This window comes from Membranihabitans marinus, from assembly GCF_019802045.1.
GTDB lineage: Bacteria > Bacteroidota > Bacteroidia > Chitinophagales > Saprospiraceae > Membranihabitans > Membranihabitans marinus_A.
Genome location: NZ_JAHVHU010000003.1, coordinates 1 through 57,671, shown reverse-complemented (window position 1 = coordinate 57,671; position 57,671 = coordinate 1). Strand labels below are relative to the sequence as shown.

Annotated in this window: 53 protein-coding genes, 1 tRNA gene and 1 pseudogene; 33 read left to right on the top strand and 22 right to left on the bottom strand. The window is 42.8% G+C overall.

Annotated features, from left to right (window positions below):
* Positions 1–516: 516 nt before the first annotated feature.
* Positions 517–1,071, bottom strand: a complete 555-nt coding sequence (locus tag KUV50_RS02760; RefSeq protein WP_222578563.1) for a cob(I)yrinic acid a,c-diamide adenosyltransferase — start codon at positions 1,069–1,071, stop codon at positions 517–519.
* Between the two features lie 611 nt (positions 1,072–1,682).
* Here KUV50_RS02760 and KUV50_RS02755 point away from each other — a divergent pair.
* From KUV50_RS02755 to KUV50_RS02740, 4 genes are all read left to right on the top strand, one after another.
* Positions 1,683–3,416, top strand: coding sequence for a DUF885 family protein (locus KUV50_RS02755; RefSeq protein WP_222578562.1), 1,734 nt, complete (start codon positions 1,683–1,685; stop codon positions 3,414–3,416).
* Positions 3,417–3,429: 13 nt separating this feature from the next.
* Complete coding sequence (gene ribD / locus KUV50_RS02750) at positions 3,430–4,473, top strand: bifunctional diaminohydroxyphosphoribosylaminopyrimidine deaminase/5-amino-6-(5-phosphoribosylamino)uracil reductase RibD (RefSeq protein WP_222578561.1); 1,044 nt, start codon at positions 3,430–3,432, stop codon at positions 4,471–4,473.
* Positions 4,474–4,559: 86 nt separating this feature from the next.
* On the top strand, positions 4,560–5,117 hold the full coding sequence (locus tag KUV50_RS02745; protein ID WP_222578560.1) for a thioredoxin family protein: 558 nt from the start codon (positions 4,560–4,562) through the stop codon (positions 5,115–5,117).
* 67 nt (positions 5,118–5,184) lie between these two features.
* Complete coding sequence (locus KUV50_RS02740; protein ID WP_222578559.1) at positions 5,185–5,601, top strand: BrxA/BrxB family bacilliredoxin; 417 nt, start codon at positions 5,185–5,187, stop codon at positions 5,599–5,601.
* A gap of 81 nt (positions 5,602–5,682) precedes the next feature.
* Here the strand turns inward: KUV50_RS02740 and KUV50_RS02735 are convergent, their stop codons facing one another.
* The 3 genes from KUV50_RS02735 to KUV50_RS02725 are packed head-to-tail and all read right to left on the bottom strand — an operon-like array spanning position 5,683 to position 9,862.
* Entirely contained in the window at positions 5,683–7,602 is a 1,920-nt protein-coding gene (locus tag KUV50_RS02735; protein ID WP_222578558.1) for a T9SS type A sorting domain-containing protein, read from the bottom strand.
* Between the two features lie 59 nt (positions 7,603–7,661).
* Positions 7,662–8,636, bottom strand: coding sequence for a bifunctional heptose 7-phosphate kinase/heptose 1-phosphate adenyltransferase (locus KUV50_RS02730; protein ID WP_222578557.1), 975 nt, complete (start codon positions 8,634–8,636; stop codon positions 7,662–7,664).
* The gene (locus KUV50_RS02725) at positions 8,633–9,862 is read right to left on the bottom strand and encodes a 3-deoxy-D-manno-octulosonic acid transferase (protein WP_222578556.1); all 1,230 of its coding nucleotides are present in this window, start codon (positions 9,860–9,862) and stop codon (positions 8,633–8,635) included. Before KUV50_RS02725 ends, KUV50_RS02730 begins: the two co-directional genes overlap by 4 nt.
* A 111-nt stretch (positions 9,863–9,973) precedes the next feature.
* On the opposite strand from KUV50_RS02725, the gene KUV50_RS02720 reads away from it, so the two are divergent.
* The 3 genes from KUV50_RS02720 to KUV50_RS02710 are packed head-to-tail and all read left to right on the top strand — an operon-like array spanning position 9,974 to position 12,987.
* Complete coding sequence (locus tag KUV50_RS02720) at positions 9,974–10,750, top strand: PASTA domain-containing protein (RefSeq protein ID WP_222578555.1); 777 nt, start codon at positions 9,974–9,976, stop codon at positions 10,748–10,750.
* Positions 10,743–12,653 carry a T9SS type A sorting domain-containing protein gene (locus KUV50_RS02715; protein ID WP_222578554.1) on the top strand — a complete coding sequence of 637 codons (1,911 nt, stop codon included), beginning with the start codon at positions 10,743–10,745 and terminating at the stop codon, positions 12,651–12,653. Before KUV50_RS02720 ends, KUV50_RS02715 begins: the two co-directional genes overlap by 8 nt.
* Positions 12,654–12,675: 22 nt before the next feature.
* Positions 12,676–12,987: a rhodanese-like domain-containing protein gene (locus KUV50_RS02710; RefSeq protein ID WP_222578553.1), complete on the top strand. Its 312-nt coding sequence runs from the start codon at positions 12,676–12,678 to the stop codon at positions 12,985–12,987.
* Between the two features lie 123 nt (positions 12,988–13,110).
* Here the strand turns inward: KUV50_RS02710 and dcd are convergent, their stop codons facing one another.
* Positions 13,111–13,647, bottom strand: coding sequence for a dCTP deaminase (gene dcd / locus KUV50_RS02705; RefSeq protein ID WP_222578552.1), 537 nt, complete (start codon positions 13,645–13,647; stop codon positions 13,111–13,113).
* A 522-nt stretch (positions 13,648–14,169) separates the two neighbouring features.
* Positions 14,170–15,051 (bottom strand): hypothetical protein, encoded by an 882-nt coding sequence (locus KUV50_RS02700; protein ID WP_222578551.1) that lies wholly within the window; start codon positions 15,049–15,051, stop codon positions 14,170–14,172.
* 34 nt (positions 15,052–15,085) lie between these two features.
* Here KUV50_RS02700 and KUV50_RS02695 point away from each other — a divergent pair, with 34 nt between their 5' ends.
* The 3 genes from KUV50_RS02695 to KUV50_RS02685 all read left to right on the top strand — a co-directional run bounded on the left by KUV50_RS02695 (position 15,086) and on the right by KUV50_RS02685 (position 16,792).
* The gene (locus KUV50_RS02695; protein WP_222578550.1) at positions 15,086–15,736 is read left to right on the top strand and encodes a 4'-phosphopantetheinyl transferase family protein; all 651 of its coding nucleotides are present in this window, start codon (positions 15,086–15,088) and stop codon (positions 15,734–15,736) included.
* The gene (locus KUV50_RS02690) at positions 15,733–16,170 is read left to right on the top strand and encodes a hypothetical protein (protein WP_222578549.1); all 438 of its coding nucleotides are present in this window, start codon (positions 15,733–15,735) and stop codon (positions 16,168–16,170) included. The genes KUV50_RS02695 and KUV50_RS02690 overlap by 4 nt, the downstream gene beginning before the upstream one ends.
* 172 nt (positions 16,171–16,342) lie before the next feature.
* Complete coding sequence (locus KUV50_RS02685; RefSeq protein WP_222578548.1) at positions 16,343–16,792, top strand: CBS domain-containing protein; 450 nt, start codon at positions 16,343–16,345, stop codon at positions 16,790–16,792.
* Between the two features lie 201 nt (positions 16,793–16,993).
* On the opposite strand, the gene KUV50_RS02680 is transcribed toward KUV50_RS02685, so the two are convergent.
* The 3 genes from KUV50_RS02680 to yihA all read right to left on the bottom strand — a co-directional run bounded on the left by KUV50_RS02680 (position 16,994) and on the right by yihA (position 19,925).
* A complete protein-coding gene (locus KUV50_RS02680; protein ID WP_222578547.1) occupies positions 16,994–17,536 on the bottom strand; it encodes a 3'-5' exonuclease in 543 nt (180 codons plus the stop codon).
* A gap of 72 nt (positions 17,537–17,608) precedes the next feature.
* A complete protein-coding gene (locus tag KUV50_RS02675; RefSeq protein WP_222578546.1) occupies positions 17,609–19,327 on the bottom strand; it encodes a 1-acyl-sn-glycerol-3-phosphate acyltransferase in 1,719 nt (572 codons plus the stop codon).
* Entirely contained in the window at positions 19,314–19,925 is a 612-nt protein-coding gene (gene yihA / locus KUV50_RS02670; protein ID WP_222578545.1) for a ribosome biogenesis GTP-binding protein YihA/YsxC, read from the bottom strand. The genes KUV50_RS02675 and yihA overlap by 14 nt, the downstream gene beginning before the upstream one ends.
* 84 nt (positions 19,926–20,009) lie before the next feature.
* On the opposite strand from yihA, the gene KUV50_RS02665 reads away from it, so the two are divergent.
* Together KUV50_RS02665 and bshC are read left to right on the top strand one after the other, a co-directional pair.
* Positions 20,010–20,645 (top strand): outer membrane beta-barrel protein, encoded by a 636-nt coding sequence (locus KUV50_RS02665; RefSeq protein ID WP_222578544.1) that lies wholly within the window; start codon positions 20,010–20,012, stop codon positions 20,643–20,645.
* A 21-nt stretch (positions 20,646–20,666) separates the two neighbouring features.
* Complete coding sequence (gene bshC / locus KUV50_RS02660; protein WP_222578543.1) at positions 20,667–22,256, top strand: bacillithiol biosynthesis cysteine-adding enzyme BshC; 1,590 nt, start codon at positions 20,667–20,669, stop codon at positions 22,254–22,256.
* Positions 22,257–23,145: 889 nt separating this feature from the next.
* Here the strand turns inward: bshC and accD are convergent.
* Together accD and hemE are read right to left on the bottom strand one after the other, a co-directional pair.
* Positions 23,146–23,991, bottom strand: a pseudogene (gene accD / locus KUV50_RS02655) (acetyl-CoA carboxylase, carboxyltransferase subunit beta); the annotation flags it as partial.
* Between the two features lie 50 nt (positions 23,992–24,041).
* Positions 24,042–25,073, bottom strand: coding sequence for a uroporphyrinogen decarboxylase (hemE, locus tag KUV50_RS02650; RefSeq protein ID WP_222578541.1), 1,032 nt, complete (start codon positions 25,071–25,073; stop codon positions 24,042–24,044).
* 66 nt (positions 25,074–25,139) lie between these two features.
* Here hemE and dapB point away from each other — a divergent pair, with 66 nt between their 5' ends.
* From dapB to dnaG, 3 genes are all read left to right on the top strand, one after another.
* Positions 25,140–25,871 carry a 4-hydroxy-tetrahydrodipicolinate reductase gene (dapB, locus tag KUV50_RS02645; protein ID WP_222578540.1) on the top strand — a complete coding sequence of 244 codons (732 nt, stop codon included), beginning with the start codon at positions 25,140–25,142 and terminating at the stop codon, positions 25,869–25,871.
* Between the two features lie 70 nt (positions 25,872–25,941).
* Positions 25,942–26,697: a YebC/PmpR family DNA-binding transcriptional regulator gene (locus tag KUV50_RS02640; RefSeq protein ID WP_222578539.1), complete on the top strand. Its 756-nt coding sequence runs from the start codon at positions 25,942–25,944 to the stop codon at positions 26,695–26,697.
* Between the two features lie 221 nt (positions 26,698–26,918).
* Positions 26,919–28,889, top strand: coding sequence for a DNA primase (gene dnaG / locus KUV50_RS02635; RefSeq protein ID WP_222578538.1), 1,971 nt, complete (start codon positions 26,919–26,921; stop codon positions 28,887–28,889).
* A gap of 203 nt (positions 28,890–29,092) precedes the next feature.
* Here the strand turns inward: dnaG and KUV50_RS02630 are convergent, their stop codons facing one another.
* Together KUV50_RS02630 and KUV50_RS02625 are read right to left on the bottom strand one after the other, a co-directional pair.
* On the bottom strand, positions 29,093–29,491 hold the full coding sequence (locus tag KUV50_RS02630; RefSeq protein WP_222578537.1) for a GlcG/HbpS family heme-binding protein: 399 nt from the start codon (positions 29,489–29,491) through the stop codon (positions 29,093–29,095).
* 136 nt (positions 29,492–29,627) lie between these two features.
* On the bottom strand, positions 29,628–29,885 hold the full coding sequence (locus KUV50_RS02625; protein WP_222578536.1) for a hypothetical protein: 258 nt from the start codon (positions 29,883–29,885) through the stop codon (positions 29,628–29,630).
* Positions 29,886–30,302: 417 nt separating this feature from the next.
* Between KUV50_RS02625 and KUV50_RS02620 the strand changes: the two genes are divergently transcribed.
* From KUV50_RS02620 to KUV50_RS02610, 3 genes are all read left to right on the top strand, one after another.
* Positions 30,303–31,367, top strand: a complete 1,065-nt coding sequence (locus KUV50_RS02620) for an NAD-dependent epimerase/dehydratase family protein (RefSeq protein WP_222578535.1) — start codon at positions 30,303–30,305, stop codon at positions 31,365–31,367.
* A gap of 153 nt (positions 31,368–31,520) precedes the next feature.
* Entirely contained in the window at positions 31,521–32,351 is an 831-nt protein-coding gene (locus KUV50_RS02615; RefSeq protein WP_222578534.1) for an endonuclease/exonuclease/phosphatase family protein, read from the top strand.
* A 23-nt stretch (positions 32,352–32,374) separates the two neighbouring features.
* A complete protein-coding gene (locus KUV50_RS02610; RefSeq protein WP_222578533.1) occupies positions 32,375–33,562 on the top strand; it encodes a hypothetical protein in 1,188 nt (395 codons plus the stop codon).
* Between the two features lie 152 nt (positions 33,563–33,714).
* Here the strand turns inward: KUV50_RS02610 and KUV50_RS02605 are convergent, their stop codons facing one another.
* On the bottom strand, positions 33,715–34,197 hold the full coding sequence (locus KUV50_RS02605) for a CinA family protein (RefSeq protein WP_222578532.1): 483 nt from the start codon (positions 34,195–34,197) through the stop codon (positions 33,715–33,717).
* A gap of 331 nt (positions 34,198–34,528) precedes the next feature.
* Here KUV50_RS02605 and KUV50_RS02600 point away from each other — a divergent pair, with 331 nt between their 5' ends.
* The 4 genes from KUV50_RS02600 (at position 34,529) to pdeM (ending at position 40,337) form a co-directional block, all read left to right on the top strand.
* Positions 34,529–35,557 (top strand): ligase-associated DNA damage response exonuclease, encoded by a 1,029-nt coding sequence (locus KUV50_RS02600; protein WP_222578531.1) that lies wholly within the window; start codon positions 34,529–34,531, stop codon positions 35,555–35,557.
* Positions 35,554–37,140, top strand: a complete 1,587-nt coding sequence (locus KUV50_RS02595; protein ID WP_222578530.1) for an ATP-dependent DNA ligase — start codon at positions 35,554–35,556, stop codon at positions 37,138–37,140. Before KUV50_RS02600 ends, KUV50_RS02595 begins: the two co-directional genes overlap by 4 nt.
* A complete protein-coding gene (locus KUV50_RS02590) occupies positions 37,137–39,584 on the top strand; it encodes a ligase-associated DNA damage response DEXH box helicase (RefSeq protein ID WP_261394967.1) in 2,448 nt (815 codons plus the stop codon). The genes KUV50_RS02595 and KUV50_RS02590 overlap by 4 nt, the downstream gene beginning before the upstream one ends.
* Positions 39,585–39,677: 93 nt before the next feature.
* Positions 39,678–40,337, top strand: coding sequence for a ligase-associated DNA damage response endonuclease PdeM (gene pdeM / locus KUV50_RS02585; protein WP_222578528.1), 660 nt, complete (start codon positions 39,678–39,680; stop codon positions 40,335–40,337).
* 405 nt (positions 40,338–40,742) lie between these two features.
* Here pdeM and KUV50_RS02580 read toward each other — a convergent pair whose 3' ends face one another.
* The 4 genes from KUV50_RS02580 to KUV50_RS02565 all read right to left on the bottom strand — a co-directional run bounded on the left by KUV50_RS02580 (position 40,743) and on the right by KUV50_RS02565 (position 44,520).
* Complete coding sequence (locus tag KUV50_RS02580) at positions 40,743–41,075, bottom strand: rhodanese-like domain-containing protein (RefSeq protein WP_222578527.1); 333 nt, start codon at positions 41,073–41,075, stop codon at positions 40,743–40,745.
* A gap of 74 nt (positions 41,076–41,149) precedes the next feature.
* Positions 41,150–41,602: an OsmC family protein gene (locus tag KUV50_RS02575; RefSeq protein WP_222578526.1), complete on the bottom strand. Its 453-nt coding sequence runs from the start codon at positions 41,600–41,602 to the stop codon at positions 41,150–41,152.
* A 165-nt stretch (positions 41,603–41,767) separates the two neighbouring features.
* Positions 41,768–42,412, bottom strand: a complete 645-nt coding sequence (locus KUV50_RS02570; RefSeq protein ID WP_222578525.1) for a response regulator transcription factor — start codon at positions 42,410–42,412, stop codon at positions 41,768–41,770.
* Positions 42,409–44,520, bottom strand: a complete 2,112-nt coding sequence (locus tag KUV50_RS02565; RefSeq protein WP_222578524.1) for a sensor histidine kinase — start codon at positions 44,518–44,520, stop codon at positions 42,409–42,411. The genes KUV50_RS02570 and KUV50_RS02565 overlap by 4 nt, the downstream gene beginning before the upstream one ends.
* 207 nt (positions 44,521–44,727) lie before the next feature.
* On the opposite strand from KUV50_RS02565, the gene KUV50_RS02560 reads away from it, so the two are divergent.
* The 6 genes from KUV50_RS02560 to KUV50_RS02535 are packed head-to-tail and all read left to right on the top strand — an operon-like array spanning position 44,728 to position 47,812.
* Positions 44,728–45,186 carry an RrF2 family transcriptional regulator gene (locus KUV50_RS02560; RefSeq protein ID WP_222578523.1) on the top strand — a complete coding sequence of 153 codons (459 nt, stop codon included), beginning with the start codon at positions 44,728–44,730 and terminating at the stop codon, positions 45,184–45,186.
* A 13-nt stretch (positions 45,187–45,199) separates the two neighbouring features.
* Positions 45,200–45,595, top strand: a complete 396-nt coding sequence (locus tag KUV50_RS02555) for a group III truncated hemoglobin (protein ID WP_222578522.1) — start codon at positions 45,200–45,202, stop codon at positions 45,593–45,595.
* Complete coding sequence (locus KUV50_RS02550; protein ID WP_222578521.1) at positions 45,592–46,035, top strand: hypothetical protein; 444 nt, start codon at positions 45,592–45,594, stop codon at positions 46,033–46,035. Before KUV50_RS02555 ends, KUV50_RS02550 begins: the two co-directional genes overlap by 4 nt.
* A 21-nt stretch (positions 46,036–46,056) precedes the next feature.
* Positions 46,057–46,797 carry an iron-sulfur cluster repair di-iron protein gene (gene ric, locus KUV50_RS02545; protein ID WP_222578520.1) on the top strand — a complete coding sequence of 247 codons (741 nt, stop codon included), beginning with the start codon at positions 46,057–46,059 and terminating at the stop codon, positions 46,795–46,797.
* Positions 46,798–46,819: 22 nt separating this feature from the next.
* Complete coding sequence (locus KUV50_RS02540) at positions 46,820–47,263, top strand: hemerythrin domain-containing protein (RefSeq protein WP_222578519.1); 444 nt, start codon at positions 46,820–46,822, stop codon at positions 47,261–47,263.
* 60 nt (positions 47,264–47,323) lie between these two features.
* Positions 47,324–47,812 (top strand): hypothetical protein, encoded by a 489-nt coding sequence (locus KUV50_RS02535; protein ID WP_222578518.1) that lies wholly within the window; start codon positions 47,324–47,326, stop codon positions 47,810–47,812.
* Positions 47,813–47,838: 26 nt separating this feature from the next.
* Here KUV50_RS02535 and KUV50_RS02530 read toward each other — a convergent pair whose 3' ends face one another.
* Positions 47,839–48,912 carry a LacI family DNA-binding transcriptional regulator gene (locus KUV50_RS02530; protein ID WP_222578517.1) on the bottom strand — a complete coding sequence of 358 codons (1,074 nt, stop codon included), beginning with the start codon at positions 48,910–48,912 and terminating at the stop codon, positions 47,839–47,841.
* Positions 48,913–49,596: 684 nt separating this feature from the next.
* Positions 49,597–49,671, bottom strand: a tRNA-Arg gene (locus KUV50_RS02525).
* A 276-nt stretch (positions 49,672–49,947) separates the two neighbouring features.
* On the opposite strand from KUV50_RS02525, the gene KUV50_RS02520 reads away from it, so the two are divergent.
* Positions 49,948–50,406 carry a MarR family winged helix-turn-helix transcriptional regulator gene (locus tag KUV50_RS02520; RefSeq protein ID WP_222578516.1) on the top strand — a complete coding sequence of 153 codons (459 nt, stop codon included), beginning with the start codon at positions 49,948–49,950 and terminating at the stop codon, positions 50,404–50,406.
* A 46-nt stretch (positions 50,407–50,452) separates the two neighbouring features.
* On the opposite strand, the gene KUV50_RS02515 is transcribed toward KUV50_RS02520, so the two are convergent.
* Positions 50,453–51,796, bottom strand: a complete 1,344-nt coding sequence (locus KUV50_RS02515; RefSeq protein WP_222578515.1) for an NAD(P)/FAD-dependent oxidoreductase — start codon at positions 51,794–51,796, stop codon at positions 50,453–50,455.
* Between the two features lie 60 nt (positions 51,797–51,856).
* The gene (locus KUV50_RS02510) at positions 51,857–52,756 is read right to left on the bottom strand and encodes an NDP-sugar synthase (RefSeq protein WP_222578514.1); all 900 of its coding nucleotides are present in this window, start codon (positions 52,754–52,756) and stop codon (positions 51,857–51,859) included.
* A gap of 110 nt (positions 52,757–52,866) precedes the next feature.
* On the opposite strand from KUV50_RS02510, the gene KUV50_RS02505 reads away from it, so the two are divergent.
* The 4 genes from KUV50_RS02505 (at position 52,867) to KUV50_RS02490 (ending at position 57,447) form a co-directional block, all read left to right on the top strand.
* Positions 52,867–54,651: a sodium:solute symporter family protein gene (locus tag KUV50_RS02505; protein WP_222578513.1), complete on the top strand. Its 1,785-nt coding sequence runs from the start codon at positions 52,867–52,869 to the stop codon at positions 54,649–54,651.
* Positions 54,652–54,678: 27 nt separating this feature from the next.
* Positions 54,679–55,083: an acyl-CoA thioesterase gene (locus KUV50_RS02500; protein WP_222578512.1), complete on the top strand. Its 405-nt coding sequence runs from the start codon at positions 54,679–54,681 to the stop codon at positions 55,081–55,083.
* A 164-nt stretch (positions 55,084–55,247) separates the two neighbouring features.
* Positions 55,248–56,216, top strand: a complete 969-nt coding sequence (locus tag KUV50_RS02495; RefSeq protein WP_222578511.1) for a YihY/virulence factor BrkB family protein — start codon at positions 55,248–55,250, stop codon at positions 56,214–56,216.
* Positions 56,217–56,304: 88 nt separating this feature from the next.
* Positions 56,305–57,447, top strand: coding sequence for a GNAT family N-acetyltransferase (locus KUV50_RS02490; RefSeq protein WP_222578510.1), 1,143 nt, complete (start codon positions 56,305–56,307; stop codon positions 57,445–57,447).
* Positions 57,448–57,671 lie beyond the last annotated feature (224 nt).

The window sequence follows — 57,671 nt, the reverse complement described above, 5'->3', positions numbered from 1 at the left end:
AATCATAATAGGTAATAATCTCTTCCATATCCCTAAATGACTTACTGTTCAATCTAATCTGATCCACGCTATGGGGTGGCAGGCTCTGACTGGGTCGAAATTGGATTTCTATTCACATCTAACCTAATCTGACCCTGACTGGGTCAGAATTCTTGCAGGTCAAAGACCTCAGAGCAATCTAATTAGCCCGCATTATTCACCACGTCAATCTATTATGACACACTATAGTAGTGCACGGAATCATACATAATGTAAGGTATTATCTCGCGCTTCCAGATCCCTACGGGCTCACGAATCGCAGAATGAGCCAGGCGATTCGTGAGCCTGGCTATATTTTGTGTCCTTAATTGCCGGTAGACAGGTGTAAAACCGGATTAATTAGAATAATTTATGAAACGAAGCAGTAGTGCACGGAATCATCCCCAACACCTCAAAGATTTTTAGAGCGTAGTTAATAGAAATTTTGGTCGACATAATAAATCTTACATTTGTAGATGAGATATCTATACCAAGACCTCACTCATGCCAGCGATCCTCATCCACATCGTATTCGAGTGCGATATAACGGGCCAATGTAAAAAGATAGTCCGATAACCGGTTGAGATAGGTGATGTAGTCCTCCTCCACGGGAACATCTTCGGCCAAGGCCACCACTCGTCTTTCTGCGCGACGACAGACCGTCCGACAAATATGGCAGGACGAGACCAGCGGATGTCCGCCGGGCAGTATAAAGTCATGCAACTTCTCGAGTTTATCATCCATCCAATCTATCTGCTGTTCCAGCACAACAATGGATTCGGGATCAAATTGGGCCATTTTCCCTTTGTATTCTTCGGATTCCAAGGCAAGCAACGAACCGATGTCAAACAGTTCCTTGTTGATTTTGTGAAGGCAACTGACCACCTGCTCATCCATGCGATCGATATTAAGGAGATCCTTAAGATTGGCTATAAACGCATTGAGCTCGTCAACGGTACCGTAAGCTTCTACCCGGATATCGGCTTTGGACACCCGTGTACCGCCCAGTAAAGAGGTCTGACCTTTGTCTCCGGTCTTAGTATAAATCTTCATAGTCGGCTGTTGTAGTTTGTAGGGCAAAATAGTAATATTCGGGCAGAAGCGTGCAAAATAGATAGAATGAAATTGACGCTCATCACATTTCAATTATATTCAGTGGTATGATGACGACCATATCATTCGATCGCTATATCCGGCGTGTCTTGATTTTCATCATCCCGATGTTTATCCCCCGCCACAAAAGCGCTCGTATTTCCCGAGTGATGAACATATCTTGCCCCTTCCCTGGCCGCGTTCGACGGGTATGTGAGCATCAAACCCTCAGTCAATAAAATCCTACCTATTGAGTTATATGCATTGGTAGGACCGAGTATCGCACGCAGGAAGTCCGCTTGTCGGACGATAGCTCATAGCCAGGGTCGTCAGTCCCTGGACTAAGGAAGCATTATCTGGTAAGTCCCACTAGGGACGTCACCTACGATAATAGCTAGCTCCTACCAGCGCAGGGTCCTTTTGCAAAATTATAAAGGGCGAATGTGTTTTTAGGGATAAAAAATGAGATCGATCAATAAAAAGCATCTGTTTTTTAAACCATAAAAAGCCATAAAAACGGGAGCTCTCGAAAAGTTTTTATAGTTTGGATCACTACAAAAGTTATCAATCTTATGAAGCAGTACTATGTTCCTTTGATTTTGAGTATATACATCTTGCTTTCATGTCAGACTGTCGCTTCTGCTCAGGAATCGACCATCGATCATGGCCCTTCCATGGTGGAACTTATTCAGCATTTTCGGGAAGACCGGGGCGCCCTGCACCGGTATTATCACATCGAAGCATCCCCTGTCCATCGAAAGCGGTTGATTCGATTCTATGAAAATTACCGGGAGCGGCTGGAAGAAATACATTATGCGGAGCTGTCGGTATCTGACCAGGTGGACTTTCAGTTATTGATGCGAGAAATCACAGACAAAGACAGTCAACTTAAGGAGGAGATGGGCCTGTACGCCCAGCTTCGGTCTTGGATTCAGGCTGGAGACCCGCTCTATCGGTACGAAACATTGCGCAGAAGAGGCCACGAACTGAACAGGGAAGCGTTCGCCTCCGACCTGTATCAGATCAGTCAAGCTTATCAAGATCACATGCAGCAATTAAAGAAAGAAAAGCCAACTTTTACAAAACAAGAAATAAATTATGTCTCACAGGTATTAAAAGGTCATCAGGAGGTTCTCAAGAGTTTGAATCAGTTTTATCAAGGCTATGACCCCGACTACGACTGGTGGGTCAAAGAACCAGCACAACGACTTAAAAGCGTGATCGAAAACTATGATAAAGTATTCCGTACCCGGCTTGACTCCAGTCGTATGAATGTCGATGACGGATCAGGAATCACGGGGGTTCCGGCGGGCAGGACGGAAATTATCAGACAGCTCGAACGAGACATGATCCCCTACTCACCGGAAGAGCTCATCGAAATAGCGCAAAAAGAATTTGCGTGGTGTGATCAGGAATTGTTAAAAGTCAGCCAGGAAATGGGATTTGGTACGGACTGGAAAGCCGCACAAGAAAAAGTCAAACAATCCTATGTCCCTCCGGGTGAACAGCCGGCGTTGATGCTCCGCCTATATCAGGAATCGGTAGATTTTATAAAGGATCACGACCTCATTTCTATACCACCGCTTGCGGAAGAAACCTGGCGAATGAATATGTTGTCTGCTCGCCGCCAGTTGATCAGCCCATTTTTCCTGGGTGGTGAGTCACTGCTGATTTCCTACCCGACCCAGGAAATGGATCATGATCAAAAGATGATGAGCATGCGCGGTAACAATCCACATTTTGCACGGGCTGTGGTCCATCATGAAATTATACCGGGCCACCACCTTCAGCAATTTATGAACCGCAGATACAAAATCCATCGTCGATATCTCTTTGGAACCCCCTTTTGGACGGAGGGCTGGTCGCTGTATTGGGAATTGTTATTGTATGAAAAGGGCTTCGCCAAAACACCCGAAGACAAACTGGGCATGTTGTTTTGGCGGATGCACCGATGCGCCCGAATTATTTTTTCACTGAAATATCATCTGGAAGAATGGACACCCCAGGAATGCATCGACTTTTTAGTGGATCGGGTCGGTCATGAAAGAGCGAATGCAGAAGCGGAAGTCCGAAGATCTTTTACCGGCGGATACCCACCACTCTATCAGTTGGCTTACATGACCGGTGGATTGCAGTTTTATCAATTGAAACGAGAATTGGTCGATTCAGGAAAAATGTCGTACCGTGAATTCCATGATGCCGTACTGCGGGAAAATGCGATTCCTTTGGAAATGCTGCGATACATCTTATTTGGTAAGTTTGTGCCCGAGGAATTTACTACAACTTGGCGATTTTATAATAAATAAACGGGAACATAATATGACCGATCAATATCGAAAAACCATTCTCCGAAGATGCAATGAGCTCGCGCTAAGAGCCCGTGGAAAAACTTCGACCAACCCCAATGTTGGTGCGATCATCCTGAACCCGACCACGCGGAAAATACGTAGTGAAGGGTGGCACCAATCTTTTGGTGGTCCCCACGCCGAAATAAACGCCATTCAGGGAATCCACAAAAAGGAATCCATCAAAGGAAATACCATCGCCGTGAGTCTCGAGCCCTGCAACCACAGCGGAAAAACGCCGGCATGTACCCGGGCGATTTTAGAGAATAAAATTACGCAGGTGGTGATCGACCAGGTCGATCCTGATCCACGAATGCAAAGCCAATCTCTGGAATTGCTTCGGAAGCAAGGGGTGGATGTATCCCCGCCTCTGTCCAGTCCCGAAGGCGATATAGTGCTTCAACCTTTTCGGATTAACCTATTGAAAAAACGACCGTATATACGACTTAAGATGGCGATTTCCGCCGATCGGTTTATTGGCCGGAAGAACGAACAGGTCAAAATATCTAATGCCCTCAGCAACCGCTGGGTACACCGGATCAGAAATGAGACGCAAGCCATCATGGCCGGTACGAATACACTTTTGAATGACAATCCTCAATTCACCAGCCGGTATGGCAATGAACACCAACCGATCCCCATTCTGTTGGATCGAAACGGCGTACTCCCGTCCCATCTCCGCGTGTTTCACAACCGTACCCGACCGATCGTTGTAACACTCAACAAAGAATCCGACTATCCTGGAACCAGGGTGTATAAAGATCCCCATGATTTATCGGCAACATTCCAGTCTTTGTACCAACACAACATTGGCTCGATCCTGATCGAAGGTGGTAGCACGTTCTTCACTTCTTTGTTTAAAGAAAATTTGTGGGACGAGCTGATGATTATACAGAATTCGACCTTGAATTTGGGAAGTGGCATTTTAGCCCCTGAATTTCCGGCGGGGGAATCCGTCCAGGATATAAAATTGGGTTCTGACAACATTCGATGTATTAAAAATTCCAAATGCCGTTAAATTATCATTAAAATGAGTTTTATGAGGACATAACCCCCTTCTCAATCGTATCTTTCATAGGAATTAATGTAAGAGGCAATAGATTTATGATACGAATATTACTATCTGTATTAGCAGTATTTTTCATCACTTTTCAGGCGAGCGGGCAGCAACAGTACAAATCCAACATTCATTGGTACACCATTGATGAAGCGATGGATCTTCAACAGAAAGAACCGAGGAAGCTTTTGATTGAAGTCTACACCAGTTGGTGCAAAGTATGCCATAAGCTGGATCAGCTCTCGCTTAGTCAGGAACACATCGCCAAATACATCAACGACAATTATTATCCGGTCAAATTCGATGCAGAGTCCAAATCCACCATTTACTTTTTGGGACAGAAATATGAATATAAAAATGAGGGATCATCCGGGTATCATTCCTTTGCTTATAAAATAACGCACGGGAAGCTTAATTACCCCTCCTTGGTTTTTATGGATGAAGACCTGCGGGTTATCCAATCAATCAATGGATTTCAATCGCCGTCCAAATTGATTCGAATCCTGACTTACTTTGCGGATAACTACAACAAAAAAATACCCTGGAACGAATTCAACTCCAGATACAATTCGCTCATTTATCCCTCGGGCGGTGAAAATCAATAAACTTTGTTGCGATCTACGTGAACAATTCACGTTTATTAATATTGAATTCTACTAAAACAATAAAACCATGTATCCACCAGATTTAGTAGCCCCAATGGCTAAAGACTTAACCGATTTTGGATTTGAATCCTTAAATTCCGCAGAAGAAGTCATCGATGCGGTCGAAAATACCGAAGGCACCTTATTGCTTGTTGTGAATTCCGTCTGTGGGTGTGCAGCGGCGAACGCCCGTCCGGGTGCGAAGTTAGCGCTCAAGAATGAGCATGTACCCGACCGGTTAGCCACCGTTTTTGCAGGTGTTGATCGGGAAGCCACCGGAAAAGCCAGGGAATATTTACTCCCCTATCCACCGTCTTCTCCATCCATCGCCTTGTTCAAAAATGGCAAGCTGGTGACCATGATAGAGCGGCATCAGATCGAAGGACGTTCGGCTTACCAGATCGCAGATGATCTCAAAACCAGTTTTGACGAGCACTGCTCCTAAGTGTTATACGAAAACTAAATAAAAAAGGCTGAAGGAATTCCTTCAGCCTTTTTTATTTTATCAAGTAAGAAGTTTCAGTTATTAGCGGATTACTGAAATCTTTTCTGTCCGGCGTCCCTCTTCAGAGGTCACATTCAGGAAATACGTACCCGCTGGTATCGATTGGACATCGACCTGGATGGTTCCACTGATAAATCTGGAACGATCGATCATATTGATCATCCTACCGGATACATCGCTCAAAAACACATTGACCTTTTGTGGACGATCAAGATTCATTCGAACCTGAATAAAATCGCTGGTTGGATTTGGAAAAATCTTTACTTCGGTATCACTCAACAAATTTTCTGTCGGCGTCATCTCAATGTCGATCCCCAGGCCAATAACTGCCACAAAACCAGATCCAAACCCATTGATATACCACTGGTTATCCGTTCCATCATATACCATGGTCGAAAATTGCTCTGATCCAAAAGCTGTCGGATAATAGATGATTCGCTCACTAAGATTGTGAATGATGTCCAGTGCGGCACTTCCGTATTCGATGGCCGCAATGTATCGGGAACCCGGTTCCAAAACGATCGGGCTTTCCGGATTATTCACATTGACAAAGTCAGAGATTATAAACCGATGATTTGGATCTGTTGCCTCATCATCGGCAGCGGTAAAGATATAAGAACCAATGCCTTCAATCGTCTTTTTATTTGAAGTAGGGTCCGTAAAATTCCAATCGGAAAGGTCAGCAGCCACGTCGTCATCTATTTTCAGCAAGTATGCCACCACTTCTTTTCCAGCCAGTTTATTACTTCCTGTTGGAAAAGCGGAAAAGCTTATGTGATCCAGCAAAATTTGCTCATCAAAATTTTCATTTATCTCATAGTAATTACCGATAATTGATTCTTTTTCAAAACGAAATCCACGGCCATCACCACGATCCGACTTTCGGAATGTATCTTCAGAGATCAAGAAGACATCAGCGCGAATATTATTGGCCAGATTGACCTCCACGGGTCGTTTTGTGTTTCTCAGGCGATACACAAAAGCATAGGCTCCCGGATTGAGCGTTTCGGTAGTAAAATAATTGGGCAATTCGACTTCCATGGTATCATTCGTCATCATGTCCTGGATTAAAAGGCTATCTCTGAAGTATTCGCCCCGATTATTATCATCATTTCCCTGAAGTATCACATAGAGATAAGCACTATCCACGGGTTGACTTCCCAGATTGACCACATCAGCCACAAAGCGCAAAGTATCGTGTTTGATTTGTTCTTTGGGTGTTTCAAAATTGGATACCGGATATTTAAACGCAGCAACTTCCAAATCATCTTTTCGTCCCCCATACAGCCGGACATCGTCCAATGCCCAAAAGTAATAATCCCCTTTCCATCGGAACTTTACCATCACATCGGATTCACCGGCAGCATATTGAGAAATATCAAGCGTCAGTTCACCTTTGTAATTTTGGGTTGCCCGATAGGTACGCAGTTTTTCGTTCACCGGAATCTCTGCCCAGTCACTTCCCCCGTTATTTGATATTTCAACATAGGTGGCCGTTTTATCCGCTTCATCTTCCCCTCCTGCAATTCGATATCCTATAAATCGATAATACAACTGATTAAAAGACAGGAAAACACTGTCCTCATTCGAAAAATCAAGACTGGGAGAAATAAGTTCTGCAATCTGCGGCGAGGGGCAATCGCCCTGACCAATGTTATCATCAAGACCGTTGTTATCCAGAAAATCAGAATTTAAAACAACCACCCCACTCTCCGGCGTTCGGCTGTTCATCAATCCATAGTTGGAGTACGCACCCTGATCGATAATGCCGTCATCTACCCACAGCCACATCGCTTTGTCAGACTCCATACCTTCACATTCCACACTATTTGGTGTCCATCCCTGGAAACCACCCGTAAAGGTAAAGTCATAAATAGGATCCTGAGCATGTATGGTGGTTACCATGCCAAGAAAAAAATAAAATAAGTAATGTAATTTCATAGCTCATATTAAGTTTGAAAATATAAATTTATACTATTTTAGGTGATACCAGTCAATCTTCATTTGTTGATTTCTGATTTTAACTGTTCCAGACTAACCGGAACCACGCCTGGGTATCGGCAGGCTATGTGTCCTGCAATATTAGAAATATTTGCAATATTATCATCATTACACCCAGATAAATAACACATGGCCAGTGCACTTATCACGGTATCTCCTGCGCCGCAAACATCTGCTATCTCCTGAGGAATGGATGGTACATAGATCCCTTTTTGACCTTTCCTTTTAAAATAAAGTCCCTTATCGCTTAAGGTGATCAGTGTGACCGAATGTTCTACTTTCTCCTGCAGTTCATCCGCCGCTCTGTTCAGATCATCTTCACGCACCGAAATCGATCTTCCCAAAATCTGAGAAGCTTCATGCAGGTTGGGCTTGAAAACTGTACACCCCTGATAAGACGAAATCCGGTCAATCTTGGGATCTACAAACACCGGGATCTTCGTTTGATGTGCGAGCTGTATCGTCTCACGAACCACTCGTTCGGACAACAACCCCTTATTGTAATCTTGTAAGATAATACCCTCCGGTTGCTGAAGACGAATGGATTCTGCAATATCATTTAATACCGATTCTTCCATTTCCCGACCAGGTAAGGTCCGATCCTCCCGGTCTACGCGCAACAAATGCTGCCCACGCGCCATCACTCTGGTTTTTAAGGTTGTTTTCCGATTTTTTGAAGCCCATATCCATTGGTCAGAGATAGCAGCTTCTTTCAGTAGTTGTCGAAACAAAACCCCTTCCTCATCTTCACCGGTCATGCCTACTAAGGTAACATCGCCTCCCATTGCAATGATGTTGAGCGCGACATTGGCTGCTCCACCCAACCGGTTATCCGTTCCTTCGTAGTCCAATACTGGCACCGGTGCTTCGGGTGAAATCCTGGATACGGCACCATACAGATATCGATCCAGCATCACATCTCCGACAATCATAATATGTGTGTGATCAAACTTATGTAAAACCTCTGGTTTCATTCTACAGCAATTATTTTTTCCAGTGATGATAGTATTTTATCAGTAGCACCTTCGTGCTTCCTGAAGTAATTTTCCAAGATTTCTCTGATTTCTATTCTGTGCTCTTTTTCTTCAAAAAATTTCAAAGCTTCCACCAATTCTGACGTGGTGGTTACCACCCGGGCTGCTTTCAAATTACAAAAATCCACGGCCTCCTGAAACTTTTGGTAGTTGGAACCAAACACCACCGGCAATCCATATACCGTCGGTTCCAGGGTGTTGTGAATCCCGGCCCCCAATCCACCTCCGACGTAAGCAATGTCTCCATAGCGATAGAGCACTGACAACAAACCGATCTGGTCGATTACAAGAACGGATTTTTCAGAAGGTATCTCCGCGTCCATTCCGCAACTGGATAAAAAGACACTTTCTTCTCCCAGCAAAACCTCCAGTTCTTTTATATGCGGACGGTCAATTTCATGGGGTGCAATAATCCACTTCCACCCCGGAAACACAGACATCGCTTGAACCAGTAATTTTTCATCTTCCGACCAGGTACTGCCTGCTATTACACAAACTGACTCTTTTCTCCACTGTTCAAGTGACGACCATGTGAACTCCGACTCCTTAACTTCGATGACTCGATCGACCCGGGTGTCACCGGCAACGGTCACATTTTGATAACCGTGTTTCGATAAAAGCGTTTTTGATGAAATATTCTGCACGAAAATATAGCGAGCATTTAGAATTTTATTTAACAAAGGGCGAAATACCCGTCTGAACAGATATTGATCCGATCTAAACACGGAAGATACAAAAACAAATGGAACATCCCTTTTGTGAAGGACATCCAAAAGGGTAAACCAAAATTCATACTTTATAAAAACCACAAGTTCTGGATTCAATGCTGCTACAAACGCTACCATGGCCTGCGGCGTGTCATAAGGCAGATAAAGGACGTGATCCACCAGCTTGTAATCCTTCTTTTTTTCATATCCACTAGAAGAATAAAAAGTCAACACAAGTTTTTTGTTCGGATATCTCATGCGCAGCGCATCGATCACCCGTTTTCCTTGTTCAAACTCTCCCAAGGAGGCACAATGGACCCACAAGGAGTTGCCCAGTGCAGGAACAGTCTGGTTTTTTAGACCGCAGTTCCTTTTTGAAAGCTTTCCCTGTCCACGGGTGACCAACCCTGCGAGCCCGGAAAATAACTTTGCAAATCCCTTATATATTGAAAACATCATGCAACTCCCCAATCAATGCGTGAATAAAAATCCAAAAGTATGTAATAAAATTTATACTCAAAAGTTTTAATACATGCATCAAGTACCACCCTTAAAGCCTATATTTGCGCCATGTTGAAAAAGAATTTAATCCTGATCTTACTTTTTCTGATCGTTGTTTTCGTTGCGATCAAACTTGGTCTTCGATGGTACACCCACCACGGAGAAAAACTAACTTTACCGGACTTTATTAACCAACCCCTGGCGCAAGCGATCATCACAGCAGAAGATCGATCTTTTGAACTGGTGGTCACTGATTCAATATTTAAGGTTAACCAACAGGGTGGGATCATTCTCGATCAAAATCCCATCAAGGACTCCAAAGTAAAACGCGGCCGGAAAATTTACGTCACCATCACAAAATATAAACCCGAAAAAGTAAAAATATCTCAAATTCCGGAACTTTACGGAAAGGACTTTGAACGTAAAAAGAAAGAATTGGAAAATGCTTTTGATATTCAAAGTGAAATTTTGGGCTACGAATTTGATCAAGGTGCATCAAATCAAATACTTAAGGTACTCTATAATCAAGAAGAGATTATTAATTCAGAATTTCGAAAAGACGATGTCGAAATTGAGAAAGGGAGTACCCTGCAATTTATTTTATCAAAAAATGTAGGAGGAGCTATCATGATGCCGGACCTGGTCTGTAAAACATACAATGAAGCCGCATTCTATGTCGAAAATCTAAATCTCTACATCGGAGAGGTGGTCAAGGATGGACTATTGGAAGATGAACAAGGTGCCTTTATTTACGATCAGATTCCCCAGGCTGGTGATAATATTCTTACAGGCGATACGATCCAGCTCTACCTGTCCTCCACAAAACCCTTTAACTGCGATGAATAAGCTTCGTTTGATTTTTCTATATGGTCTTGCGGTCATGTTCTTTACGGTGGCCGGACAGGCACAAATTATTGAACGACCTTTGGGGTCAAATGCAGTACTGCAAAATCGCCCTGCGCCTGTTGGTCAACTTCGGTCAGATCAACCGCTCGATCTCCCATTTGCAGATGATTTCTCCAGTGAGCCCGGATACCCGAACCCGGAGTTGTGGGCAGATCATCAGGCGTACATCAACAACAACCTGGCTTTGAATCCGCCCAGCATAGGTGTCGCTACTTTAGATGGCCTGGATGCCAATGGAGTGCCTTACCCGGGTGGATATGGCGGTTCAGATACACTCACCTCACGACCGATAAATCTGTCAGGCCTCCCCCGTGCCTATCTTAGTTTCTATGTCCAACCCAAAGGGATTGGCTATCAACCCAAAGCCGCAGATTCATTAATAGTAGAGGCAAAGGACCAGGATGGCGTGTGGCGTACACTAGAAGCTTTCGAAGGTTTGGACGAGTCCTATATCAATAAACCGGCTCCCGATTTCAATCGGGTTTCAGTGGTATTGACCTCGGAATTTCTTTATGATAAGTTTCAATTCCGGTTTAGAAATTACAGCAGCAACCAAGGTCTGGAGTCGTTGTGGCATTTGGATTATGTCATGGTGACCAAGGAAGAACAAGATCTGTATGTCAATGACATCGCATTCACGCGCAGACCGGATTTTTTACTAAAGCGTTATACGGCATATCCTTTACCTCAAATAAAGCGTAGTGCCCAGGACGTGATCAACAACCAATTTCCCATCCATCTTCAAAATAACTCCAAAGTACGGTTGACGATTGATACCAGTCGCGTAGAGATCTATAACACCGAAACCAATCAAACGGTCTTTGCGGATGAATCACTCCTTGAGATTCCTCCCATCGTACCTGAAAATCAAAGAAATATAAATCCAGGTCCGGCTTCTTTTACCAACACATTCAACCCGGAAAAAGTCGTGACATATCTCACAAATACAAACCAGGATAAAGTGGCTCTGACCACTGAGTATGAATACGTCATGCGGTCAGAACAACAACTTCCTTCATTCCTGAGAAACAATACCGTAACGAGGATCACCCACTTCGATAATTATCTCTCGTACGACGACAACAACGTCGAAGGATCGATATCCACCTACAATGGAAATGGCATCAAAACAAGAATCGCTGTTGAATATGAACTGATCGAAGCGGATTCGCTTCACACGATTCGGATCCTCTTTCCCTATCTGATTCAAAATTATGAGCATAAAATGTTTAATCTCCTTATTTTCGTCGGCGAATTAAAAGGGGAGGCGGACTACACGATCCATGATCTTCAGCCCAAGAGAGGCAATTATTATCAGCCGTTTACAGAATATATTATCAGAGATTATATCCCGGAAGGCATTGAGTTGCCGGCTGGTAAATTTTATATCGGTTGGGAACACCCGCGCGGTACCACTACCGATTATATTCCATTTGGATTTGACAAGAATTACCCTGCTGCCAATGAGTTCATTTATTACAATATCGGCGGTGATTGGTTGAATGTAGCCACTCATTCACCGAACCTGCAAGGGGCCATTGCCATTCGGCCTGTCGTGGGTCTTCATGAAGTTCTTACCACCTCCCGAGAAGACGTAGAAGATCTGTCTCACCTGATTTACCCCAACCCGGCTTCCAAAATGTTATACCTTCGTGGAGCATTGGCTGATCAGCAAATCAATTATAAGATATATCGAATGACGGGACAAATGGTGCTTTCCGGCCATCTTTATCGCCATCAGAACACGCTGGATATTGGTGTACTACCCCCGGGCGCTTATGTTGTTCATTTGTTGGACCGGTCAAATCAGACCGTGGGGAACCTTCGTTTTATCAAGCAGTAAATGCATATTTAAATACCATATTATGGAAGAAATAAATGTAAAAGAACTGAAAGGAAAACTGGATCGAAAAGAAAGTTTCCATCTGATCGATGTTCGTGAACCTTTTGAATATGAGGAAGCTAATATCGGCGGTCAGCTGATTCCACTGGGTGACATCGCCGATCATCTGGAAGAATTAGAAAAGTGGAAAGATGAAGAAATCGTCCTCATGTGCCGTTCCGGTGCGCGGAGTGGAAACGCTCAGAAGTTCCTACAAGCCGAAGGCTTTTCCAAGGTGTACAATCTGAAAGGAGGGATTCTGGCCTGGCAGGAAATGGAAGAAGATGAAAGCTAAAACCGCTTAGGATCCTTGTCCGACGATCGGCCAAACAGGGAATGCAATCAGCACAGCTAAACTTATCTTTGGTTACGATATGGACAGGGAGCCGTCTTAATTCCGTGCAGCGAAGTGCCTGAATCAAAACTTATTCTTCCACATCATGGATTCCACTGGTTTGATCGTGCGTTTGTTGTATTTGGCGGACGGTTTTTTATTGTAATAATTCTCAATATCTCCTTCGACCATAAAGTATATAAGTTGTCCAATTGGCATCCCTTCGTACACCCGGACAGGATGCGTACATGAAATCTCCAGGGTCCATGTATTGCAAAATCCGACATCACCCTTTCCGGCGGTGGCATGAATATCGATTCCCAACCGGCCAATACTACTTTTTCCCTCCAGGAAAGGAACAGCATTGTGGGTCTCCGTATATTCCAGCGTGACACCCAGATACAACGTATTGGGATGAAGGACAAACCCTTCTTCCGGAATTTCAAAATGCTCGATCGGATTGTGTTTCCGCGCATCAAGAATATGATCTTTGTAGTAAGCCAACCACTTTCCTAAATGAACATCGTATGAGTTCGTGCCCAGATTTTTACGATCAAAAGGATCGATTACAATATCTCCAGATTCGATTGATTCCAGAATTTTTTTATCGCTCAGTATCATCTATATAATTTCTAAGGTCATCCAATCCGGACAAAGAACTACGACAACGATAAAAACCAGTTCTGAAGAGGTTAAGAACGTTGTGATTATACTTTGTCAGGGTAATCTATGTGCAAAGAACGATTATTTCTGTTGAAATCTCAACTAAACATCAAACTGATTCCATTGGAAATAACAAATGCGAGCAGGAATTAAACGTGGTTCCATTGAGTTTACGTTTCCATTGTCCTATTAATACGAATGCAGCAAGTGCAACCCGAAGGATCGGAAGTGATCCACCACCAATTCTCAGGTTCACCTGAAACAGCGCTCGATCGTTTAGTGTTTTTGAATTTCCAATTCAATTAATACGACTAAAATTTGGAACTGCCGCTTTTATATCAAAATTCTATGCGATTTCTTCACCAAAAATGCCGGTCCAGCGCAGACCATTCCTTCTTATTTTTGCCTCGCCGATCTGTGATGAACTACATCTAAAAAATCAATACAAAACCAAATGAGTTAAGTCCAATAATCTCAAATTTAAATTTTCCATGCCCGGATGGTCCGGTCTTCACTCCCCGAAAAGACCATTTCATTTTCCGCATCTACGGCTAGGGAATTCACTGAATGCACATGTGCCTCCATCACATCCCCCCATTTGATGGTGGTCACGGGCTCCAGGGTATGTCGATTCCACCACCGGATGGATTTATCTCTGCTGCTACTCACCATATAATTGTCCGTGCTTTTCAAGTCATAAATAGCATACCAATGGGCATTAATAGTCTGATCAAGCTCGTAGTCTTTTTCTACATTCCAACTTTTAATCAATGCATCTCTTCCACCTGAAATGAGGTAGCCATCCATCCAGAGTAAGGCAAATACGGTAGGATCATGGGCATCAACCAATTGTTTTTGAAGAAACAGTTCTGGGTAACTCAATATATATATGCTTCCATCTGAACTTCCCACGGCCAGCAAATCACCTGTCTCATTGAGTGCGTGGGTGCGCAGCGCTTTAGGAGCCAATGTCAATGAATTCATTGGCTCAAACGTTTTAGCATCCCATTGAACGATGCGACCATCTCCGCCAAAAGTATAAAACTGTGCACCCGTGGCAAGGATCGAAAATACGCCCTTCTTGTGTACGCGTTCCTCATGTAAAATGGATCGGTTTTGCCGATCCAGGACATAAAAATTACCCTGATAAGAACCCATCAGAAAGTGATCAGCTGTCACTGCTAAAGCAAAAACCTGATCAGGCACACGTGCCAATAGCACCCCATCATCAGAGTGATCAACATCCCACTCCACCAACCAGCCATCGCCACCCACAGAATACAACTTTCGATGTGCTTCATCGAAAATTAATTTATATATCGCTCCTTCATGTCCTTGTAGTATCTTTACGTTGTCAATCAAATTATCAAATTAATTCGTTCCAAAATCAATCCCCTTGCCTCTTGTAAAAATAGAACAGATCAACGACGATACCAAGCTATTAATCTGGTATCTTACAGAAGATGCATCTTTTTTCGAAAACCATTTAACTTCAATCTTTGCTGATCCGCCGCCCTGGGCAGATATGAAATCTAAACGAAAAAAAGAATTCCTGGCCACCAGATACCTTCTGCAATTGGGTTTGCCACCGGATATCAAAGTCAGCGAGGTCACCAAAGATGAGTATGGGTGTCCAAAGTTGAGCAATCCGGCATTGTATTTTGGTATTTCCCACACCAGTGAGTATATAGGCTGTGTCATCAGTACATCACGCAGCGGGTGTGACATCGAAAGATATCAGGAACGCATTTTGGCCATGTCCCATCGATTTATGACAGCGCCCGAGCTTCACTGGGCCCAGGGTCCCAATGAACTTCTGAAAACACAGTTAATATGGGGGATCAAAGAAAGTGCGTATAAAACCTGGGGAAGGAAAAAAATAGACTGGCGCAAACACATTCAGATAGATCCGATGGAATGGCAACCGTCCACAGGAACATTTTCAGGAACGATCGGAAACCAATCCGGCACCATGAATTTTAGCGGGGGATATGAATACTATTCAAATTTCATATTCGTTTGGTCGATAGAAACACCTTCGTTATGAGCACATATTATTATATTTTGCTGCTGTTTCTATGCACCGGAACCTTATTCACGGGTTGCCAAGACAATAATAGAACGATTCCAGTGGATGAACCCGATGTACCAACAGATTTTTCAGAATTCTACACCGCTTTCCATTCTGATTCTACCTTTCAGATGAATCATATTTTGTTCCCATTGGATGGCAAACCGGCGGCTGATACAGCTCGAAAATTTATCGACGATTTTAAATGGGAAAAAGAGGACTGGAAATTGCACAATTTTGACCACTTTACCCCGGATCAGTTCGAGGTTCACCGCAAAGTCACAGATTCTACGATCGTTACAGAAATCATCCGTGACAAAGTCAGTGGATTTGGCATAAAGCGCCGATTTGCAAAATTCAACGACAGCTGGTACCTCATCTATTACGACGCAATGAATCCGTCCAATTAGACCGTTCAGTTCATTCAAATATTTAGCACAGAAGTCCCAAGCTTTTAAAATAATATATTAAAAAGAATTTAATTCTTTGGAAATTGCCTATATTAGGTTCTAATCGGACGCCTGGCATCATTGCCCGTGGCCGATCTGATATCCCTTGTACGACCACTAAATGACTAACACAATGGCAATAAAAAACTACAAACAGAAAGAGATCGATCAAAATCCACCAATGGAAAAGAAAAAGGTTTTGGATTACATGACTTCTGATTTGATCACCTTCCGCCTGGATACAAATGTCCTGGATATTGCTGACACACTTCTTGAGAAAAGAATTACAGGAGCTCCTGTATTGGATGACGATGGAAATCTGATCGGGCTGATCGATGATAAAGATTGTCTCCGCATTGTGGTTGATACACTTTACCACAACCAACCCATCGTATCACACACGGCAAGAGAATACATGTCCAATGTAATGAAAACCGTGAATATCAAAACAGACATTCTTGAAGTTGCCAATATTTTTCTGACGACGCCTTATAAAAGACTGTTGGTCGTTGACGACTCCGGCAAACTTCGTGGGAATATCAGCCGACGCGATATCCTCCGAGCCATTCATGATATGTCGTAAATAAGAAATTAGGTATTGGTTACTGGGGCGCTGCGCTGTTGGGATTTAGTTTTTATTAAAATGCCCACAGCTTCACCGAATTTATAAGACTAGTGTAGTGTTTCTTACATATTCAATATTTTATGTTATTGCCTCATTACGGGGTATAAAAATGTGAGATATGTCAAGAGACTTTTATTTTTGTCATTCACTATTTCCTGCTCAACTAAAATCCCAGGAATCTAAATACCGGATAAAGAGGTCGGACATGTTCAGTACATCCGGTAAAGCCCGGTGGGGCGTTCCCTCAAAATCGATTTCCTCATATTCCAGTGCTTTGACGAGCCCTGTTCTGGAAGGTATATCTTTCATCGAGGTATACGCAGATCGCAGGTCAAGGTAGTTTCCGATCAGCGAGTCAGCATGAAGATGACGTTCACATTCTTCGCGCAGCAAATCAGGATCAAACGTTCCCCAGGAAACAAACCAGGTGTCCACATCAGCATTCGCCCAGGTTTCAAAGTCATCATACACTGTTTCAAAATCCAAGGCAGCATTAACTTCTTGTTGCTGAATGCCGGTCAGATTCTGACAATACAATGAAAGCCGGGGATTAATCACGGGCCGGACCAGTTCATCGAATTCATCCATATGTTCTCCGTACCGATTTATTGCGAGCGCTCCTATTTCTATAATTTCCTGAATCGCATTGCTGTGGTACCCATCCCAACAAGTTGCTTCCAGATCAAATAAAATAAATTTCATGTTTTTTATGCTTTAGCGCATCCAATGGGATTCATTGTACCGGCAGCGTCTTGAAAATGTCCCCCCTTTGATTCACTCCTCTTCCTGCAAAATATTTTGGAGCAGACGTTGATCTTTAGTGGTGAAGATATTTTTAAATTGGTACATGCTGATCCGGTTGTGATAATAGTACAGCAACTCCAAATCATCACTGACCAAAAAATCATCGCTGGTCATTCGCAAAGGCGTTCTGCTGTGATACAATCCGATTTTTTCGATGCCATCCTCCAAAATAACGTCGCTGGAACATTCAAAAATACTGGAGAGCCGCAAAGCCCCATCGTCCTCCATGCCCATCAGCAACCGCTTGAAATCATCCATTTTATCCAGAAAATAGTGTTTTGGTATATAAAAATCCGATAAGGGCATTCGCAATAAACCATATACGTCAATAGAAGGAAAATACTGATGGAAGATTTCAAAAGCCAAATAAGCTATCATGTGACTGGAGAGGATAACATTGTCCCGCTTAAAGCGCTCAATAACCTTTTCTGCGAGGATCTTCGTATATTCTGATTCACGCTGGACATCGGCCCCTATTTTATCATGCGTAGAAAAATAGTCTGAAATAGTGATCACTTTTCCGTGGCGGTCAATACTACGACCTTCATCATCAATGCTGTTTCCTATAAAATCCATCGGTTCCCCGAACGAACAGACGATCTCCGAACTTTTTGAATAAAATTCCCATAAAAATTTAAAAATTTTCCGTTTACTTTTCCCGAGATCTTTAATCGAAGTATATTTCTGCTTGCCTTCGATCGTCAAGTGTTGGCGTATGAGTGATTTGGCTTCTAACACAAAATGATAATCCAGGATCAGGGGTATTATATAGATGTTCTGTTCTTTACCTTCCAGACAAATATCGCGCTGTGCCTCGATGATGGTATTCATCAAGCCCAGCTTGAACTGTTCTTCACTTTTACCAGATCGACTTCGCGTACCGCCAGGGAAGAATAAATTATTGACACCACTTTTGATCGACAAAGTAGACATGGCCTTCAGGGTTTCCAGGTAGATGGGATTCTTCTTGCGTCGATCTACACGATAGGCGCCCAGACGGTTCATAAAGTAAGCCGCGGGTCCGAAATTATATAAATTTAATCCGGCCCCATAGGAAAATGCGGGAATTCCCACTTTTGTGTCAAGTACATACCCGATCAGGATACTATCCAGGTTACTAAAGTGTGTGGGTAATAAGATCACCGTACCCTTCCGGGCCAGACTTCGGACTTTATCGATGTCTCCATACACCTTCAGCGCATTGTGCAGGTGATCCTTCCGGCCCCATATTTTCCAAAACTTCTTCAGCAAGTTCTCTCCCAGCAAGATATTGAACAAGCCGGTCAGAAACTTCCGGGCAAATAAGAAGGTTTTGGGCACAAATGAACCCACTATTTCGTCGGAATAACGCTGTATGATGCGGTATACAGATCGACGTTCAAATTCACGGAGCTTCTTTTTCGACTTAAATCGTTTTGCTTTTCCCAGACGAACTTTCATCCGGTTCCAGAATGCTTCTTCATTGGGTGGATCAACCCGCCAGGGTTTTCGCTTTATCCGAATCCGTTCCTGATAGATTGTTTTTTCAAGAACATCCTCAAAATCGTTATTGTATTTATGATGAAGTTTTCGATAGGTATGGTTGACCAGTCGCTCGATAAAACTACTCCGATTCTTACTGATTTCATAAATCGGCCATTTATGCAAATCATCCTCAATATGCTGATATACCTTTTTATTTTCTTTCATCGTCAATCATCTCATCTGCCAAATTAAATAAATAATCCAAGACCAGGTCTTTTCCCTCCCCTTTTACGGAAGAGGTAACAAACTGCGGAGGCAAATATTCCCAGTCTTTCAATAATTCATTTTTGATATTCTCTATGTTCTTTTTGATTTCCCGTGGTTTGGATTTATCGCTTTTCGTAAAAATCAAAACATAGGGCAGATGGTGTTCACCCAACCAGTTAATAAAAGCACGGTCAATCGCCTGGAGCGGAATATTGGCGTCAATGAGCACAAATACGCAAGCCATATTGGGCCGGTTTAAAAAATACCGTTTCGTCATTTTATCCCAACTAAGTCGTTGCTTTTTCGAATGTTTGGCATAACCGAACCCCGGTAAATCAACCACATAAAATCGTTCATCCACTTTATAATAATTGATGGACTGGGTCTTCCCCGGCTGTTTGGATACGTAGGCCAGTTCTTTGCGACCAAAGAGGCTGTTAATCAAGGAAGATTTACCTACATTTGACCGCCCTATAAAGGCGAATTCAGGTCGATCTGCTTCTGGACATTGCTCTACTTTGTGATAACTGGCGTGATAATTGATCTGATAATTCATGCAGGGTGTTAATGTTAGTTAATATCGAAAGTGAATAAATACTCCTGGCAAATTTATCAGTTATAGTACTAAAAATACAGAGATTTGAAAAGTATAATTGCTATTGTTTTTAGTCTGTTCCTGACCGGGTCGGTTCAGGCACAGTTGAATTTTGGCATCAAGATCGGTGCGAGCACGTCGGACATCGGCGTTGACCACATCAACGTGCCCATCAACCAATCGATGGATGAACTTAAGGTAGCTATCGAGAAAGCCAACTATGGTTTTAACTTTGGAGCTGTATTTCAAATCAGGTTAAAATGGTTTGTAATCCAGCCGGAGGTGATTTTCAATTCTACAAGTGTGGATTTTAGAGTCAATGACAACCTCGGAAACTATACTGATAAAATATTAACCGATTCATATCAAAACCTTGACATCCCTTTTTTGTTTGGTCTCAAAGCAGGGCCATTACGCATGCAGGCGGGGCCGGTAGGTCATATTCCGATCCAATATGCTTCCGAACTAACGAGTCTGGAAGGTTTTTCATCTGATTTTTCTCCGATAGAATATGGATATCAGGCGGGAATCGGAATTGACTTTTATAATCTGATGATTGATTTTCGCTACGAAGGGAACTTTAATAAATTCGGTGAATATATTACCTTCTATGACCGGAACTATAGTTTTTCAGATATGCCGACACGCCTCCTGCTTAGTATTGCCATTGCCATCAATTAATACAAAAAACGAATCAGCTTTATGGAGGTCAATTACTTCGATTTTGAGACAATCGGAAAATTTAGTGTGAATGATATAGCCTATGCCCAAGGCAATAATGGATTGGAGAATTTTTATCAATTTGCACCGTCCTATGAAAATTTAAGCGACGCTGCCCGACAACGAGATACATTTACCGTAGATCGAGAATTACTCGTCCAAGTCATCCGCACCCAATATGAAGCGTTCTGCCAGGACCCGGAAGTCATCGATCGCATAGAAAGATTGAACGATCCCAATACTTTTACCATCATTACTGCTCATCAACCCACCTTATTTACGGGGCCTTTGTATTTTATTTACAAGTGTCTTTCAGCCATTAAGGTCGCCGATCAGTTTAACACTGCACAAGACGATTACCATACCCAGCCCGTGTTGATCCTGGGCGGGGAAGATCATGATTTTGATGAGATGAACCATCTGAATATTTTTGGTAAAACGGTAACCTGGGAGGATCATCAGGGTGGCGCAGTCGGACGGTACCGCAAAGATTCGCTCGAACCCGTGTTGGAAGAGGTATATGACATCCTTGGACAAAGCGAAAACGCGCAGACACTGATCAAAAAATTTAAGACCTCTTTTTCGAGGGTGGATACTTATGGAGCGGGCATGCAGCGGTTTGTTCATGAGCTCATTGGACATCTGGGCATCCTCGTCGTTAATATGGATGAGCCGGCTTTTAAAAGAAAAATGATCCCGATTTTTAAGGATGATATTGAGAATCATACTTCGTATACCATTGTGCGAGACATTCAAAGTTCATTCTCCGAAGCCGGATTTGAAGAACAAGCTTATGTTCGTCCCATCAACTTATTTTACCTGACCGATCACGACCGGGATCGCATCGAAGAAAACGATGGCGTTTACCATACGGTCAATGGCGATAAAAAATGGGATAAAAGTCAACTTTTGAATGAAATCGAAGAACATCCCGAGCGTTTTAGCCCCAACGTGATACTGCGTCCGATCTATCAGGAGCTCATCTTCCCTAACTTAGCCTATGTCGGAGGAGGCGGTGAAATTTCGTACTGGCTGGAACGCAAAGCCCAATTTGAAAAGCTCGGTGTATTTTACCCAATGTTGATTCGTCGGGATTCTTTCCAATTAATATCAACCAGGGACCTTGAGAGCATTCAGGAACTCGGGTTTTCCCTGGAAGATATGATGCTCCCCGAACATAAACTTGTCGAAAAGTATCTCTCTTTACATGGCAGGGAAGAAATAGACTTGAGTGCAGATATTAATAAACTCAACCCGTTGGAAGAGATCATCCAGCAAAAAGTAGAAGCCATCGATCCTTCACTCGTGGCCCGTATAGGCGCACAATTCGCTAAATTTAAAAATGATCTGCACGGCGTTGAAAAACGGTTAAAAAAGACTGAAAAAAAATCGCACGACAACAACATCAAAAAAATAAAAAAAATACAGAATAAACTCTTCCCCGATCACGGTCTGCAGGAACGTACAGATAATTTCATGTCATGGTATATCCTGCATGGTGAAGGTTTCTTCAAAGAATTGTTGAAACAGGCAGATCCTTTCGATACCCGATTGAAAACATTGGTCATCTAAAATTTCATTGATTTAAAAACGAGAAATAGTAGGACGACGACTTCGTCAACAGATGACAGCTTGGTCTAAGCTGCAATTCAGAAGTAGTATGCATTATATGAGGCGCTCCCGTGCCCAACAAGTTGGGATATCTTTTTAGAGTGTTTTGCCCCGGTGCTTTAGCCCGGGGAGCAATACAATTTCCCACATTGGACACTAGACCTTATTATATGTCACAGTCAAGAGCTAAAGCCCATTATTATTCTACATACCCAACCCCGCCATCCCCAACGAGTTGGGGACGGGGCAAAACAGCACCCATGTACAGGTACAATTTGGGGATGGAAGCGCGAAATGGAACCTATATATTATTATGATTCCATGCACTCGTGCACCAATTCAGAAGTTGCATACATTATCTGAAGCGCTTTCATCCACAACAAGTTGGGGTGCGTGTTAGGCGCTCTAAATGTCGTTTCTAAGCAGACCTGCAGCGCAGGTCCAAGTTTATTAGCCCCGTTAATATCCAAATATCGACCTCAGCGAGGTCGCAATGTATTCTTAGATATTGTGACTTCGTCGAAGTCGAAGAATACTGCAAAACCATCTGCTAACCTAGTTATGATTTCTCCGAAGTCCAAACAACGACCGGATCAATCCTGGTACAGGCCCCTTTAGCCGCAAGACGAATTATCGAACCAACTTCTTAGTAGGCTTTTCGTGAGCCAAACTTAGGGTGTTAATTCTTACCTTTGGTGCTTTCCTTGACCTCTGGTTTTGATTTTACAGCATTTGGGCTGGCCTTAGTGGCTTTTTGATCCGTTTTATTTTTTGTGTCGACATCCTGATTCGGGGTGGTCTTCCCTTCTGCTGCAGCATCGGATGAAGAGTCGCCGCCATTGGATTTTTTCAAACCAAAAAACCGGAGCAGTTGAACAATTTTACTTTTTAGATCTTTTCGGTGGACAATGAAGTCCAAAAAGCCCTGTTCCAATAGAAATTCAGAAGACTGGAATCCTTCGGGGAGATCCTGTTTAATCGTTTCTTTAATTACACGTGGTCCTGCAAATCCGATCAAAGCCTTTGGTTCCGCGATATTCAAATCTCCCAACATGGAAAAACTGGCTGTCACGCCGCCAGTCGTGGGATCGGTCAAAAGGGAAATATAGGGTAATCCAGCATCAGATAATAAACCGAGTTTAACCGAGGTTTTTGCCATTTGCATCAAAGAAAATGCGGACTCCATCATGCGAGCGCCGCCGGACTTGGAAATAATCATCAAGGGTAATTCGTGTTCGATGCAATAGTCCACAGCCAGACTAATCTTTTCTCCAACTACACTGCCCATAGATCCACCAATAAAAGCAAAATCCATGGCCGCAATCACCAACGGGTAACCCGCTTCTATTTCACCAACTGCAACCGATATCGCATCTTTTAAATTCGTCTTTTCTTCTGCATCCTTAAGTCGGTCTTTGTATTTCTTCAGGTCTTCAAAATTCAAGATGTCCTTGGGCTCCAATTCCCCAAACAACAATTCATACTCATCATTTTCAAACAAGTAATGAAAATATTCCCGGCTTCCGATTCGAGTATGGTGATCGCAATGGGGGCAGACGTAATAATTTTCTTTAAATTCTTTCTGTAAGGTGGTTTCCTTACATTTTGGACACTTCGTCCAAATTCCATCGGGCACCTCCTTTTTATCGCTTGTGGTTGTTTGAATTCCTTCCTTTAACCGTTTAAACCAACCCATATAAAGTTATTTATTTTGGTTTTTATTCTAATAATCACAATATAATCATTTCAAATCGAATCATATCGATAAGATTTTACCGTATTGACAAAATGTCGAACGCCTTCCAGGGGCGTATCCGGATACACACCGTGTCCCAGATTCATAATATGGCCCCGGTCAAACGCAGACAGAATTTGTTTTGTTTCCGCTTCAATCACCTCGGGTGCGCCATACAATACACAGGGATCAAGATTCCCTTGAATGACCTTCTTATGACCTATTTTTTGCGTCAACTCTTTGGCAGTCCGCATCCAATCGAAGCTAAGCGCCGTACAGGGAAGATCAATCAGTTGATCCAGCGATGAATACGCTCCTTTAGAAAAAACAATACTTCGCGTTCCTTCAGGCAACCCTTCCAGGATTCGTCGGATATATGTCAATCCAAATTCATTGTATTTTTCGTGTCCCAACACACCGGCCCAGCTGTCGAAGATCTGCACCACATCTACACCGCTTTGTATCTGACGAGTCAGATAAGCAATCGTTACCGAGGTAATCTTATCCAGAAGTCTTTTTGACTGTTCGGGATGCTGATATAAAAATCGACGTGCTTTAGAAAATGTCTTGGAACCATGGCCTTCCAGCATATAACAAAACAAAGTCCAGGGCGCACCACAGAATCCAATCAAAGGGACCCGGTTCTCCAACCGTTTATTGATTTCTTGAATCACGTCATAGACATAATCGATTTTCTCTGCTGCTGCATCGCCCTCCCCCATCTGGTCGATGTCTTTTTCATTTTCAATCACTCTGGAAAAAACCGGTCCGGTGTTTTTGACCAGTTCATAATCCAAGCCCATGGCTTCCGGTATCACCAAGATATCTGAAAACACGATCGCAGCATCCACACCCAGTTCATCAACGGGTTGAATGGTAACTTCTGCTGCTTTATCGGTATTTTTGACCAATTCTTTGAAGCTGGACAGTCCAGCCCGAACAGCTCGATACTGTGGGAGAATTCGTCCGGCTTGTCTCATGAGCCATACAGGTGGACGTTCCGTCTGCTGTCCATCCAACACATCCAATAACAATCGATTCATCTGTCTTTCGTTCTTTCGTTTTTTAATTACTTTTGCAAATGTATCATTTAAAAAGAAAAACAACATATGAACATTGCGATTATCGGTTATGGCCGGATGGGAAAAACCATTGAAGGCATAGCAAAAGAAAGAGGTCATGAAATAACAGCGATCATCGATGTGGAAAACCAGAATGAAATTAATCAACTCGATGCGGACCAGATTGATGTAGCGATTGAGTTTACACAGCCGGCTTCTGCATTGAGTAACTTAACCGCCCTGATCTCACTAGGCATCAATGTAGTTTCCGGAACGACCGGATGGACGGATCACATGGAAGATGTGAAAGCACTGGCCAAAGAAAATAATGCCGGGTTCTTCTATGCACCGAATTACAGCATCGGGGTAAACCTGTTTTTTGCCATCAGTGAATATGCGGCAGGTCTTATGAACAAATTCCCGGACTTTAATGTACACATAGAAGAAGTCCATCATGTACAAAAACTGGATTCCCCCAGTGGGACAGCGATTCACCTCGCCAATGGGATTATAGAAAAAACCGATCAAAAAACATCCTGGGTGAATGCGGAAAATGATAAACCGGAAGAGTTAGCCATACTATCGGAGCGCAAACCCGATGTACCCGGCATTCACGCAGCAGTATTTAGCGGTGAGCACGATGTGATCGAATTAAAACACACCGCAGCCAGCCGATTGGGATTCGCAACAGGGGCGGTCCTGGCTGCTGAATTTTTAAAAGGGAAATCGGGAATTTATACCATGAAAGATTTGTTGCATTCTTTTGACGGTGAATCCTGATTGGAATACCGAACATTTTAAAACAGATTAGTCCAAGGACTTGATTATAAATTTTTGAAAAAACAGAACTATGGCAGGACACAATAAATGGTCTAAAATAAAAAGAAAGAAAGGCGCTGCAGATGCTAAACGATCCAAGATGTATTCCAAACTCATCAAAGAAATTACCGTAGCTGTAAAAGAAGGTAACAGCGGTGATGAAGAGTTCAACCCCAGGCTCCGACTCGCCATCGCCAATGCAAAAGGGATTAACATGCCCAAAGACAACATTGAGCGGGCGATCAAAAAAGCCTTGGAAAAAGACAGCGGTGCCATCTACCAACCCACCTACGAAGGTTACGGGCCTGGTGGCGTGGCCATTTTTGTAGAGACTGCCACGGACAACCTAAACAGAACCGTGGGCAGCATCCGGGCTATATTTTCCAAGAAAAACGGAAACCTCGCTACATCGGGATCTGTCGATTTTCTATTCGAACGCAAAGGCATATTTGTACTGGATGTCAGTCCTGACCAGAAGGATGATATCGAGTTGGCACTCATAGACGGTGGTGCTGAAGAAATGGAATACGATTCTGACACGTCAGAAATGGTCGTCACTGTTGCCTTTGAGGATTTTGGAACCATGCAGGAAACCCTGGAAAGCCTGGAAATAGATCCCAAGAGCGCTAACTTGGAACGAATACCCAATGTATATACCAAACTTTCTGTGGACGATGCCAAAAAAGTGCTTGATTTAATCGAAGCCCTGGAAGACGATGATGATGTCCAACAGGTTTTTCACAACCTGGAGATGACCGAAGAACTGGAAGCTGTGCTCGAGGAGTAGAAGTGAGGTGTGGTTGAGCTTGAGTTAAGGTTAAGGTTAAGATTGAGGTTGAGGTAGAGAATGGATGTGACCTGCGCTGATTTCTTTACTGCGTAATGCATCAGATATTTGTGCGCTATAACATACCAAAGACATGGCTCTGAGAGGTTCTATGGAGCAGAAACAATTAAAATGCAATCCGGCGTTGTCGGATGGTACTCATCCCGCAAGGTTCACGAATTATGATATCACAGAAAACAATTGGAGAAATATTTGACCGAATGGAGGTCCGTGACGTGATCCAGGACTTCGTCGGACTAAAAAAAAGAGGCGTCAATTACATCGGACTGTGTCCGTTTCACAACGAGAAAACACCATCATTTACCGTATCTCCTTCTAAAAACATCTACAAATGCTTTGGATGTGGACGTGGTGGAAATGGTATTGATTTTCTTATGGAACATGAAGCGTATTCGTACCCCGAAGCGCTCAGATATGTCGCCCGATTGTATAACATCCCTATAGAAGAAACCTATCGATCTCCTGAAGTGGTGCAAGAATCGCAGCGAAAAGATGCGTTGCAAATCGTAAATGATTTTGCCCAGGAGCATTATAAACATAATTTATGGAATACGGATGCCGGAAAAAGCATTGCCTTGGGGTATCTCAAAGAGCGCGGGTTCATCGAGAAGACGATTAAGGCATTTGATCTGGGGTATGCCCACCGGGATCGAAAAGAATTAACCAATCAGGCGCTTCAGAAAAGTTATAAAAAGGAATATTTGCAGGAACTGGGATTAACGACCCGAAATGATCAGGATTTTTTCTCCAACCGGATCATCTTCCCGATACACAGCCTGAGCGGAAAGCCCATTGCCTTTGCCGGTCGCATCCTGCATACCCAGTCCAAAGCACCCAAGTACTTAAACTCCCCTGAAAGTGAAATTTATCACAAACGGAAAGTTCTTTTTGGGCTGGATCTCGCTCGTAAGTCCATCCGTGATGAAAACAAATGCTATCTCGTCGAAGGCTATACGGATGTAATGATGATGCATCAAAACGGTGTCGAAAATGTGGTCGCCACCAGTGGTACTGCGTTAACATCGGATCAAATCCGATTGATTAAGCGGTACACAGATACCATTCATCTCATTTTTGATAGTGATGCAGCTGGAACTAAAGCTACACTCAAGGCCATCGACCTCATTCTGGCTGAAGCTATGAATGTGAAGATTTTACCTCTACCTGAAGGCCAGGATCCGGATGGATTTATTATGGCGAAAGGACATAGTGGTTTTCAAAAGTATGCCGAAGATCAATTGCTTGATTTTCTGTCGTTTAAAATACAGTTTCATGACAAAGACCAAGGAGAAGACCCGGTATCACAGTCCGAACTGATCCGGAACATCCTTTCGTCCATCGCCTTAATCGACGATGGGATCACCCGGCACCTGTATATCAGGGAGACCGCTCAGGTCATGGGGCTTCCTGAGCAAACGCTGGTCGACGAATTAACCATTCACCTCGAAAAACGATCGACCGAAGAAAAGAGAGACCGCCTCCGGGAAGTCCGCAGAACCCGACGTGAAGAAGGTATATCGGGAGGCCAGATTCATTCGCCCGGAAAAGGAAGTCAAAAAGATCCCGAAGAAAACACACTGTATGAAAGAGACATCATTCGCGCCTTGATACAACACGGCCACAAATCTCTGGAAGATGATCTGACCGTCGCAGATTTTGTCATTGAAAATATCGAAGATGTCATCGAACACTTTCAGAATGAGGATTATAAAAACATATTGAACCATTATCTCGAGGCCTACCACAATGAAAAGACCATCGATTTTGAATATTTCAATCGGTCAGAAGATGCTGCCTTACGTAAAGCAGCCATTGATGCGCACACCGAAAAATATGATGGAGAATACAGCCAGAACTGGATCGACATGTGGGACATGGATCTTCAGACCCAACCGACCCCAGATAAAAACTACCAAAAAGATGTGCAGCAGGCATTGATGCGGTTCAAACTCCGGAAAGCCATGGATCTTTGTGTGTCCAACCGGCAAAAAATACAGGAGCTTCAAAAAGCGGGAAAAATGGATGAAGTTCTCAAACGGCTCGTTGTCCAGCAAAAATTATTGCAAATGCGCGATGCCATCGCCAAAGAATTTAAAACCATCGTGGTCAAGGGATCGGCGCACGGGGCGTGAAGGTGTTAGGTTGTAACTGCAGCCATACCACTGTTTTATTCTTCGACAATCTTTGAATATATACAAAATCATAGGCGGCATAATCAAATGCCTGAGGGTTACGCTGGTCAGATACACATTGAGATCCATAGAAGTCGAAAGTAAAAAAGCTGCTGCAAATTCCTTGCAACAGCTTTCTGTATTTTACCCTTAAACATCTTCGGTTAGAGCGCAGATGCTCCGGCATCAGCTACCGCATGGTCGTTGTCGACCGTGCTTCCGCTCACGCCGATCGCACCAATGATATCTCCGGAATCATTTTTAACCGGGATACCTCCTGGGAAGGTGATCAGGCCATTATTGGAGTGCTCGATGTTATAAAGCGAACCGCCGGGCTGAGAAAGTTTTCCCACTTCACCGGTGTTCATATCAAAATAACGCGCTGTTTCGGCTTTCTTGATCGAGATATCTTTTGAACCCAACCAGGCTCCATCCATGCGCGCGAAAGCCACCAGATTCGCTCCTCCATCGACCACGGCAATATTCATTTTGGTATCAAGTTCGGTGGCTTTTTTCTTGGCGGCGGCAATCATTTTCTCTGCTTGTTCGAGTGTAATGTTCATAAACTTTTTTTGATTTGAATTAATCTTGAAATAATACCCATTAAAGACTCTACGCATCAAATTGTTTATCAACGGCTCACTTTCATCAGTTCATAATGCTTATAGCCCTCGGTATTATCATCATGGAAGGTAGATTTCAAAAGGATGGGATTCCTGTTTTCGAGATCGATGCTAAAATCCATTGATGTATGCCCATCGTTTTATTGACAAAAGTATAATCGTCTTTCTCGATAAATTGGTCCACCTCTGCCACGGAATAGAAGGTATCATCATAAGAAGCAATGGGCATGTTTATTAAAATGCCATAATTGGGTGAAGACGCCGTCCCCAATCCACTTAACACTACTTTATTTGCATTTCTGTCAACAATCAGATTGTAATCATTCCGGTGCATAGGAGAAGAGCCATACCAATACAAAACTGATTACAGTCCATCCGGTTACACTTGGCATGATCGGTTATTGGTCACAGGGTTTATGGACTTCAACGGTCACCTATTATTTTTTTATTTCCCTTCCGATTGTCCTCCCTGCTATCTTTCTGGGCAGGTATCTCAATCGTCAGTTGAAAGGGGATATTTTTCTTAAGTATATCTATATTGGATTAATTGGTATTGGAGTTGTTTTATTAAGAGAAATTTTTCGTTAACAAAATTAGGATCCTACAGGAACCTCCTCAAAAATACTTTACATAATTAAACAGGCACATTCGCTTAAATCCATAAAATAAAGTATATTTATAAAATCGCAAATTCTGCTCCATTCCATCAATCGGATCTTCAATCAGGACAAGCATCCTAAAAGAATAAAATATGACAATAATAGACAAATCAAAACCAGTATTGGTCACCGGCGCCAACGGTTATGTAGCAAGTTGGCTGGTTAAAAGACTTTTGGATGAAGGAATCACAGTACATGCAGCTGTACGAGATCCGGACAACGAAATAAAAATCGGTCATTTAAGAGCGCTGGGGGAAAATTCAGCAGGCCGTTTAAAGATTTTCAAGACCGATCTGCTTATGGGTGGATCTTATAAAGCCGCCATGGAAGGCTGTGAATTGGTGTATCATACCGCATCACCCTACACGCTTGTTGTAGAAAATCCACAAAAGGATCTGGTTGAACCAGCTGTTCAAGGAACTGAAAACGTGTTGAACACCGCCACTGATGTCCCTTCTGTGAAGCGGGTGGTGGTGACCAGCAGTTGTGCAGCCATCTACACTGATGCGATAGACACCACTAAAGCCCCCGAAGGCCGAATCACGGAAAAGGTTTGGAATACCACCGCCTCCCTGGACTATCAGCCTTACTCCTATTCCAAAACAATGGCAGAGAAAAGAGCCTGGGAAATGGCAGAAGCGCAAAACCAGTGGGATCTTGTGGTGATCAATCCATCCGGTGTATTTGGACCACCATTGAATCCAAAGACAAATTCAGAAAGCATAAACCTACTTAAAATGTTAGGCGGTGGCGCTATGAAAATGGGTGCTCCAAAAATAGGTATAGGTGCCGTTGACGTCCGAGATGTAGCAGAAGCACATTATTTGGCCGGATACACACCTACCGCGCACGGGCGGTACATCACTTCAGCACACAACACGAATTTCCTGGAATTGGGAACCGTGCTTCAGCCAAAATATGGGGATCAATTCCCACTACCCAAAAAAGCCCTTCCTAAATGGTTGTTGATGATCGTTGGCCCGTTTGTGAACAAATTATTCACGCGGAAATATGTCCGCAACAATGTCGACGAGGAATGGAAAGCAGATAACTCAAAAATCCGAAAAGAACTGGGCATCAATTTCAGACCTCTGAAAGAGACCATGGAAGATTCATTTCAAGTGTTGATCGATGAAGGGGTGTTGCGCAAAAAATAAAAGCGCAAAAATATAGTTCATGGTGACCACTTTGAATTGGTCGTGCACAAAAACTGGCTGCAGTCAAGAAGCAATTAAATCAAAATGGGAATCTACTCCAATTATTGACATAACGGTGAAATTTCTTGTAGTTTTATTGCAAAATAGGACATTATGAAATACACTCCAAAGACTTTTTATATCCCCTTGGTTATACTCTTTGTTTTTTCCTCGTTGGTTAACACGCACGGCCAGACGGCGGACAACCTGCCCTTACGACTCAAGGTCGGAACCTATAACATCGGCCATTTTAACCAGGGACGGCTGGGCGGATTTCAATGGACAGGTAAAAATACGGTAACCGCAGAACTAAATAATTGGAAAAAATGGATCGGTGAGCAAGGACTGGATATATTGGGCGTGAATGAATGGAACAGGTATTTCGACAAGGACAGCACATATGATGCGACCGCTGAACTGTTGGATCCGTACTATTCCAGGGTTTATTTCGGCGACGAAAACACCTGGATTTACAATGGGATAGCGACCAATTACAACTTGAATAACATTCGGCAGGTCAATTCCTACGGTGACTACTATGCCATTTTGGGCGATCTAAAAATCGGTGATAAAATCATTACCATCATTTCTACACACCTCCCCTGGCAGAAACAATGGCACGATGATTCAGTGGCTGATCTGATCCAGTTGTTGGGCGAATTGGAATATTTTATTTGCTTAGGAGACATGAATGCCCATGATGCGAATCAACAATTATTCATAGAAGCTGGTTTCAATATGGCCAATGGCGGCGACATGGGATGGTTTCAGACAGCGGCGGCAAAATCAGCCGCTTCCGGATATACCGGGACCGCCGATGTAAATATTGATAATATCATTACCAGCGCCAATATTCGTATCATGAATGTCCGTGTTCCCAAAACAGGGTTGAATGACCTGGATCATTTACCGGTATTGGCGGACGTGATCGTCGTTTGGGATTAATTCAAAGTTCAAGAAACTCGAAAATGTTTACATACGTATCCACCCGATCGTCCCTCTGGATGAAAAGGTTGCTTTTATTAGCTATATTTATAACATCCACCACCCTGTTTGTCCAAGGCCAAAACAAAGTACCAGCGAAGTTGCCAAAATCAATTCATTCTGGGAGCCAGGGTAAATTCCACGTACAGGGCGTGGCCGTTGATCAGGAGAATGGGTTCGTCTATTTCTCCTTTACGGATAAACTCGTAAAAACAGACCTGAAGGGGAATCTGATCGGCAGCGTAACCGGGTTTGTCGGGCACCTCGGTGATCTGGATTATGATTCGGAACGCGGGGTGGTATATGGTTCCTTGGAATATAAAAATGATGCCATCGGTCAGGGAATTACCGAGACCCTGGGCCAAAAAAACAAAAACCAGGTCGGATTTTATATCGCTGTATTCGATGTGTCCCGCATCAGTAGAATCAATATGGATGCTGAAAAAGAAGATGTATTGAAGACGGTCTATTTGCGAGAAGTCGTCGAAGACTACCAGGCCGAAGTAAGCGTGAATGGAAAGACAATGAAACATCGGTTTGCGTGTTCCGGTATAGATGGGTTAACGCTGGGCCCTGCGGTGGGTACCCAAACAGGAAACAAAAGGTATCTGTACGTAGCGTATGGCATATATGGAGATACCACCAGAAATGACAATGATCATCAGGTCATCTTACAATACGACTTAGAGCAATGGGACGAACTGGGTCAACAATTATCACAAAATGACCTCCATCAATCCGGTCCGGACAAGCCGCGTGACAAATTTTTTGTAAGAACCGGAAATACGACGTATGGGATTCAGAATCTGGCATTTGATCCTTATTCTGGCCACTTTTTTGCCGCCGTTTACAAAGGACGTAAGTCCTCCTATCCCAATTACAGTTTATTCGTCATTGACGGGCAAAAAAAACCACTTCGAAGCTCCGTTATTTCGGACGATACCAGTATCGAAGTCAAAAAACTTTCCCTCGTGCAAGCAGGTCTGCAGGATGAATCCACCGGAATCCGGGGATGGCATTTCAAATGGGGCACCACAGGGATGGAGCCCTTGGGACACGGGTATTTTTATCTCTCCCACCCTAAAAAAACAGAGGATGGTCAGCAAACCGCTACCTTACAAAAATACAAATGGATGGGGAATAAAAGTGAGTCATTCCAACTTGCAAAATAAGAGGGCCAAAGCAGTTTAAAGAAGTTTTAGGACCAGCTAAAATCGTCCACATCTGTATGTGAACGCACTACTCTGTTTATAATGGCCGCATTATGGAGTTTTCATTACCAATGAATACCGCATTTCCTTGCATCTATTTTTGAATCGTAGACCTAATCTCCATCTGTAATTTTTTCCCACAAAATATGAAGTATTCTTTCTGCATATTCCTGTTGAATTTCTAAACCAAAATTTTGGGAATCCGGCACCACCTTATCAGCAAAAAGAACTTCTCCTCTTTGTACTATGGCTAGATAGGCAAAAGGTGTACGCACATCTCTTTCCGGATAGGGCGCTGCATAACCGGTACTTGCCAGACCAATGGTGCTGCAAAACATACGGCTCACCGCCTTTGCCATTTGAATTGCAATGTCAACGTCAACAGCATTGCAATTTTCCGCACTGATGGGTTCAACATTCAAATGCCGCGTTTTCTGCGCAGTATTGTAAGCCGTCATGCCCCCATGGAAAAATTTCTTTGCATCTTTTCCATTGCTGATTAGGGTTTGAATAGTCCCGGCTGTCACACTCTCTGCCACCGCAATAGATTCTTTATTCCGCATACAATAAATACCGATTTTATTTAATATCTCCATAATTATAATTTTCAGTCCTGGTCTTCATTATAAGAATCAATCTCCTTTAATTCTTAGGTCAAGTTATCCCCTTCAAATTTACAATTGGTTTTAAACACAAAAAAGAAAGAAAACCATTTGAAAGATATTTTCTCCTTCTGCTTATAATGCAAATTATAAAGGTTTTCCGTTACAGCTGTTCTGTGGTAGCTTAATAGGAAAATAAGTCAACATAAAATATTCTTTCGATTAACGAGAACGAAAATGAACACAATATATCCTGTTCCAAAAACGCCAGAAAATTAATCAATAATCGCATTTTGTGGTTATATATTGACGCATCTTAGCTCCTATGATCAACTCATACCTAAAATACACCGACAAAGGCATTTTTTGCATTCCGGGAAAGTTTTATCTGGATCCGTGGAAACCTGTTGATCGGGCGATCATTTCACATGGCCATGCCGATCACGCCCGTCCCGGCATGAAGCATTATCTGTGTCATCACTTTACCACACCTGTCATTCAACACCGGATCTCTAGCGACATATCGGTGGTCAGCAAAGCGTATGGTGAGGTCACTGATATCCATGGGGTAAAGGTCAGCCTGCATCCCGCCGGACATTTGATCGGTTCCTCACAGATTCGACTGGAATACAAAGGCGAAGTTGCGGTATTTTCCGGAGATTACAAAGTCGCCCCAGATGGCTTAAGCGCCCCGTTTGAGCCCGTCCAATGCCACACATTTATCACAGAAAGTACTTTCGGACTCCCCATTTACCGGTGGGAACCCCAGGAGGTCTTGTTTAATAAAATAAAGAACTGGGTCAGCCAAAATCAAGCAAAAGGATACACCAGCATATTTCTGGGATATTCTCTGGGTAAGGCACAGCGGATTATGAAATTGGTCGAAGGCCTGGGACAGGTATATGTCCATACCGCTATTGAAAACGTGAATAAGGCGATCGAATCAGCCGGATTCCCGTTACCAGATCGACAAATTATGAATATCGAAAACAAAACGGACATGGAAGGTAAAATTGTGGTGGCTCCCCCTGCCCTTTTCGGTAGCAAAATGATCAAGAAAATACCCCATGGACGAACAGCGATGTGTTCGGGTTGGATGCAGGTCCGTGGAAGCCGTCGCTGGCGTGCGGTTGATGCAGGATTTGCTGTGAGTGACCACGCCGATTGGGATGGATTGCTTGGCGCCATAAAAGCAACGGAAGCATCCAAAGTGTTTGTTACACACGGATATCAGGCCACCCTGGCAAAGTACCTGAATGAAAAAGGATACGAAGCTTATGAACTACTTACCGGGTATGGAGAAAAAGACGAAGCTGGCGTCGACACCGAAAACGAGGAAAACAAACCGGTATGAAACATTTTTCCCAACTGATATCTACGGTCGAAATGACCAATAAAACAAATGCCAAAATTGATGCTCTGGCGCATTATTTTGATACTGCACCTGATACAGATAAGCTTCACCTCATTACTTTATTTACCGGAAAACGCAGACGCCGTCCCGTCAGGACCAACCTGATGCGTGAGTGGTGTCTGGAAATCACGGGGTACCCGGAGTGGCTCTTTCAAGAATGCTACAGCACGGTGGGGGACCTCGGAGAAACAATAGCACTTATCCTACCCCAGCCCACGCATCGGTTGGACCGGTCGTTATCCACTTGGATGTCTGAAATTAAGTCGCTGGAATCAATGGAAGAAGAAAAGGTAGAAAGCTATGTCAAGGACGCCTGGATGGGATTGGAACCACAGGAACGTTTTATCTTCAACAAATTAATCGGTGGCAGTTTTAGAATCGGGATATCTAAGAAAACACTCGTGAATGGTCTGGCAAAACACACCGGTCGACAGCCGGCCCAGTTGATGCATAGTTTAATGGGCCAATGGAGTCCGGAAAACATCAGCTTCCAAGAATTAGTTTCGGGAGAACATATTAATTATGACGATTCCAGACCGTACCCTTTTTGTCTGGCTTATCCCATCGACAAGTCCGTGGAAGATCTTGGAGATGCTGATGATTGGCAGGCCGAATACAAATGGGATGGTATTCGTGGTCAAGTCGTCCGTAGAAACGAAAAAACCTTTATATGGTCCCGGGGGGAAGAATTGGTCACGCCCCAATTTCCAGAGATCATCGAAGCATTCCAGGGAGTGAAGGATGATGTGGTCATTGATGGTGAGATACTTCCGCTCAAAGATGGCAATGTACTCCTTTTCAATGATCTGCAAAAACGATTAAATCGGAAAAATGTAACCAAAAAACTTCTGACTGAAGTGCCTGTAGAATTCTATATCTACGATTGTTTAGAATGGAACGGAATCGATATCCGGGAAAAACCATTATCTTTTCGACGTCAGAAACTACAAGGCCTGGTGGCATCTATCCAATCCCCTGTCGTTCATATGCCTAAACTCATTGCATTTACAAAGTGGGATGAATTGCATCCCGTCCGGGAAAATGCCCGGTCGGTAAACAGTGAAGGTCTGATGCTCAAAGAACGCAATTCCCCCTACCACACCGGCCGAAAAAAAGGGGATTGGTGGAAATGGAAAGTCGATCCGCTAACTATCGATGCGGTGATGATCTATGCCCAGCGAGGTCATGGACGTCGTAGTGGCCATTATACGGATTATACATTGGCTGTAAGAGATGGCGACAACCTGGTCACTATTGCCAAGGCGTATTCCGGGCTCACCGATAAAGAAATTACGGAAGTCAGCCGCTTTGTCCGGCAAAATGCTATTGAAAAGTTTGGACCTGTCCGAACTGTAAAACCCGAATTGGTTTTTGAAATTGCTTTTGAAGGAATCGCGTTGTCCCGACGGCACAAATCAGGCGTTGCGTTGCGGTTTCCCCGGATCAAACGATGGCGAAAAGATAAATCAGCTGCAGATATTGACACCCTGGAATCCGTAAAACAATTGATATACCACGGATGACCGCCTTTAAAAACAGCAAGGGATTTCTCCAAATCCAACAGTGGATGACCACAAAGGAAATTCAGCCTTTTCCATTCCAGAAACGAACCTGGACCCGTTATTCAAATGGATTCAGTGGAATGGTTATCGCACCGACAGGGTATGGGAAGACATATTCGGTTTTTCTTGCAGTGATCATCGACTATCTGAATCACCCTAAAAATCACCACAAGGGGCTAAAACTTCTCTGGGTTTCACCGCTCCGTGCACTGGCAAAGGATCTAAAACGCGTCATGGAAGAAGCCCTTGATGAACTCCCACTGAATTGGACCGTCGGGGTTCGAAATGGAGATACGCCCCCAAAAGAGCGGCAGAGACAAGCCCGAAAAATGCCTGATGTCCTGATCATTACGCCGGAATCGCTCCACCTTCTTTTCACGATGAAACAAAATACCCGGTTCTTCAATACGCTGCAATGCGTTGCGGTAGATGAATGGCATGAGCTTCTCGGTTCTAAGCGCGGCGTGCTGATGGAATTGGCATTGTCGCGACTTCACGGATTGAATCCCAAAATGAAGATCTGGGGAATCACAGCTACCATAGGCAATCTAGATGAAGCCAGTCAGGTCCTTATCCCCTATGAAAAGAAAAAAACCATCATAAGAACTGACCTTAAAAAGAAAACCAAGATCACATCCATCCTTCCCGATGAAGTGAACACGCTTCCATGGGCGGGACACATCGGAAGCAAAATGGTCGACAAGATTATCCCGATCATTCTAAGAAGCCGGACTACGCTGGTATTTACAAACACCCGTGGACAATCAGAATTGTGGTACCAACTGCTTCTGGATGCTGCACCTGAACTGGCAGGACTTATGGCAATTCATCATGGGTCTATCGATAAGAAACTCCGTAACTGGATTGAAGATAGTCTGACCGGGGGAAATCTGAAAGCGGTCATATGTACTTCTTCGCTGGATCTTGGTGTGGATTTTAAACCGGTGGACACCGTCATCCAAATTGGATCAGCAAAGGGAGTCGCTCGTTTTTTGCAGCGGGCGGGTCGAAGTGGCCACTCCCCGTTCGAGACCTCCAGGATTTATTTTGTCCCGACCCATTCACTGGAATTGATTGAAGTAGCTGCACTCAAAGAAGCTGTAAAATCAAACATTGTGGAAGAACGTCAGCCCATGGTGATGTGCTTCGATGTCCTGATCCAATACCTGGTAACCAGGGCATTGGGCGAAGGATTTGATCAGGCCGCATTATTCCAGGAAGTGCGGAAAACGCATGCCTTTAAATACCTGACTGAAGAGGAATGGAACTGGGCTTTGGATTTTATAACCATCGGTGGTGAAACATTGAATTCGTACGAGGAGTACCACAAGGTCACCAGGGATGAAAACGGACTGTATCGGGTGGTCAATCGACGAATAGCTATGCTCCATCGAATGAATATTGGCGTTATCGTCGGGGATGCCATGTTGCGGGTAAAGTTTTTCAGCGGCGGATATATCGGCATGGTAGAAGAATACTTTATCTCCAAACTCAAAAAAAAGCAGAGATTTATTCTAGCCGGCCGCACACTCGAATTGGTAAAGGTCAAAGATATGACGGCTTACGTGCGACTGGCCAAAGGGAAGGCCATTACACCCAGTTGGCTGGGTGGCCGGCTGCCGTTATCTTCTCACTTGAGTCACTTTTTACGAATAAAATTATCGGATGCTCTGCATCCTGGTGCCCGCGAGCCTGAACTGAGGTTCCTCCATCCACTATTGGCAAGGCAGGAGCAAACCACTCATATTCCGAGTGATGACGAGTTTTTGGTTGAGTTGATTTCCACCCGGGATGGTCATCATCTTTTTATGTATCCTTTTGAAGGCCGGTTGGTCCATGAAGTGATGGCGGCGGTAATGGCATTCCGGATTAGCCAGATAACACCCATTACTTTTACAATGGCGATGAACGATTATGGTTTTGAATTACTCAGTGACCAACCGATCCCCATCACCAGAGGCCAGCTGGCTTCGTTGTTTTCCGAAAAAAATTTGATGGAGGATGTTACGGCCAGTATCAATGCGACGGAAATGGCTTCCCGAAAGTTCCGGGATATTGCGGTGATCGCCGGTCTGGTTGTCCAGACTTATCCCGGGAAGCACAAGAATCATAAAAGTCTGCAAAGTTCATCCAGCCTGATTTTCAAAGTACTCGAGGAATACGAGCCGAACAATTTATTGATTCGACAAGCCTATTTTGAATTGTTTGACCAACAACTGGAAGAAGTACGACTGCGCAAAGCCTTTGCCCGGATTAATGCCAGTAAAATCATTTTCAAAGAAAGTCGTCGCTTCACACCATTAAGCTTCCCGATCAAGGTCGACAGCCTTCGGTCCAGTCTGAGCAGTGAAAAACTGATCCAACGGATTAAACGGATGCAGAGCGCATCAAATAAATCAAAGTAATTAGTTCGTATCATATTTGGTTTTGCGCAGGCAGAAAAATACATTAGCAATAATATTCCTTCTTCGTTCCATCGCCTCAGAACAGTAAAATTAGTGAAGATAAACCACGAAGTTCATATACAAGTTGCCGACCAGGATGTCACACTCCTGGCAGATAAAGCACTATTGCTTCCGGCGGAAGATGTGCTGGTTCTTTCGGATCTTCATCTGGGGAAAGCCAGTCATTTTCAGCAGTATGGTTTGTCCGTTCCTGGTGCTGTCGCCAAAGCAGATCTTCGGAAATGGGACGAATTAGTTCGACGGTATACACCTGCGAAGGTAGTCATCGCCGGCGATCTGTTCCATGCGTCCATTAATTCAGAATGGAATTGGTTTACGTCCTGGATCAGGGAATGGAATCACCTTGAATTCCATCTGGTCAAAGGAAATCATGATCGATTTCCGGACTCCATATACACCGATTCGGGACTGATCGTTCATCAAACCCAATACAACCTGGACAGCGCACGCATTATTCACCAACCCGCTTTAAAGACTGGAAGTAAACTTGAAATTTCTGGTCATGTCCATCCAGGCATTCGCATACGAGGCACAGGACGTCAAAACATACGGCTGCCTTGCTTTATCATCCGTGCAAATCAAATCATTTTGCCAGCCTTTGGTCAGTTTACAGGATTGGATACTGGATATGCCTGCGAAAACGACTTGGTTTATGCGATTGCAGAGCAAGAGATAATTTTATTCACTTCCTGATCCGAACCATACGAATGCTCAGATCCACAAAATTTCACAAGTAAGCTGCACCTTATAAATTGCTGTACCTGCACCGATATTCCGGAAGCTGGATTTATATTTATTATTCGTTTTTTGGATGTCTAACAATCCCTGACTTGCTGGACACGGAATAACACAGCATAACCATGGTCTGGTCTCTTCATAACCCGCTTCATTCACCACGTCATTCTATGATGATGCATAGTATGCATTTCATCAATTGTTTAAATTTCAAAATTGGGCATATTTCATAGTCCAATTTTGGGTGCCATTTGACCTTTGCGGGTTATGCAGATCCATGGTGACAAGCACTTCCTTTCTTCCTCTTCCTTTCCAAATACGACCACCAGCTATCGGTTTCTTTGCAAAATCATCAACATTGAACTACCCACCAGTTTTTCTCTGATTTATCATTTCATTTACATTCTGCCAACTTCCCCCATTGATCACATTATTGATCCCATTCTGATTCAAAATTCGTTTTGCTCGACTACTTCGCGCTCCACTTCGACAGAAGACTATGACATTCCTTTTGTTACGAAATTTATTGATTTGATCCGGTAATTTATCAAGCGGAATATTCACAGCTTCATTGACACTCCCTGATGAATACTCACCAGGGGTCCGGACGTCCACTAGAAAAGGTTTATTATTGATCGCCTCAATCAGCTGACTGTTGTCAGTCTGAGAAAATAGCTTTTTTAAAAAGTCAAACATAAGTTCTGTATTAATTTGAACAATCAGATTTGGAACATTCTCAGCGAGTCGCTTCCAACAGTAGCGTTTTATTTTTAGACTACATTTTCAGGTATCGCTAAGTTATGCTTTAATATGGTCTCTGTTTTCATCGAATTCGTTATCAGGCAGGCTTTCTTTGCTTTTTCAAGAACTCGTACCCCCTTGTCACAATCTTTCTCCGTGTTTGTCAGATCGATATTTGGTTCTATGATGGCCTCTGTAATACAAAACACCCCATCCTTGTATTCCAGCTTGCACGTCGTTCTGCAGGAAAAATCACTGAACTCCAGTTTCATATTTTCTGCTATGGCTAAAAAAGTAGCCATAAAACAGCTGTTGATAGAAGCAGCGTAAAGGTGTTCCGGGGACCATACACCGGGGACACCTTTATTGAATTCCGGTGGGGTGGCGCAGGCTATGGTATCATTCAAATCCGGTGAAGTTAGTTCCCCGATTCTTCCTTCTTTCCAATTCACGTCTACTTGATAATAATGTACATTTGACATCGATGTTAATCTTTTAATGACTAAATAGGACACAAATGTCGCTATTTGTATCTATGTACTTTGTTACTTTAGTCACATAGTGTATAGCATGAACCCTATTTTTCTTTTAAGTTGAAATACGATGCGCGACGACTCAGTAATTGCCACGCCACTACCCGCTATTGTTCACAACACTTCCTCCAACAATGTCTTATTCCGTAATGCCCACTGGGTCAAATTTTCAGGTTTCTTATTGATTTCAAGCTTATTAATAATATTACTTCGGTGTTTTTCGACCGTCCGGAGAGAAATTCCAAGAATCCTGGCAATATCGCGGTTTGCAGATTCAGCTAATACCATAGAAAGAACTTCCCGCTCCCGATTGGTGAGAACACTCAATACACGAATCATATCCTTTCCGAATGATATATTTTCACCGATCAGGTTGTTGGGGAAATAATATCCATCCTTGTGCACCCTATAGATGCAGTCTTCTATTTCTTTGATGGAATTTTCCTTTCCAATGTAGCCAGCTACGCCCTTCTTGCGAGCCAGAGCGACAAACTCAGGCTCGGTGTGGTAGGACAACAAAATAATTTTTGAGGTAATGCCTTCCCTTTTGCATCGTTCCAGAATTTCCAGACCGGTCAAGCCGGGCATTTCGATATCAAGAATACAGATCTCCGGGGAGGACTCTTTGATCACCGACCAGGCTTCAGATCCATTCTCAGTATACTGCACATGAGTAAACCCCCTTTCATGGAGAAAATTAACCAACCCACTCAATAAAATGGGGTGATCATCCGCCAGCAAAATATGAAGGTGCTTCATGATAAAAGAATTTTTATTCGGATATGGGTACCATCATTTTTGGAAGATTCCAGGGTGAAAGAACCACCCAAAATTTTGGCTCTTTCTTCCATGGAATTCATTCCGATGCCCATTTTAATATGATTTTTCAAATCCATGCCGATTCCGTTATCCAATACCTCGAGATAAACAGTCTTTCCAAGTCTGACCAGCCTCACCTCCAGAACAGTGCATTTCGCATACTTCAATACATTGTTAGTAGCTTCCTGAATGATTCGAAACAGATGAAGTTGCTCCGATTTTTTCAGATCTTCCCAGTCATCGTCTACAGTACATAGCACCTTGACATCAGGAGTAGCCTGAGCGATTTGATTCAGCAACTGATCCACGGCTGCTTTCAGTCCAAAGCTTTTCAGCATAACCGGATACAAAGATCGAGTTACCTGACGAATCTGTGTCAAAGTATCAGCGACTAAATTAGCAGTCTCTGCATCTTTTCGATGATCCAGCTTGTTTTTGATCAGAATCAACTCCTGACTAATCCCATCATGCAGTTCCTGACTAAGTCGACTGCGTTCTTGTTCTTGTTGCTGAATGAGACTCTGTGAAAAGTCCTCCTGTAGGGCTGTTTTCTGGCGTGCAAAATAAACAGAGCGCCAGAGGTAAATGCCTAGAAAGGCGCCACTTAATACAAGAACTATCAACGCTCCTCGCCAAAATAGAACTTTGTTCTTTTCTGATAACAATTGGATAGAAGCTTCCTGTTGCAGAATCTGCTTATTTTTTTTCTCGGCTTGAAACAACTGATTATAATAAAGAAACTGATTATTGATTTGAATGGTGGTCAGACTATCCCGAAGTCGATTGGAGATACGTAATGTGGAAAAAGCTTTCCGGGTGTCACCAGATTCTTGATACACTTCAACCAAAAAGTCATAAGATCGAGTTAGGCTGGTCAAAATGTTGCTTTTCTGTGCATTCTCGATCAATTTGTGGCCAATCCGCTCTGCTTCGTCGTACTTTCGCAGAGCTTTTGCATAAGAAGCTTGGGCAACGATGTAATATTTATTAATCCATGATCCATGATCTTCTGGACGATAAAAAGCTTCAAACTTATTCATAAAATATGCCGCTGAATCGATATTGTTTTGGTCTGCAAAATATTGAATTTGTAAAGCATAAGTCATGGTCTCAATGTAAGCCGCCAATTCCAGATTGAGGTTGATGTATTGTCTGGCCTTCAACAAATGATCATACTGTAGGCTATCGTTGTGTCTGTCTTTACTTTCAAGTGCAGCACTGAGGTGAGCTACGGCGACTACTTGAAGCCATTCTTGTTCGCAGCACGCTTCTAATATTTTCCTACGGGCTTTCTCCGCTTCACGGTACATTCCATTGATCCTGTACAGCGTAGAATGACCTGACAAGGTCCACAAGTACATTAGTGTGTCCTGATTTCGAAGAAACAGATCCGCAGCTTGATTAAATTTTTTATCGGATTCCAAGATTTTCCATTCCGAGGAATAAATTTCAGCGAGCTTGAGATGAGCATACCCATACTCTGTCAAAAGAGTATCCTTTTGTTGTCGGCAAATATCGATGACCAGATTAAAATCATTTATAGCTGCAGCTGGATTATTCCGATAAATATTCAGTTCACCGGAATTAATATAGAATTTAATTAGAGATGTATCTCTGGGAAGCAGGGTGAGATGAGGCGCTATTTTCTTTACCAGCGAATGCGCTTTATCATGATCTACCTCAATTCCAAACAGGTAATAATTTATCAGTGTATTGATTACGGGTAGAGCGCGTTCAGGTGCATCTGTTGAGATGTAGTAATCTACAGTTTCACAGAGGACGCTGGCATAGGCATCATTGATTGGTACCTGACGGTTTTCTTCAAACTGAATTACTTTTTGGTATTTTTCATTGAGGGTCGTGAACTGGTCAATATCAGAATTAAGTTGCTCGAATATATCCTGTGCTGACAGCGATGAAGAAAACAGAATCCCATACAGCAGCACCAGCCCATTGACCAAAGCCATTTTTAAAGACCCAGGGCTATACAGAACGACCCACTTCAACCACCTGATCTCACTCCTCGTCGCATTACAAAATAATTTCATACACTTAAATTTATCAATAAAAATCAAATTTCACATTTGTAAGGAATTTATAATTAAGAATCATTTCTAGCTCAGCTGTGATCTCTTCCCTATCACCGCAGTTTATCCGTGGGAAAATAGACGTAGAGAGGTCAAAATTTTAATTATTTATGGATAATGTTGTCCGAATTGTAAATATTATATATATTTGCTCTAAATAGGGAGACCATGTTTTCGAAAGCTTGTGAATACGGAATACGTTCTACGATACTTATCTTGTTGCATTCACTGCATGGAACACGGATAAGTTTGTGTGACATTGCGCGTGAGATAGAGTCTCCGGAGGCTTACACGGCCAAGATACTACAGATATTAGTAAAGAGTCATCTTATCAAATCCATTAAAGGCCCGCATGGTGGATTTGAAATAGATCGACACCAGCTGGATACCATGCGACTGGAAGATATCGTCCGGGCGATCGACGGAAATCGATTAATAACACAATGCTGCATGGGACTCCCGGATTGTAACGATGAAAACCCTTGCCCGGCACACCGTAAATACAAGTCGGTGAAGGAGGAGCTCAAAAACATGTTGGAACAAACGACTGTTTATGAATTGGCCATCGGCTATGAAATGGGGCTTGGTATACTCAAACAACAGCACAATCCCATCCAGAAGTCGTAATTAAAAATTAATCATGCAAGAAATAAAGAAGATAGAAACACTGGAGGATATCAAACTTTTGGTGGATGAGTTTTACGGGCGCATCCGACAAGATGAACTCTTGGCAGATATTTTCAATGGAGTCATTGAGGATCAATGGCCCGCCCATTTGGAAAAAATGTACACCTTCTGGCAAACTGTTCTGCTCAAAGAGCATACATACTATGGCAGTCCGTTCACACCACACGCCACACTTCCAGTTGAAAAACAGCACTTTGAACGGTGGTTGAAGCTCTTTCATGAGACTTTGGACGCACATTTCCATGGTGAAAAAGCAGACGAAGCCAAGTGGCGGGCAGAACGTATGGCAGAAATGTTTTTATATAAAATAAAATATTACCAGGAGAACCACTCTAAACCACTCCTATGAATACCAAGTATGATATATCCAAGCTCACTACCATATCCGGTACTTTCATATGGATTGGGATGGTATGTGCCATCAGTTTTCTGGAATCGTGGTTAAAATTCCAGGCTCCGGGAATCACACTGGAGCTCGGTGTGGGCATTGGCCGGTTGGTGTTTGGAATGATGAACAAAGTCGAACTAATACTCGCAACCGTGATTCTATTCGCTTCGTGGCGAAGTCTTCAAAGTTTTAAGAAAGAAAGCGGTGTTTTATTTCTGGTCGCTGTTCTGATTGTCCTGGCTATTCAGACCTTGGTATTGCTTCCCATCATGGATCACAGGGCAGATCTGAGATTGCAAGGCGTGTCATTGCCTGCCTCTTTTTTACATTTTTATTACGTGGGGTGTGAATTACTCAAGGTCATTGGCCTCACCATGTTTGGATTAAAAAATATTCATTAATCATTATAAACAATTTACATTATGACATACACTCATAACGATATCGTCGGTCAAATCGTAGCCAAAGATTATCAGGCTGCGGCCGTTTTCTCAAAGTACGGTATTGATTTTTGTTGTAGGGGAAATCGTCCGGTCCAGGCCGTGGCTGAAAAAAATGGGGTATCAGTGGATCAATTGCTTGCTGAGCTCAATGGGCTCAACAAGCCGAATCAATCTGACCAAATTGACTTTCAGTCCTGGGAATTGGACCTCCTGGCTGACTACATCGAAAAAAAGCACCACCGATATGTTCGTCAACGAATACCAGAAATCTTACCTTACCTGACGAAAGTGGTAAAAGTTCATGGCAAAGCACATCCGGAATTGGTAGAAATAGCCAATGAATTTGACGCTTCCGTGATCGAGTTGAACGCCCACATGCAAAAAGAAGAATTAAATCTATTTCCGCATATCCGTCGCATGATCGAAGCCAAAGATCAAGGTCGGGAACTAGCACCGCCCATGTTTGGCACTGTCCGCAATCCGATTCAGGCTATGATGGCAGAGCACGACCAGGAAGGGGTTCGTTTTCGCAAAATCCGGAAACTAAGCAATGAATTTACGCCCCCTGAAGATGCCTGTCAGACGTATCGGGTAACTTTTTCGATGTTGGAAGAATTCGAACAGGACCTTCACCAGCACATTCATTTGGAGAATAATATTTTATTTCCCAAATCAGCCAAACTGGAAGAAAATATGAATTATGTCGCATCAACCTATTAAACGTCATAAAAACATACAGCCCATGAGCCGTGATCATCATCACGGCTTATTGGTTGGCTGGAAAATTCGCACCGGCATCCGCTACAAAATCGATCCGAGCCGGATCTACAAATACTTAATCTGGTTTTACAAAAACCACCTCATTGATCACTTCCAGGAAGAAGAGACACTACTCTTTCCGTTATTGGGAAGTGATCATCCTGAAGTAATCCAGGCCATGAGGGAACACCAAGCAATTCATACATTTTTTAATCAGAAAAAAGTATCCGAAGCTGATCTGAGTGAATTTGAAAAATTGTTAACTGCTCATATCCGATTTGAAGAAAGAGTCTTATTCAATACCATCCAACAGCAAGCCACTGAAAAAGAATTGAGTGTATTAGGAGATCACCTCGTGGACGAAGATTTCAAAGAGAATACCAATGATGAATTTTGGTTGGCGCCAACTCAAAATACTCCGGACTAAGAAATCTTTCGTTTTGATTTACTAACTTTGGCCGTAGTCTTGTTAAAACATCAATACAGAATGGCGAAAATTATAAAAATTGCAGCAACGGTACTAGTCCTGGGGGGCTTTATGTGGTCGTGTCAATCAGAAACCAACGATGAAATTCCCGAGATAGCGCTAAAAATAAGGAGCAATGAATGTCGTATTGCAGAAATAGCAAATTATGTGGATGATTCCTGGACCACCTCGATTCAGGAACTGTCCGATTACCTGCCTGAAACTTTGCCGGAACAGGAACGCGAAAACATATTGCATCTCAAGAGTGCCGATTTGATCCGAATGTTTGAATCCTATGAAGATTTTGATCCGGAGGGTCACGAGTTGGTGGATTCGATGGAGCAACTTGATATCCAATGGGCAGACAGCTTACGTCATCTTAGTCTGCAAAATAAAAACTTGAGCATGAAAATGGATAGCTTATTCTCAATGGTTACTGATGCTGAAAAAGAAGAAGAGTTATATAGTATCGTCGATGAAATTCAAAAGCGTCCCTGCCCTGTTCAGTAGATTTTATCCTTGACTGACCTGATTTTCTAATTGGAATAAAAGTCGCAATTCTCTTTGGTAATAATGTCGATGGGCATGTATTGGACTTTATCAATTTTTTGCGACAAGAGAATATTTTGATACAAATTCATGACTCCCCGATAACCTTGTTCTTCAGGCTGGTGACAAATCAAAAAATCAATCACTTCCTCTTTGAGAGCTTTAACGTTTTCATCAATATTATCAAATCCGATCAATATTTTATCCTGTATTTTCTGGTTCTTGAATACCTGCGCTACCTTAAATACGCGTGAATTGGTCACAAAAACAGCCTGTATATTGGGATGGGCTTCAAAGTATTGCCCCAATTCCGTATCGAGCATTTCCATATCGGCGCCGGGCAAATTAAGCGAGTGTATTTTTACAGATGCCTTGTTTCTCTCGATATAATCGACAAAACCTCTTTCAATCTCCTTGATGTGCTGGCCATCATTGATTATATTGGTATGATTGATAACCAGAATCTCTCCTCCGTTCTCGCGCATGCCAAAAAGAGCCAGTTGACCTGCCACCAACCCACTTTGATAAATAGGCGGACCAATGTAGGACAGATTATTTTGATCTGGTATGTCCGTGTCTATATATACATACGGGATACCATTTCTAAAAAGAGTATCCGATAAGTGGGTTGCTTCCTGAATAAATAAAGGCGCGATCACGACCCCATCAGGATTGTCAGCAAGAAGCAGCTCGGCCTGTTCTGTAAAAGATTCACTTTGGCTCAACCGGAAAAAATAAGTTTTTAAATTAATTCCAAACTGGCTGATTTCAGCGTTGGCCTTTTCCACTCCCTGATAAGGTGCGGCCCAGAAATTAGTGTACTTTGACACCTGAGGAATCAGGATTGCCAAATTGTAGGTTTTATTGGAACGAAGTCTGCTTGCTAAAATATTCGGTTGGTAATCAAACTCATCAATAATTGAAAGAATGAGTTCCTGCGTTTTTCGGGCCACTCCGCCTCGTTTATGAATAACGCGATCTACAGTAGCTATTGAAACGTTTGCTTTCCGCGCAATTTCCTTGATGCCGTAAGGTTTGTTGGAATCATTTAATTTACTCATACAATATTATTTTTTCACCAGCCATCTACTTTTAAGTGAACTACAATCTGATCTATGCCAGTTTCCATTCCTCTTTAACAAACCATTATTTAGAATAGAAATTAGCTGACACACTTTTAGACAACGTACGCTATGGGGTCTAAAAATCAAAAGTACATATTTTATGTGATATATTTAATTCCGAGTCAGTTTTACCAAGCTTTTTGAACAAGAATTGGATGTATTTTTATTTTATGTACTTAATAAAAGAAGAACAGGGTACCCGTTAAAATGGTGTCAATCCAATATTATGAATTAAATAACAAAGCTTTTACTCCTGACAAATTGACTATGGATAAAAACGAAGACTTGCTCCAAAAGAACCACTGCATAGTAAGCTGCGCTCCCACGTACACCACTAGTAGAATGAAATCACCGGCAATTATATATTCATATCAACACTGGAATAATCCCCGCCCCTGATCGGTATCGACATGGTTGCATTGGTAAATATTGATTAGCATGTCATAATTGGCAAAATTTGTCCTGTACATTCCGATTCCATTCACGGGCTCGCGGCGGGGCTTTTTTCAACCGGTGAACTGATTTTTTGGGCATCTGATTTCGTGTGAATAGTCTAATTTATTTGATGCCAAAACATTAAAATCATCATCATTTTTATAATACTGGAACCATGGCTCAGCTTGGTGATCCTGCCAGGAATCGAACCTGGATCTAGAGTTTAGGAAACTCCTATTCTATCCGTTGAACTACAGGACCGAACACGATGTGAAAGAAAGTTAAAGATTTTTTTGACTTCCTTCCCCCTGGATGCAAATGTAAAAATTATTCCACTATTACTCAACCAAGCATCGACGTTAATTTAAAATGATTTAAAATCATGATGGGGTTAAAGACATTTAACACTATTAATATAAACAATAGGAGATTTTTTTGATTTATTGTGATTATATTTGTTTGGGTTATTTTTATAATGCAATTACTATACTTAACTTTTTCACATACGGCCAGCAAGTCGCTTAAAACCACAAAGCCATGAAAACAATTCGAGATGAAGTAATCTTCAATGATTTTTTGAGCAAAGAACAAGAAACACACATCAATTTGGTTTACACAGCCATTTACGTAGATTCGAAACTGGAAGAAATTCTATCCAAATTTGGACTGGACCTTCCCCTTTTTAGTATCCTTCGAATAGTTGATTCCAAGTCAGATAAGACCATCAACATCAAGGAAATACAAAAAGGCATGATTCATAAAATGGCCAACACTTCCCGATTGATCAAGGTATTGGAAGATCGTGAGCTTATCCAGCGAAAACCTTCCAAAGAGGACAAAAGAGTAGTCAATGTCTCTCTGACAGAAAAAGGAACCATTGTAATGGAGCAGTTGGATGACTTGACCAATGAATTTCACATTAACCAATTTAATGAACTTTCCAAGGAAGAAATTGAGGTTTTCAACAACTTACTCAACAAGGTTCGATTGATCTAGCTTATTATTCATCGCAAAATCCTGTCAAAAGCCAGGATAAAAGATATCAACTTCGTTCGACATTTTCTGATACATAGTCGTTTATCGGAGGTTGGTTTTGGTCCGCACGATGATTTTTCTGTTCAATAATCAACCGCAGTGAACTATCAAAGCGTAAATAATTCCACATCCAGTTAAAGACGACGAGTAGTTTATTTCGAATCCCGATCAGAGAAAACAAATGGACCCACAACCAGATGACCCATGTAAAAAAACCAGCGGTAGAGAATCGTGGGAAGTCGGCCACGGCTTTATTTCGGCCGATCGTGGCCATAACGCCTTTGTCTTTGTATTTAAATGGACGAATTGCGTCGCCATTCTGTTGCCGTGACAACATCCGGGACAAATAATCCCCCATTTGAAGACCTACTTGTGCCACCTGTGGGTGGCCCCGGGGGTAACTGTCGGACTTCATCCCGGCTATATCGCCCAGGGCATAAATGTCTGAACAGGACATGACTTTACAATGCTCATCCACTAAAAGACGTCGGGATTTCTCATCATAATACGGTTCCAATCCTGGTATGACGGGGCACTTTATTCCTGCTGCCCAGATTAATTTATTTGTTGGAATCTTTCGACCACTTTTCAAAATGGCCTGGTTGCCATCATAATCATTCACCCGGTCATTTAAGATGACGGTGACACCCATTCGTCTTAAAAATTTTTCTGCGTTGCGTCCAGATTTTTCACTCATTCCCGGTAAAAGGCGATTGCCGGACTGAACCAAATAAATATCAATTTCATCTTTTTCCAGTTCTGGATAATCTTTAGGCAGTACATACTGTTTCATTTCAGCCAGGGCACCGGCCATTTCCACGCCGGTCGGACCGCCGCCCACTATCACAAAATCTATATAGCCCTGTCGGTCTTTAAAATCTTTTATGTACATCGATTTTTCAAAATCCACAAAAATCTGATTCCGGATTCCCAACGCCTGCCCCAATGATTTCAATGAAAAGCTGAATTTTTCAATATTTGCATTTCCATAGAAGTTTGTCTCAGCTCCCAAACAGACTGCCAAAATATCAAATTGGATATTGCCATAATCAGTGATCACCGTTTTCTGATCCGGTTCAACCCGAAGAATTTCTGCTTGCCGTACATAAACATTCTGCGAAGAATGAAAAACTTTCCGGATCGGGAATGCAATGGCACTGGGTTCCAATCCCGCCATAGCGACTTGGTAAAATAAGGGTTGGAATTGAGAGAAATTATTTCGATCAATCAACACCACCTGAAAATGAGAACCTGACAGGTTGCGCGCCAGATTTAGCCCGGCGAAGCCGGCTCCAAGGATGACAATCCTGGGTTGCGCAGAATGAGGTATATTGAGATTCGTATGATCCATATAAACTATGTTCATTATCTAGGTAAGCAACGAATTAAACGATTATTCTCGCTCTATCCTCTATACCTCAAGTGTTTCCGGATAAACGCCTGTTTCGTGCATTTTTGAAAATGCAGCGCGCACCCGGTCCGCATCTTCCACATAAGTCACCCCATACCAATTATCATGGGAGGGAATGACACTAAGCGTTATCTCTCCCTCATTGATCATTTCATCGATTAAGACAGGGATGTAATATTCTGCTGTGGGATTGTCCTTGTTCTTTCTCACGAATTCATGAAACCCTTTCTCCAAATGATCAAAGTAAGTCGGATCGAACCCCCAGAAATTCATGGAGACGATGGCGTCTTCATCCAGTTCAGTTCCCTTGTCCTGACGAATCACTTTTCCATCATCCTGGCGTTTAATCTTTAGCACTTCTTCGACAGCTACCAGATTATCGGCCGAATCGGTCTCACATACTCCTCGGTTGACCGTCCCCGAATCCGAAAGAGTATTTTTGAGTATATAACCGATCAATGCGTAGCGTTGTGGAGACACTTCAGTCTTGAGAAAGTCAGCCACTTTCTTAAAACCATCCTTTCCATAGTAGTCGTCCGAATTTATAACCGCAAAGGGTTCGTTCACTGCTTCTTTGCAGACCAATACCGCATGATTGGTTCCCCAGGGTTTTTCACGTTCTGTGATATCGACGCCGGGCACTTCAATGTTCACATCCTGAAATACATATTCCACTTCCATAAATGCTTCTACCCGTTTGCCAATTTTTTCTTTAAATTCGTCGGCGAAAAAATCTCTGATGACAAAAACAACTTTTGAAAATCCAGCATGATAAGCATCATATACAGAATAGTCAAGAAGCGTTTCACCGTTTGGTCCCAACGGTTCCATTTGTTTGAGCCCCCCGAAACGGCTCCCCATTCCTGCGGCCAGAACGACCAACGTAATCTTATCACTCATAAGTACTTTTGAATTTTTGGTTATTTTAATATGAAAACAAAATATCAAAAAATCGGCAGTTATTCATGCATTGTATAAATCTTTTATAATTTTAGTCAAAATTACAAGCAATGATCTTAACAACTTTAGACTGGGGAATTATCATATTTTTCCTTGCACTCACCTTGTTTATTGGGTTGTGGGTATCACGACAATCCGGCAAAAGCTCGGCTGAATATTTTCTCTCAGGTAGAAATATGCCGTGGTGGCTTTTGGGAATGTCCATGGTAGCAACCACATTTTCCACAGATACACCAAATCTGGTCACGGATATCGTCCGTCAAAATGGTGTCAGCGGAAACTGGACCTGGTGGGTCTTTCTTCTCACTGGTATGCTCACAGTATTTGTGTATGCCAAACTTTGGAGAAAGTCGAATGTAACCACAGATATTGAATTTTATGAATTGAGGTATTCCGGACCGGCCGCCCGATTTCTCCGAGGATTCAGATCCGTGTTTTTAGGCTTGTTTTTTAACGTATTGGCCATGTCTGCAGTGTCTCTGGCAGCGATTAAGATCGGTGGTGTAATGCTTGGTCTCACGCCGTTGCAAACCATAGGAATTGCATCCGTGATTACCGTTATTTTTAGTTCCCTGGGTGGGTTTAAAGGTGTGGTTTATACAGATTTTATTTTGTTTTTTGTCGCCATGACCGGTGCGATCGGAGCAGCTTATTATTCGATCCAGCATCCGGATATCGGCTCATTACACAATCTTGTTACCCATGAAAACGTGATCAACAAGCTCAACATATTTCCGGACTTAACCGACCGTCACACGATGATTACGTTGTTTATAATTCCTTTTGCGGTACAGTGGTGGAATTCCTGGTACCCGGGTGCAGAACCAGGCGGTGGTGGATATATCGCGCAGCGAATGCTCGCATCAAAAGATGAAAACCATGCTATAGGTGCCACTTTTTTCTTCAATGCTCTGCATTATGCACTCAGACCGTGGCCTTGGATTATTGTGGCATTGTGTTCGCTGGTTGTGTTTCCAGATCTCCAGTCTCTCAGTCAGGCATTCCCCAATATTTCTCCGGACAAATTGGGCAACGACCTGGCCTATCCGGCAATGCTGACCTTTCTTCCTGTCGGGTTTACCGGACTTGTACTGGCGAGTTTGATTTCGGCATATATGTCCACGATATCTACGCACTTAAATTGGGGAGCGTCTTATTTGGTCAATGATTTTTATGCGCGATTTATCAATCAGGACGCAACGGAAAAACAGCTTGTCGCCGCAGGGCGTCTAACCACAGTTATCCTGATGGCCCTGGGTGCCGGACTGGCCCTGGTTATGACAAATGCACTTCAAATTTTTGAATTTATACTGGCTTTCGGTGCAGGTACCGGATTGATTTTCCTGCTTCGGTGGTTTTGGTGGCGAATCAACGCCTGGAGTGAAATTACAGCTATGTTTTCCAGTGGAATTATATCGATTATAGTCAACTTTGTGTATTGGCCCGAAAATTGGGACACGGCGTACAAGTTTTTGGTTATCGTGTTGATCACAACCATCATCTGGGTCATTGCCACCTTTGTAACCAAACCCGAAGACAAGGAAACCCTGTACAATTTTTATCAAAAAATACAGCCTGGCGGACCTGGGTGGAATAAGATCATCAAAGACGCCAAATCTGACAACGTAGATATTGTCAAAAATGTAAAATGGACGGTTCCGGACGGGATACTTGCTATGTTGTATGGATCTTTGTTCATATACGCGCTCTTATTTGCCACGGGCAATGTAATCTATGGCAACGCCACCTTGGCTATACTTTACGGAGCAGGTTCACTCCTGTTCGGTGTTTTATTGATCAGAATCTGGCGAAAAGTACGTGCCAACATTCTATAATCCAAATTCGGAGCGGCGGATCACAAGATGAGTGCAAATACAGAAGGTGTTTTTAATGTACGTGTCAGATACAGTGAAACAGACCAGATGGGCTATGTCTACTACGGCAACTATGCCCGATATTATGAGATCGGTCGGACCGAACTGATGAGGTCCCTGGGCGTTCATTATCGGTCCATGGAGGAAAAAGGCATCATCATGCCGGTCGTATCGATGGAGGTAAAATACCTGCGTCCGGCAACCTACGACGACTTGATCGAGATCAGGACCACCATCAAAAAATTAGACGACAAAATGATTGTCTTTGAAAGTATGATTTACAACGAAGCCAATCAGTTATTGAATCGGGGAATTGTAAAGCTTTGTTTTCTGGATAAAGGTTCGCACGAACGGATCAGCACCCCTTCTTTCATACGTCAACAAATCATATAATCCAGGCTTGGTGTGAATACTATGAATTTTTATTAATTGTTTTTATTCCCCGGAAAGTATGTATATTCAGGCAGCTCACCGTAGGCAAGAACCGGAAAGATGGGCTGAAAGTATCTTTCAAAACACCTGATACAGCACTGAATTAATGATTAAAAAAGGACAACGTGAAAATTTTGGATAGGATAAGGTCCAGCAATACTGTTCAAAAGATCACAAATTGGGCAGAGAAATCGAGCCTTCCCGGTTTTGAAGGAATCCCGGTCTGGGAGGTCGTCCGATTGATGTATTTCGAATTATTGTATGGAAATTTGGTTGTTCGGGCCAATGCGATGGCTTTTACTTTCTTTATATCTTTATTCCCGGCATTGATCATGTTGATCACCCTGGTCCCCCACATCCCCATTGAGAATTTTGATACGATGCTGTACAATTACATTTTTGAATTTTTACCCACAAATGCAGAAACATGGATGGGTACTACCATCAATGATTTAAGCCGGATATCAAGAGGTGGTTTACTATCCGTCTCGTTTGTGTTGGTCGTATATTTTGCGTCCAACGGGGTGGCTATGATGATGACTGGATTTGAAAAATCATTCGATTCGACCTTTAAAAACCGGAATTTCCTGCAAATACGTTTCACTGCCTTGTGGTTGACCTTTTTATTGTTCCTGATGTTGATTTCATCGGTCATCATGGTATTGGCGACCAACTACATTTTTGATTATCTGCTGACCTATGTGTTTCACGCTCAGACACTCAAACCGTTGATCAAGATAATTAATGCGTTGCTGACAGTCATAATTTTTTATTCAGTGATAGCTGTCATTTATCAGTATGCACCGGCGTTCCGAAAGAAACCGGGCTTTTTATCTCCAGGCTCGCTCCTGGCCACTCTGATGTTCATCGTTACCTCACTGGGGTTTGCTTATTATGTTAATAATTTTGGAAGTTACAACAAGATATATGGCTCTATCGGTGCTGTCATTGTATTGATGGTCTGGCTGGAGTTAAATTGCTTCATCCTACTAATTGGATTTGAACTCAATGCAAGTATTGCTCTCAATCGGGATATTGGTGCGATCAAGGATTACAACACATATAAAGAATACCGACTTGATAATTCCAAATAACCCACGCAATGAGATCGCTTGGATGGATCTGATGAATTGGCTAAATTAGCCAACAGGAATTGACATCAACTCCAAAACTACACCGTTCATGAAATCAGCTATTCCGTATCATATATTTACCGTAACCGATGAAAAAAATCTGGCTCGTTTTATCAATTTTCCATACAAACTTTACGCAAATAATCCATACTGGGCTCCCCCGCTGAAAAGCGAAGAACGTAGCTTTCTCATGGATGTTCCTTCACTGGATGATGGTATTGAAACAGAAATGTTCCTGGTTACTGATGACCATGGTGAAGTAGCCGGCCGGATTCAAGTCCTTATAAATCATCACGAAATTGCGTTCTCTGGAGAAAAAACGGCTCGATTTAATAAACTTGATTTTATCGATGATCAAAATGTATCTTCTCTCCTTCTACAGGAAGCGGAACAATGGACCCGGGAAAAAGGTATGACCCAACTCATGGGGCCATTTGGGTATTCCAACCTGGATGCGGCAGGTACACTAACCGAAGGTTTTGATAAACTATCCTCGTCGGCAGCTATCTACAATTACCCCTATTACATTCACCACATCCGTGCAGCAGGCTATCAAAATTATCTGGAATGGCTGGAACATGAATTTGAAGTCCCAAGCCAAGTACCTGAAAAAATTTCTCGATTTTCGGAGTTGACTCGTAGACGCTATGGACTGACTTCAGCACGATTTGATACGAAATCGGAAAAACAAAAACGCAGTGCGCAAATGATGGAATTGATCAATGTCTGCTACGCACACCTACCTGGATTCGTGCCTCTGTCTGAACAGCTTAAAGATTACTATTATAAGAAATACATGCCACTGGTCAATAAGGACTATATTTCATTAATCGTTGATCAAGGAGATGATTTGGTGGGGTTTGGATTGACCATACCCTCTTACACCAAAGCACTCCAAAAAGCCAATGGCTCTTTTTATCCACTGGGCTTTTACCACCTGTGGCAAGCTTCCAGAAACAATGATCGCGCAGAGATGCTGCTCATAGCTATTCATCCAGAATATCAACAAAAAGGACTGACATCTTTGATTTTTGAGCAGATTCTTCAAAAATACATTGAAAATGGGATCAAGTTGGTCGAAAGTAATCCAGAACAGGTTGATAATATGAATGTTCGCAACCTGTGGAAAGGGTATTCTTACCGTCTGCACAAGAAAAGAGTCTGTCTTTCTAAGGACTTACGTGGTGGATAAGGAATATGGTTGGGCGATAAATCAGGCCTCAAAACAGAACGACGACCGCAGACAATTTAGAATTGAAAATTGAGAGGTGAAAATTGAAAATGGTGACAAAAAATAGGGCTTGTTTAAAATTTTGTGTATTCGCTCAAAATTGATTCTGATTTCATGAGTAAAGTTAAATAATCATTTTATGACTTTCACCCGATCCGGGAATAAGATAGTCAGTTGGTTAAAAA

What these genes read in the sequence shown, in the direction of transcription:
- KUV50_RS02760 (WP_222578563.1), bottom strand. Translation starts at nt 1,071, where the DNA reads ATGAAGATTTATACTAAGACCGGAGACAAAGGTCAGACCTCTTTACTG.
- KUV50_RS02755 (WP_222578562.1), top strand. Translation starts at nt 1,683, where the DNA reads ATGAAGCAGTACTATGTTCCTTTGATTTTGAGTATATACATCTTGCTT.
- ribD (WP_222578561.1), top strand. Translation starts at nt 3,430, where the DNA reads ATGACCGATCAATATCGAAAAACCATTCTCCGAAGATGCAATGAGCTC.
- KUV50_RS02745 (WP_222578560.1), top strand. Translation starts at nt 4,560, where the DNA reads ATGATACGAATATTACTATCTGTATTAGCAGTATTTTTCATCACTTTT.
- KUV50_RS02740 (WP_222578559.1), top strand. Translation starts at nt 5,185, where the DNA reads ATGTATCCACCAGATTTAGTAGCCCCAATGGCTAAAGACTTAACCGAT.
- KUV50_RS02735 (WP_222578558.1), bottom strand. Translation starts at nt 7,602, where the DNA reads ATGAAATTACATTACTTATTTTATTTTTTTCTTGGCATGGTAACCACC.
- KUV50_RS02730 (WP_222578557.1), bottom strand. Translation starts at nt 8,636, where the DNA reads ATGAAACCAGAGGTTTTACATAAGTTTGATCACACACATATTATGATT.
- KUV50_RS02725 (WP_222578556.1), bottom strand. Translation starts at nt 9,862, where the DNA reads ATGATGTTTTCAATATATAAGGGATTTGCAAAGTTATTTTCCGGGCTC.
- KUV50_RS02720 (WP_222578555.1), top strand. Translation starts at nt 9,974, where the DNA reads ATGTTGAAAAAGAATTTAATCCTGATCTTACTTTTTCTGATCGTTGTT.
- KUV50_RS02715 (WP_222578554.1), top strand. Translation starts at nt 10,743, where the DNA reads ATGAATAAGCTTCGTTTGATTTTTCTATATGGTCTTGCGGTCATGTTC.
- KUV50_RS02710 (WP_222578553.1), top strand. Translation starts at nt 12,676, where the DNA reads ATGGAAGAAATAAATGTAAAAGAACTGAAAGGAAAACTGGATCGAAAA.
- dcd (WP_222578552.1), bottom strand. Translation starts at nt 13,647, where the DNA reads ATGATACTGAGCGATAAAAAAATTCTGGAATCAATCGAATCTGGAGAT.
- KUV50_RS02690 (WP_222578549.1), top strand. Translation starts at nt 15,733, where the DNA reads ATGAGCACATATTATTATATTTTGCTGCTGTTTCTATGCACCGGAACC.
- KUV50_RS02685 (WP_222578548.1), top strand. Translation starts at nt 16,343, where the DNA reads ATGGCAATAAAAAACTACAAACAGAAAGAGATCGATCAAAATCCACCA.
- KUV50_RS02680 (WP_222578547.1), bottom strand. Translation starts at nt 17,536, where the DNA reads ATGAAATTTATTTTATTTGATCTGGAAGCAACTTGTTGGGATGGGTAC.
- KUV50_RS02675 (WP_222578546.1), bottom strand. Translation starts at nt 19,327, where the DNA reads ATGAAAGAAAATAAAAAGGTATATCAGCATATTGAGGATGATTTGCAT.
- yihA (WP_222578545.1), bottom strand. Translation starts at nt 19,925, where the DNA reads ATGAATTATCAGATCAATTATCACGCCAGTTATCACAAAGTAGAGCAA.
- bshC (WP_222578543.1), top strand. Translation starts at nt 20,667, where the DNA reads ATGGAGGTCAATTACTTCGATTTTGAGACAATCGGAAAATTTAGTGTG.
- hemE (WP_222578541.1), bottom strand. Translation starts at nt 25,073, where the DNA reads ATGAATCGATTGTTATTGGATGTGTTGGATGGACAGCAGACGGAACGT.
- dapB (WP_222578540.1), top strand. Translation starts at nt 25,140, where the DNA reads ATGAACATTGCGATTATCGGTTATGGCCGGATGGGAAAAACCATTGAA.
- KUV50_RS02640 (WP_222578539.1), top strand. Translation starts at nt 25,942, where the DNA reads ATGGCAGGACACAATAAATGGTCTAAAATAAAAAGAAAGAAAGGCGCT.
- dnaG (WP_222578538.1), top strand. Translation starts at nt 26,919, where the DNA reads ATGATATCACAGAAAACAATTGGAGAAATATTTGACCGAATGGAGGTC.
- KUV50_RS02630 (WP_222578537.1), bottom strand. Translation starts at nt 29,491, where the DNA reads ATGAACATTACACTCGAACAAGCAGAGAAAATGATTGCCGCCGCCAAG.
- KUV50_RS02625 (WP_222578536.1), bottom strand. Translation starts at nt 29,885, where the DNA reads ATGCACCGGAATGATTACAATCTGATTGTTGACAGAAATGCAAATAAA.
- KUV50_RS02620 (WP_222578535.1), top strand. Translation starts at nt 30,303, where the DNA reads ATGACAATAATAGACAAATCAAAACCAGTATTGGTCACCGGCGCCAAC.
- KUV50_RS02615 (WP_222578534.1), top strand. Translation starts at nt 31,521, where the DNA reads ATGAAATACACTCCAAAGACTTTTTATATCCCCTTGGTTATACTCTTT.
- KUV50_RS02610 (WP_222578533.1), top strand. Translation starts at nt 32,375, where the DNA reads ATGTTTACATACGTATCCACCCGATCGTCCCTCTGGATGAAAAGGTTG.
- KUV50_RS02605 (WP_222578532.1), bottom strand. Translation starts at nt 34,197, where the DNA reads ATGGAGATATTAAATAAAATCGGTATTTATTGTATGCGGAATAAAGAA.
- KUV50_RS02600 (WP_222578531.1), top strand. Translation starts at nt 34,529, where the DNA reads ATGATCAACTCATACCTAAAATACACCGACAAAGGCATTTTTTGCATT.
- KUV50_RS02595 (WP_222578530.1), top strand. Translation starts at nt 35,554, where the DNA reads ATGAAACATTTTTCCCAACTGATATCTACGGTCGAAATGACCAATAAA.
- KUV50_RS02590 (WP_261394967.1), top strand. Translation starts at nt 37,137, where the DNA reads ATGACCGCCTTTAAAAACAGCAAGGGATTTCTCCAAATCCAACAGTGG.
- KUV50_RS02580 (WP_222578527.1), bottom strand. Translation starts at nt 41,075, where the DNA reads ATGTTTGACTTTTTAAAAAAGCTATTTTCTCAGACTGACAACAGTCAG.
- KUV50_RS02575 (WP_222578526.1), bottom strand. Translation starts at nt 41,602, where the DNA reads ATGTCAAATGTACATTATTATCAAGTAGACGTGAATTGGAAAGAAGGA.
- KUV50_RS02570 (WP_222578525.1), bottom strand. Translation starts at nt 42,412, where the DNA reads ATGAAGCACCTTCATATTTTGCTGGCGGATGATCACCCCATTTTATTG.
- KUV50_RS02565 (WP_222578524.1), bottom strand. Translation starts at nt 44,520, where the DNA reads ATGAAATTATTTTGTAATGCGACGAGGAGTGAGATCAGGTGGTTGAAG.
- KUV50_RS02560 (WP_222578523.1), top strand. Translation starts at nt 44,728, where the DNA reads ATGTTTTCGAAAGCTTGTGAATACGGAATACGTTCTACGATACTTATC.
- KUV50_RS02555 (WP_222578522.1), top strand. Translation starts at nt 45,200, where the DNA reads ATGCAAGAAATAAAGAAGATAGAAACACTGGAGGATATCAAACTTTTG.
- KUV50_RS02550 (WP_222578521.1), top strand. Translation starts at nt 45,592, where the DNA reads ATGAATACCAAGTATGATATATCCAAGCTCACTACCATATCCGGTACT.
- ric (WP_222578520.1), top strand. Translation starts at nt 46,057, where the DNA reads ATGACATACACTCATAACGATATCGTCGGTCAAATCGTAGCCAAAGAT.
- KUV50_RS02540 (WP_222578519.1), top strand. Translation starts at nt 46,820, where the DNA reads ATGAGCCGTGATCATCATCACGGCTTATTGGTTGGCTGGAAAATTCGC.
- KUV50_RS02535 (WP_222578518.1), top strand. Translation starts at nt 47,324, where the DNA reads ATGGCGAAAATTATAAAAATTGCAGCAACGGTACTAGTCCTGGGGGGC.
- KUV50_RS02530 (WP_222578517.1), bottom strand. Translation starts at nt 48,912, where the DNA reads ATGAGTAAATTAAATGATTCCAACAAACCTTACGGCATCAAGGAAATT.
- KUV50_RS02520 (WP_222578516.1), top strand. Translation starts at nt 49,948, where the DNA reads ATGAAAACAATTCGAGATGAAGTAATCTTCAATGATTTTTTGAGCAAA.
- KUV50_RS02515 (WP_222578515.1), bottom strand. Translation starts at nt 51,796, where the DNA reads ATGGATCATACGAATCTCAATATACCTCATTCTGCGCAACCCAGGATT.
- KUV50_RS02510 (WP_222578514.1), bottom strand. Translation starts at nt 52,756, where the DNA reads ATGAGTGATAAGATTACGTTGGTCGTTCTGGCCGCAGGAATGGGGAGC.
- KUV50_RS02505 (WP_222578513.1), top strand. Translation starts at nt 52,867, where the DNA reads ATGATCTTAACAACTTTAGACTGGGGAATTATCATATTTTTCCTTGCA.
- KUV50_RS02500 (WP_222578512.1), top strand. Translation starts at nt 54,679, where the DNA reads ATGAGTGCAAATACAGAAGGTGTTTTTAATGTACGTGTCAGATACAGT.
- KUV50_RS02490 (WP_222578510.1), top strand. Translation starts at nt 56,305, where the DNA reads ATGAAATCAGCTATTCCGTATCATATATTTACCGTAACCGATGAAAAA.